Annotated in this window: 46 protein-coding genes and 1 pseudogene (1 of these 47 only partly in view); 29 read left to right on the top strand and 18 right to left on the bottom strand. The window is 66.1% G+C overall.

The features are described from left to right. Positions 1–136 precede the first annotated feature (136 nt). Entirely contained in the window at positions 137–2,257 is a 2,121-nt protein-coding gene (locus ASC93_RS14570; protein WP_157201930.1) for a GGDEF domain-containing protein, read from the top strand. Positions 2,258–2,276: 19 nt separating this feature from the next. On the opposite strand, the gene ASC93_RS14565 is transcribed toward ASC93_RS14570, so the two are convergent. The 3 genes from ASC93_RS14565 to ASC93_RS14555 all read right to left on the bottom strand — a co-directional run bounded on the left by ASC93_RS14565 (position 2,277) and on the right by ASC93_RS14555 (position 4,813). Continuing rightward, positions 2,277–2,756: a VOC family protein gene (locus ASC93_RS14565; protein ID WP_056443251.1), complete on the bottom strand. Its 480-nt coding sequence runs from the start codon at positions 2,754–2,756 to the stop codon at positions 2,277–2,279. A gap of 103 nt (positions 2,757–2,859) precedes the next feature. Further along, the gene (locus ASC93_RS14560) at positions 2,860–4,359 is read right to left on the bottom strand and encodes an MDR family MFS transporter (protein ID WP_056443953.1); all 1,500 of its coding nucleotides are present in this window, start codon (positions 4,357–4,359) and stop codon (positions 2,860–2,862) included. After that, a complete protein-coding gene (locus ASC93_RS14555; protein WP_056443248.1) occupies positions 4,349–4,813 on the bottom strand; it encodes a MarR family winged helix-turn-helix transcriptional regulator in 465 nt (154 codons plus the stop codon). Before ASC93_RS14555 ends, ASC93_RS14560 begins: the two co-directional genes overlap by 11 nt. Before the next feature lie 158 nt (positions 4,814–4,971). Here ASC93_RS14555 and ASC93_RS14550 point away from each other — a divergent pair, with 158 nt between their 5' ends. Next, the gene (locus ASC93_RS14550) at positions 4,972–5,385 is read left to right on the top strand and encodes a DUF6404 family protein (RefSeq protein ID WP_157201929.1); all 414 of its coding nucleotides are present in this window, start codon (positions 4,972–4,974) and stop codon (positions 5,383–5,385) included. Positions 5,386–5,430: 45 nt separating this feature from the next. Here ASC93_RS14550 and ASC93_RS14545 read toward each other — a convergent pair whose 3' ends face one another. Together ASC93_RS14545 and ASC93_RS14540 are read right to left on the bottom strand one after the other, a co-directional pair. Next, positions 5,431–6,684, bottom strand: a complete 1,254-nt coding sequence (locus ASC93_RS14545) for a glycosyltransferase family 9 protein (RefSeq protein WP_157201928.1) — start codon at positions 6,682–6,684, stop codon at positions 5,431–5,433. Between the two features lie 345 nt (positions 6,685–7,029). Continuing rightward, entirely contained in the window at positions 7,030–7,677 is a 648-nt protein-coding gene (locus tag ASC93_RS14540) for a PRC-barrel domain-containing protein (RefSeq protein WP_056443242.1), read from the bottom strand. Positions 7,678–8,015: 338 nt separating this feature from the next. Between ASC93_RS14540 and ASC93_RS14535 the strand changes: the two genes are divergently transcribed. Next, positions 8,016–8,387 (top strand): lysozyme inhibitor LprI family protein, encoded by a 372-nt coding sequence (locus ASC93_RS14535; protein ID WP_056443239.1) that lies wholly within the window; start codon positions 8,016–8,018, stop codon positions 8,385–8,387. A 24-nt stretch (positions 8,388–8,411) separates the two neighbouring features. Here the strand turns inward: ASC93_RS14535 and yghU are convergent, their stop codons facing one another. From yghU to ASC93_RS14500, 7 genes are all read right to left on the bottom strand, one after another. Continuing rightward, on the bottom strand, positions 8,412–9,272 hold the full coding sequence (gene yghU, locus ASC93_RS14530) for a glutathione-dependent disulfide-bond oxidoreductase (RefSeq protein ID WP_056443236.1): 861 nt from the start codon (positions 9,270–9,272) through the stop codon (positions 8,412–8,414). A gap of 307 nt (positions 9,273–9,579) precedes the next feature. Continuing rightward, positions 9,580–12,423 carry an Hsp70 family protein gene (locus ASC93_RS14525; protein WP_229412732.1) on the bottom strand — a complete coding sequence of 948 codons (2,844 nt, stop codon included), beginning with the start codon at positions 12,421–12,423 and terminating at the stop codon, positions 9,580–9,582. Beyond that, entirely contained in the window at positions 12,420–14,291 is a 1,872-nt protein-coding gene (locus tag ASC93_RS14520) for an Hsp70 family protein (protein ID WP_056443231.1), read from the bottom strand. Before ASC93_RS14520 ends, ASC93_RS14525 begins: the two co-directional genes overlap by 4 nt. Continuing rightward, complete coding sequence (locus ASC93_RS14515) at positions 14,288–14,872, bottom strand: DUF2760 domain-containing protein (RefSeq protein ID WP_056443229.1); 585 nt, start codon at positions 14,870–14,872, stop codon at positions 14,288–14,290. Before ASC93_RS14515 ends, ASC93_RS14520 begins: the two co-directional genes overlap by 4 nt. Positions 14,873–14,935: 63 nt before the next feature. After that, a complete protein-coding gene (locus tag ASC93_RS14510; protein WP_056443227.1) occupies positions 14,936–15,388 on the bottom strand; it encodes a DUF86 domain-containing protein in 453 nt (150 codons plus the stop codon). Between the two features lie 46 nt (positions 15,389–15,434). Beyond that, complete coding sequence (locus ASC93_RS14505; protein ID WP_056443222.1) at positions 15,435–16,688, bottom strand: putative Na+/H+ antiporter; 1,254 nt, start codon at positions 16,686–16,688, stop codon at positions 15,435–15,437. A gap of 222 nt (positions 16,689–16,910) precedes the next feature. Continuing rightward, positions 16,911–17,690 carry an NAD(P)H-dependent oxidoreductase gene (locus ASC93_RS14500; RefSeq protein ID WP_056443219.1) on the bottom strand — a complete coding sequence of 260 codons (780 nt, stop codon included), beginning with the start codon at positions 17,688–17,690 and terminating at the stop codon, positions 16,911–16,913. A gap of 90 nt (positions 17,691–17,780) precedes the next feature. On the opposite strand from ASC93_RS14500, the gene ASC93_RS14495 reads away from it, so the two are divergent. Continuing rightward, the gene (locus ASC93_RS14495) at positions 17,781–18,710 is read left to right on the top strand and encodes a LysR family transcriptional regulator (protein ID WP_056443215.1); all 930 of its coding nucleotides are present in this window, start codon (positions 17,781–17,783) and stop codon (positions 18,708–18,710) included. A 69-nt stretch (positions 18,711–18,779) separates the two neighbouring features. Here ASC93_RS14495 and ASC93_RS14490 read toward each other — a convergent pair whose 3' ends face one another. Then, a complete protein-coding gene (locus ASC93_RS14490) occupies positions 18,780–18,989 on the bottom strand; it encodes a cold-shock protein (protein ID WP_056443212.1) in 210 nt (69 codons plus the stop codon). Positions 18,990–19,132: 143 nt separating this feature from the next. On the opposite strand from ASC93_RS14490, the gene ASC93_RS30810 reads away from it, so the two are divergent. Continuing rightward, positions 19,133–19,705 (top strand): hypothetical protein, encoded by a 573-nt coding sequence (locus ASC93_RS30810; protein WP_157201927.1) that lies wholly within the window; start codon positions 19,133–19,135, stop codon positions 19,703–19,705. Positions 19,706–19,895: 190 nt separating this feature from the next. Here ASC93_RS30810 and ASC93_RS14480 read toward each other — a convergent pair whose 3' ends face one another. Further along, positions 19,896–20,831 carry a LysR family transcriptional regulator gene (locus tag ASC93_RS14480; RefSeq protein ID WP_056443207.1) on the bottom strand — a complete coding sequence of 312 codons (936 nt, stop codon included), beginning with the start codon at positions 20,829–20,831 and terminating at the stop codon, positions 19,896–19,898. A 144-nt stretch (positions 20,832–20,975) separates the two neighbouring features. Here ASC93_RS14480 and ASC93_RS14475 point away from each other — a divergent pair, with 144 nt between their 5' ends. The 20 genes and pseudogenes from ASC93_RS14475 (at position 20,976) to ASC93_RS14385 (ending at position 50,363) form a co-directional block, all read left to right on the top strand. Further along, positions 20,976–21,749 carry a putative hydro-lyase gene (locus tag ASC93_RS14475; RefSeq protein ID WP_056443204.1) on the top strand — a complete coding sequence of 258 codons (774 nt, stop codon included), beginning with the start codon at positions 20,976–20,978 and terminating at the stop codon, positions 21,747–21,749. A gap of 40 nt (positions 21,750–21,789) precedes the next feature. Further along, on the top strand, positions 21,790–23,064 hold the full coding sequence (locus tag ASC93_RS14470; protein ID WP_056443202.1) for an MFS transporter: 1,275 nt from the start codon (positions 21,790–21,792) through the stop codon (positions 23,062–23,064). A 112-nt stretch (positions 23,065–23,176) separates the two neighbouring features. Continuing rightward, on the top strand, positions 23,177–26,848 hold the full coding sequence (locus tag ASC93_RS14465) for a hydantoinase B/oxoprolinase family protein (protein ID WP_056443199.1): 3,672 nt from the start codon (positions 23,177–23,179) through the stop codon (positions 26,846–26,848). A gap of 31 nt (positions 26,849–26,879) precedes the next feature. Further along, a complete protein-coding gene (locus ASC93_RS14460) occupies positions 26,880–27,956 on the top strand; it encodes a porin (protein WP_056443196.1) in 1,077 nt (358 codons plus the stop codon). A gap of 291 nt (positions 27,957–28,247) precedes the next feature. Then, positions 28,248–28,958 carry a translesion DNA synthesis-associated protein ImuA gene (gene imuA, locus ASC93_RS14455; RefSeq protein WP_056443194.1) on the top strand — a complete coding sequence of 237 codons (711 nt, stop codon included), beginning with the start codon at positions 28,248–28,250 and terminating at the stop codon, positions 28,956–28,958. Beyond that, a complete protein-coding gene (locus ASC93_RS14450; RefSeq protein WP_056443192.1) occupies positions 28,888–30,363 on the top strand; it encodes a DNA polymerase Y family protein in 1,476 nt (491 codons plus the stop codon). The genes imuA and ASC93_RS14450 overlap by 71 nt, the downstream gene beginning before the upstream one ends. Positions 30,364–30,463: 100 nt before the next feature. Continuing rightward, positions 30,464–30,667: pseudogene (locus ASC93_RS29920) on the top strand (IS481 family transposase); the annotation flags it as partial. Between the two features lie 168 nt (positions 30,668–30,835). Then, a complete protein-coding gene (locus tag ASC93_RS14445; protein ID WP_056443189.1) occupies positions 30,836–31,168 on the top strand; it encodes an H-NS family nucleoid-associated regulatory protein in 333 nt (110 codons plus the stop codon). Between the two features lie 479 nt (positions 31,169–31,647). Beyond that, entirely contained in the window at positions 31,648–33,189 is a 1,542-nt protein-coding gene (locus ASC93_RS14440; protein ID WP_056443185.1) for a tryptophan halogenase family protein, read from the top strand. A 13-nt stretch (positions 33,190–33,202) separates the two neighbouring features. Continuing rightward, positions 33,203–34,231: a LacI family DNA-binding transcriptional regulator gene (locus ASC93_RS14435; protein ID WP_056443182.1), complete on the top strand. Its 1,029-nt coding sequence runs from the start codon at positions 33,203–33,205 to the stop codon at positions 34,229–34,231. A 445-nt stretch (positions 34,232–34,676) separates the two neighbouring features. Further along, complete coding sequence (locus ASC93_RS14430; protein ID WP_229412731.1) at positions 34,677–37,703, top strand: TonB-dependent receptor; 3,027 nt, start codon at positions 34,677–34,679, stop codon at positions 37,701–37,703. A gap of 91 nt (positions 37,704–37,794) precedes the next feature. Further along, entirely contained in the window at positions 37,795–39,300 is a 1,506-nt protein-coding gene (locus tag ASC93_RS14425; RefSeq protein ID WP_307189000.1) for a tryptophan halogenase family protein, read from the top strand. A 143-nt stretch (positions 39,301–39,443) separates the two neighbouring features. Then, positions 39,444–41,942 carry a glycoside hydrolase family 3 protein gene (locus tag ASC93_RS14420; protein ID WP_229412730.1) on the top strand — a complete coding sequence of 833 codons (2,499 nt, stop codon included), beginning with the start codon at positions 39,444–39,446 and terminating at the stop codon, positions 41,940–41,942. Next, on the top strand, positions 41,939–42,913 hold the full coding sequence (gene glk / locus ASC93_RS14415; RefSeq protein WP_056443174.1) for a glucokinase: 975 nt from the start codon (positions 41,939–41,941) through the stop codon (positions 42,911–42,913). Before ASC93_RS14420 ends, glk begins: the two co-directional genes overlap by 4 nt. Before the next feature lie 15 nt (positions 42,914–42,928). Then, a complete protein-coding gene (locus tag ASC93_RS14410; RefSeq protein WP_056443171.1) occupies positions 42,929–44,233 on the top strand; it encodes a sugar MFS transporter in 1,305 nt (434 codons plus the stop codon). Positions 44,234–44,293: 60 nt separating this feature from the next. After that, positions 44,294–46,516 carry a beta-glucosidase BglX gene (gene bglX, locus ASC93_RS14405; protein WP_229412729.1) on the top strand — a complete coding sequence of 741 codons (2,223 nt, stop codon included), beginning with the start codon at positions 44,294–44,296 and terminating at the stop codon, positions 46,514–46,516. Positions 46,517–46,655: 139 nt separating this feature from the next. Beyond that, positions 46,656–47,948 carry a sugar ABC transporter substrate-binding protein gene (locus ASC93_RS14400; protein ID WP_056443166.1) on the top strand — a complete coding sequence of 431 codons (1,293 nt, stop codon included), beginning with the start codon at positions 46,656–46,658 and terminating at the stop codon, positions 47,946–47,948. 2 nt (positions 47,949–47,950) lie between these two features. After that, positions 47,951–48,823: a carbohydrate ABC transporter permease gene (locus ASC93_RS14395; RefSeq protein WP_229412728.1), complete on the top strand. Its 873-nt coding sequence runs from the start codon at positions 47,951–47,953 to the stop codon at positions 48,821–48,823. Further along, positions 48,820–49,653, top strand: coding sequence for a carbohydrate ABC transporter permease (locus ASC93_RS14390; RefSeq protein ID WP_056443160.1), 834 nt, complete (start codon positions 48,820–48,822; stop codon positions 49,651–49,653). The genes ASC93_RS14395 and ASC93_RS14390 overlap by 4 nt, the downstream gene beginning before the upstream one ends. Positions 49,654–49,721: 68 nt before the next feature. Beyond that, positions 49,722–50,363 carry a hypothetical protein gene (locus ASC93_RS14385; protein WP_056443156.1) on the top strand — a complete coding sequence of 214 codons (642 nt, stop codon included), beginning with the start codon at positions 49,722–49,724 and terminating at the stop codon, positions 50,361–50,363. A 20-nt stretch (positions 50,364–50,383) separates the two neighbouring features. Here ASC93_RS14385 and ASC93_RS14380 read toward each other — a convergent pair whose 3' ends face one another. Continuing rightward, the gene (locus ASC93_RS14380; protein WP_056443151.1) at positions 50,384–51,370 is read right to left on the bottom strand and encodes a hypothetical protein; all 987 of its coding nucleotides are present in this window, start codon (positions 51,368–51,370) and stop codon (positions 50,384–50,386) included. Between the two features lie 139 nt (positions 51,371–51,509). Continuing rightward, positions 51,510–51,704 carry a YqaE/Pmp3 family membrane protein gene (locus tag ASC93_RS14375; RefSeq protein WP_056443149.1) on the bottom strand — a complete coding sequence of 65 codons (195 nt, stop codon included), beginning with the start codon at positions 51,702–51,704 and terminating at the stop codon, positions 51,510–51,512. 134 nt (positions 51,705–51,838) lie between these two features. Here ASC93_RS14375 and ASC93_RS14370 point away from each other — a divergent pair, with 134 nt between their 5' ends. Next, positions 51,839–52,615: a S9 family peptidase gene (locus ASC93_RS14370; RefSeq protein ID WP_056443148.1), complete on the top strand. Its 777-nt coding sequence runs from the start codon at positions 51,839–51,841 to the stop codon at positions 52,613–52,615. After that, complete coding sequence (locus ASC93_RS14365) at positions 52,608–53,243, top strand: CatA-like O-acetyltransferase (RefSeq protein WP_056443145.1); 636 nt, start codon at positions 52,608–52,610, stop codon at positions 53,241–53,243. The genes ASC93_RS14370 and ASC93_RS14365 overlap by 8 nt, the downstream gene beginning before the upstream one ends. A gap of 56 nt (positions 53,244–53,299) precedes the next feature. Here ASC93_RS14365 and ASC93_RS14360 read toward each other — a convergent pair whose 3' ends face one another. Both ASC93_RS14360 and ASC93_RS14355 read right to left on the bottom strand, forming a co-directional pair. Next, positions 53,300–54,070 (bottom strand): hypothetical protein, encoded by a 771-nt coding sequence (locus tag ASC93_RS14360; protein ID WP_056443140.1) that lies wholly within the window; start codon positions 54,068–54,070, stop codon positions 53,300–53,302. 78 nt (positions 54,071–54,148) lie between these two features. Continuing rightward, positions 54,149–56,056 (bottom strand): M61 family metallopeptidase, encoded by a 1,908-nt coding sequence (locus tag ASC93_RS14355; protein WP_056443137.1) that lies wholly within the window; start codon positions 56,054–56,056, stop codon positions 54,149–54,151. 222 nt (positions 56,057–56,278) lie between these two features. On the opposite strand from ASC93_RS14355, the gene ASC93_RS14350 reads away from it, so the two are divergent. Beyond that, positions 56,279–56,755: an Hsp20 family protein gene (locus tag ASC93_RS14350; RefSeq protein WP_056443134.1), complete on the top strand. Its 477-nt coding sequence runs from the start codon at positions 56,279–56,281 to the stop codon at positions 56,753–56,755. Positions 56,756–56,903: 148 nt separating this feature from the next. Next, positions 56,904–57,671, top strand: partial view of a polyphosphate kinase 2 gene (gene ppk2 / locus ASC93_RS14345; protein ID WP_056443130.1) — the 5' portion only. The gene runs 153 nt beyond the window's last position; only the first 768 of its 921 coding nucleotides appear in the window; its start codon is at positions 56,904–56,906; the stop codon falls past the right edge of the window.

Genomic DNA, 57,671 nt, shown 5'->3' with positions numbered 1-57,671 from the left:
CGGCGGCGCTCGATGTTGTAGTCCCGCATCGATTGCGTTATTTGCCGGGCGCTCACTTCAGTTTCCTTGAGGTAAATAAAAGTCCGGCGGATAATTAACTTGACCAATCCTGGATCATTTGCCGGCGCTTCCGTTCATGGCCATTCTTTATCGCTTCGTCTCCGTCCTGTTCGTCGCCGCCACGGCGTTCGGCCCGGCTGCCCGCGCGGCGCCGCCTGCGGTCGACGTGCCGGCGGAAGTGGCGCGGATCCAGCGGCTGGCGGAAGACGCGCCCATGCAGGCCCTGGACCGGGTGGAAACCGTGCGCCGCATGCTGGGGGCGGGCGCATCGTACGAGAACCGGCAGCGGCTGTTGCGCATGGAAGCCTGGCTGCGGGAAGACCTGGGCCAGCTGGACGCGTCGTATGCGCTGGACCGGACGTCGCTGCAACTGGCCGTCGCCCATGGCGACGCGGCGGGCGCGGCGGAGGCCCGGCTGGGCAAGGTCCGCGAGCTGATCGACAAGCACAGCCTCGATGAAGCGCAGGCGTTACTGGACCAGACGACGGCGCAGGCACCCGCGCACGTGTCCCTGACGTTCAAGGTCGCGGCCGAAAGGACGCAGGGCGACATCCTGAACCTGCGCGCCCGCTTCGACGAGGCGCTGGCGGCGTACCTGCGCGGTTTGCGCCTGCTGCAGGGCGAACCCCGCGAAAGCGGGAAGCGCGCCGCGCTGTACGGCCGCATCGCCCAGGTGTACATCAATGCCGACAATCCCGCCAAGGCGATCGACAGCGCCGACCTGGGGATGGCGGAAAAACGGATGCCGCTGCGGCCGCTCGCCTCGCTGCAGTTCACGCGGGCCGTCGCCTTGATCAGGCTGCGGCGGGACGGCGAAGGCATTGCCGCGTTCGAAAAGGCGCTGGCGACGGCGCTGCGTGCCGGGCTGCTGGGGATGGAAGCGGCGATACGGGGCAATATCGCGGACTATTACCTGATCCGCCAGGATTACGTGCGCGCGGAACAGGAGGCGCGCAAGGCGCTGGTCGCATCGAACAAGGTCAGCGACCGGAACGTGATCCAGATGGCCCGCGCCAATCTCGGTTTCGCCCTGATGGGGCAAGGACGCATCGCGGAGGGCACGCCCTACGTCGACGGCGTGATCGCCGAGATGCGCAAGGAAAAAACCACGGGGGACCTCGAGGCGATGCTGGACGAGAAAGGCCGCATGCTGGAGCGCGCGGGACAGTATCAGCGCGCGCTGGAGATCGTCCGCGAGCAGCAGTCGCTGCAACAGCAGAGCGCCCGCGCGGCGCGCGACCGCGCGATCGCCGCGCTGCAGGAAGAATTCGATGCGCACCGGCGCAGCCAGCAGATCGTCCTGCTGCAACGCGAGAACAAGCTCAAGGATGCGGAGCTGAGCAACCGGCGCACGGTGCAGTTCGCGACCACGTTCGCCGCCGTGCTGACGGTGCTGGCCGGCGCCGTCGTGTACGTCATGTACCGGCGCGCGGCGCGGAGCAACGCCCAGCTGAAGGAATTGAACGTGCAGCTCGAATTCAGATCAACGCACGACGCCCTGACGGGATTGCACAACCGGCGTTCGCTGACGTGCCGGATGGCCGGCCGCAGCGGGACCGGGCGGGGCGACCGGCGCCACGGTCCGCGCGACGGCGTCGACTGCTTCGTCCTCATGGACATCGACCACTTCAAGAGCATCAACGACCGCTGGGGACATGGTGCGGGCGACGCGGTCCTCGTCGAGGTCGCGCGCCGGCTCGCCGCGGCCGTGCGCGATACCGACATGGTGGTGCGCTGGGGCGGCGAAGAATTCATGATCCACGCGCCCGCCACGGACCCGGGCAGCGTCGCCGGCATGGCGGCGCGGATACTGGAGACGGTCGGCACGGCCCCGGTCGACGCCGGCAGTTGCCGGATTCCGGTGACCCTTACCGCGGGCGTGGTCGCGCTGCCGCACGTGGCCGGCGACGCGTTCGACTGGCAGTGCGCCGTGCGCCTGGCCGACTGGGCGCTTTACCAGGGCAAGGCGCAAGGCCGCAACCAGGCCCGCATCGTCACCCGCCTGTGCGCAGCGGCCGCCACCGTGATGGCGGCGCTGGAACGCGACGGCGATGGCGCCGCGGTCGGCGCGCTGCTGGCGCTCGACTGCGTGCACGGCCCGCGCCAGGAGCCGGCGCGCCCGCCGCAGGCCGCCGTGCGCGACGACGCCGGCGCCGGCGTCGGCCCGGGCACCCTGCACGTGCTGGCCGGCACCTGAACCGCGGCGCCGGCGGGCGTCAGCCGCGCCGTGCCGCCTCGATGGCCGCGACGTCGATCTTCTTCATCGTCAGCATCGCATCGAACGCCCGCTTGGCCGCGGCCCGGTCGGTGCCGGTGACGGCGTCCATGAGCACGCGCGGCGTGATCTGCCACGACAGGCCCCACCGGTCCCGGCACCAGCCGCACTCTTTTTCCTGGCCGCCGTTGCCGACGATCGCATTCCACAAGCGGTCGGTCTCGGCCTGGTCGTTTGTCGCGACCTGGAACGAAAACGCCTCGTTGTGCTGCACGCCGGGACCGCCGTTCAGGCCGAGGCAGGGGATGCCCATGACCGTGAATTCGACCATCAGGATAGTCCCCTGCTGGCCGGCGGGATAATCGCCGGGCGCACGGTGGACCGCGCCGACGGCGCTGTCCGGAAACGTCTGCGCATAGAACGTTGCCGCGTCCAGTGCATCGTTGTCGTACCAAAGGCAAATCGTATTCTTGCTGGCCATGTTCTCTCCTGTTGGTGAGTCGTCGGGGCTGCGTGCGGCAGCCGGCGGAAACGATAGCACGTCCGCGCCGGCGCCGGCTGCGTTGCGCCAGCGTGGACGGGGTTCACTCCGCCGGCGGTGCGGCCGGCGCCGGCGCCGGGTGACCGGTGAGCGGCAGCTCCGGCAGGAACAGCAGCGCGACGAGCCCCGCCAGCACGATCAGCGCGCCGGCGCCGAAGATGTTGGCGATGGCGTGGCGGTACACGTCCACCGTCAGCGCCTGCACGGCGGGCGGCACCGCGGCGGCGCCATGCGCGCCCGCGCGCGCGACCGCCGCGATGCCGTGCGCGTGCACCTGGTGCGCAAGGATGGCGCCGGAACCCGTCACGCCCAGCAGGCCACCGAACGAACGGAAGAAGGTCAGCATCGCCGTCCCCACGCCGCGCCGCGGGCCGGGGAGGGCATTCTGCACGGCGATCGTCATGTTGGGCATGACGAGGCCCAGCCCCGCGCCCAGCATGAAGATGGCCGGTTCGATGGTCCAGTAGCCGCGCGCCGTGTCCATGGCCCAGGCGAGGACGGCGAACGCCAGTACCGCCGCCGCCAGCCCGCCCACCTGCACGGCCTTGTACTTGCCCGAGCGCGAGAGGACGCGCCCGTTCAGGGTCGACGAGCCGATCATCCCGACCATCATCGCCACCGTCATCATGCCGGAATGGGCCGGACTGTTGCCCATCACGAGCTGGAAGAACAGCGGGAAGAATACGCTGGCGCCCATCAGGCCCATGAAGGTCAGCGCCATCACGATGCTGGCGACGTTGAAGACGCGGTTCGCGAACAGGTCCGGCGGCAGCACGGGTTCCGGCGCGCGGCGCAGGTGCACGAGCAGCCAGCCGCCCAGCACGACCGTGAGCGTGGCGCAGACCTGCACCTGCACGGAATCCCAGGCCCATTCGGTGCCGCCCAGCGCGAGGATCAGCAGGAGCGCGGTGATGGACACGGTGAGCAGCACGGAGCCGAGATAATCGATGCGGTGCGCGTGCGTGCGCACGGGCTTGCGCAGCGAGTGCGCGATGGCGTAGAAGGCCACCGCGCCGACGGGCAGGTTGATGAAGAAGATCCAGTGCCACGACAGCAGGTCCGTCATGATCCCGCCCAGCACGGGGCCGAGGACGCTGGTGACGGCGAACACGATGGCGATCGAGCCCTGGCGGCGCGCGCGTTCCTTCGGCGGCACGAGGTCGCCGATGATGATCTGCGCCAGCGGCATGAAGCCGCCCGAGCCCATGCCCTGGATGGCGCGGAAGGCGATCAGCTGCGTCATGCTCTGCGCGAAGCCGCACAGCACGGAGCCCAGCAGGAACGTTGCGAGCGCCGTGAAGATCATCGGACGGCGGCCGTACTGGTCGGCCAGCTTGCCGTACAGCGGCATCGTCGCGGTGGACGCCAGCACGTACGCCGTGACGACCCAGGACAGATGGGCCATGCCGCCCAGGTCGCCGACGATGCGGGGCAGGGCGGTGGCGACGATGCTCTGGTCGAGCGCGCCGAGGCCCAGCACGGCCATCAGGGCCAGGTAGACGGAACGGATTTCGCGCGCGTCGGCGGGGATGTCAATTTCCATGGTCGGCAAGGATAGTGAGGACGTCGACGGCGCCGGCGAGCGCTTCCATCTGGTCGGGCGACAGGCGCGCGATGCGTTGCGACAGCCAGTCGTGGCGCCGGTCGCGCAGCTGGCGCAAGGCCGTGTGGCCGGCCTGGCTGACGTGCAGGCCGCTGCGGCGCCGGTCCTGGGCCAACGGCGCGGCGCGCTCGACGAGGCCGGCCCCCTCCAGCGCCTTCACCTGGCTGCTCATGGTCGGGCTGCGCACCTGCTGCATGCGCGCCAGCTCGGCCACGCCGATGCCGGGGTGTTCGTGGATCAGGTGCAGCAGCATCGTCTGCATCAGCGACAGGCCCTGCTCGTGGCGCTCGGTGTCGCGCCGCATCTGGCGCACGATGCCCTTGAGGGCGCTGCGCAAGTCCTCGGACAGGCGGTCGACGCGTTCGTTCTGCGGGGTGGAATGTGGGTTGGTCATTGTGTGATAGGTAGGCTACCTAACTATATTACGCCAGCGACGCAGCGAGTTCAAGCGGTTCTTCGGGCGCACGCGGCACGATGTGTTTCTGGATACTGTCGATGCATCGGTGACAATGCACGCATTTTTTCGGCGGCGCACCTGCTAAGGTGGCGGCCATGGCTGTTCAAGATCCGGACAGCAATCATCGCACCGCCACCATGCATTTTCGATTACAACTGGACCGTTCCCTTGCCGTGCTGTCGGCGCGCGGCCTGTCGCGCAATCATGCCGAGCCGCTGCTGTTCCGGCTGCTGTGGAAGCTCGGGGTCAATGTCCGTCCGCCCCATTTCCTCGGCTTCGCCCACATCGCGCTCGGCTACGGCACCTGGTTCGCGGGCGTCTGGGGCGTGTCCATGTGGCTGCTGGTGTGGTCCCAACAGGGCGTCGGCATGCTGGGCCTGGCGCTCAGGGCCGGCATGGCGGGCACGTGTTTCGGGGTGATGGTGGCCTGGTTTTACGCGCGCGAACGCAGGGAATTCGCCTTGCCGGCGTGGGAGTCGCTCGGCCAGGAGTCGCTTGGCCAGAAGTAGCGCGGCCAGGCGTAGCGCGGCGGCCGGCTGCGGACCGCGCCGGCGTCAGGCCGCCTGCCGGCCCAGCACGGCCATCACCTCGTCCACGCCGATCTTGTCGACCCAGTCGTCGCGCCGCGCCACCGTGACGATGGTGCTGTTGCGCTTGTCGATCGGCGCCCATTCCGGATTCTTTTGGCGCATCAGGGCGATGACGGGCACGTGCACCGCATTCGCCAGGTGCATCACGGCCGTCTCGACGGAGACGATCAGCTTGCACAGGCTGAGGATGGCCGGCAGCTGGAAGAAATTGTCTTCGGCGCTGAACAGATGGGTGCGCGCGAGATCCTGGCCGGCGAACAGGGCGCGGGCGCGCGCCAGGTCTTCGGGGACGACGTTGACGATGAAGCCGGCATCGCGCCAGGCCTCGTCCCGCCGCATCGTGCGGATCAGTTCGATGACCCGTTCCAGCGGCCACGAGCGTTCAATCGACTTCGAATACGCATTCAGGAATACGACCTTGGGCGCCCCAATGCCGGCGCCGCCGAAGCCCCAGGCGGCGAACCGGTCGCGCGCATAGTCCATCCAGCGCGCGGGAATGGACAGCACGGGATAGCGGGCGGCCGGCGAAATCGTGATGCCGAATAATTGCGTGAACCAGTCGGCGTAGATGTCGCTGATGTGCTGGTCCGGATGCGAGGCGGCGTCGTAAGCGGGAATGAAGGCATCCAGCTTGCGGTAGCAGAAGTGCTTGGGCAGGTCGTAGGCCCGCACGCGCTTTTTCTGGCCCACGACGAAGCCGTGCGGGCTGATCCTGCGTGCCAGGCCCGCATACTTGTGCCGGTCCAGTACGGCGAGCGAGACGACGACCGGGTAATCCTGCCGCTGCGCTTCCCGCAGCGATGCCTTGTACAGCGCCGGGCTGTAGGTTTCGTCGTAGACCTTGTCGATATGCGGGCACTCGGCCAGCCAGTCGTACAGGGCGTATTTTTTCAGGTGCGGCCAGTCCGCGGCCCGGTTCGTGCGGCGGCGTTCGTCGACCCACAGGTGGATCTTCAGGTGCGGGAAGGCCTGCGCGAACGCGGCGAAGCAGCTTTGCAGGTAAGTGAAGTCGCCCAGCGCCAGGTGGGCGATGAACAGGATCTTGTCGGAACGGGCCAGCAGTGCGCGGTCGATCAGCGCCGTGCGCGACACCGCGTCCGCCAGCCAGTCCGCCTCGAATGCGGCCGGATCGGCCTGCCTGAAATGGATGGCGGCGCCTGGATTTGACCGGCCGCCCCAGCTGTCCAGTTCCAGCGTCTGTTCACTCGAGATTTTCATGGTCAAGAAAAAAGCGCATGGTCATGGGACGTTTCCGTGAAACAGTAAAGACAAAGGACGTGAAGATTGTAGAGGCGAATGGCCGGCGTAGAACCGGCGGCGCTGTAAAGTTGGGTAAAGCTTTTGTTAAGAATTAGCAGATTTTAATGACATCCCCGTTGCACGCCGATGCGACGTGCAGGTGGTGGATTAGTAAATATTGCACCCCGTCAGTCTGCCAGATTGCGTGGAAAAGCGATGCACTGTTGAGGTTACAAGTTGTAACGACACGAAGCTGCGACGACACATATCGTGCGGCATGGCGTATGGACGCCATGCCGCATTGGGCACTGCCGGCCCGGAGCGTCAGCCGATGTTGCTGCCGCGGATCTTGCTCAGGTCGGTATCGCTGCCGGCGGTGCCGGGCCGCGGATCGACGCTGCCGCCAGCGCCCCCGCCTGGCATTGCGCTGCCGGCACCCGTGCCGGTCGAGCCGGCATGGCCGGCGCCCATCGAGCCCATGCCGGCACCCACACCCGTGCCGGCGCCGCCGGCCGTGCCGCGCATGGCTACGCTCGGCCCCATGCTGGGCGCGCCGGGACGCGTGGGGTCGGTGCCGTAGAAGCTGTGGATGTGCTGGGCCCATTGGGTGTCGGCCATGTCGGGCCAGGCATCCTTGTCGAAGCCGGGCGCGTTTTGCAGGCGCTGCTTGTCGATGTCGAGCACGAAGCGCTTGTTGACGGTATCCAGGTGCAGCGCCTGCCAGGGCACGGCGAACAGCTTGTCGCCCATGCCCATGAAGCCGCCGAAGGACAGCACGGCGTAGGCAACCTGGCCGGTCTGCATGTCGAGCATGATTTCCTTGATGTCGCCCAGGTCGTCGTCGGTGGCGTTGACGACGCTGTCGCCGATCAGGGTGTCGGCGCCCATCAGCGCCGGGCCGGGACCGGCGTGGCCGGCGCTCTTGCCCGTGGTTTTGTACATGCCATATTTGTCGCGATCTGCGTAAGTCATCTCGTCCTCCTGATGTCGATGATTGCAGGGCCGCCGGTGCGGCCATCCGTTCAGGGTAAGGGGACCGGCCGGCGCGCGTTTGCGTTCACTCAATCGTGCCCGATCGCGGCGCGGGCGGTCCGGCGGATGCCGTGCCGACGGGAGCGATACTAGTCCCAATCCGCGTTGCCGCGCGCTCGCTAGATGCGGGGAAAAAGACATGGCGTCATGGCCAGTAATACTTGGTGAGAATTCAAGCCCATCCACTCGATTATCATGCTGGGTCCGGTTCATGATGGCGCAACGGAAACCCCGATGCGCGCACGGACGATGCGGTCATCACACAGTAAGGAGAGACGATGAAACGATGGATGGTGGCAGTACTGATGTGCGCGGCGGGCGCCGCGCAGGCGAACTCGGCATGCGACAAGCCGAAGAAGGATTTCGACGGCCTGTACTGCCTGAACAAGGTCTACCAGGAAGCGGACAACGAGCTCAACAGCACTTACGGCAAGCTGGCCGCCAAGCTCGATGCCGATGGCAAGAAGCGCCTCAAGGCCGGGCAGCTGCAATGGATCGACGACCGGAACAACAACTGCTCGCGCCACGAGGGCAGCGCGTTCTACGTCAACCTCGAATGCGCGACGGGCACGACCATCCAGCGCTCGCGATTCCTGCAGGACCGCATGCGCGAGTGCGTGAGTTCGGGCTGCCAGAACAGCAAGCTGTAAGCCGCGCAGCCCGCGGCCGCCCGCTCAGTCCAGGTCGGAGGCGGCGTGGCGCTCCAGCACTTGTTCCTCCGGCTTGCCGCGCACGCGGTTGACCTTGCGGCCGCGCATCACGGCCGGCCGCGCCAGGATCTCGTCGGCCCAGCGGCGCACTTGCTGGTACTTGTGCACGGCCAGGAACTCGCCGGCGTCGTACAGCTCGCCCAGCACGAGGCCGCCGTACCATGGCCAGATCGCCATGTCGGCGATGGTGTAGGCGTCGCCGGCCACGAAGCGGCGCCCGGCCAGCAGGCGGTCGAGCACGTCCAGCTGGCGCTTCGTTTCCATCGCGTAGCGGTTGATCGGGTATTCCAGTTTTTCCGGCGCGTAAGCGTAGAAGTGGCCGAAGCCGCCGCCGACGAAGGGCGCCGAGCCCATCTGCCACATCAGCCAGTTGAAGGTTTCCGTGCGGGCCGGGATGTCCTTCGGCAGGAACGCGCCGCCGAATTTTTCCGCCAGGTAGACGAGGATGGACCCGGACTCGAACACGCGCACGGGCGTGTCGCCGCTGCGGTCGACGAGGGCCGGGATCTTCGAGTTCGGATTGACGTCGACGAAGCCGCTGCCGAACTGCGCGCCTTCGTTGATCCGGATGAGCCAGGCGTCGTATTCCGCGCCCGCGTGGCCGGCGGCCAGCAGCTCCTCGAGCATGATCGTGACCTTTTGGCCGTTCGGCGTGCCCAGCGAATACAGTTGCAGCGGATGCTTGCCGACCGGCAGTTCCTGCTCGTGCGTCGGGCCGGCGATGGGACGGTTGATGCTGGCGAAGGCGCCGCCCGAAGGCGTCGCGGGGGACCAGACCCGGGGCGGGACGTACGGGGTCGCGAACGGGTTCGTGGGATCAGGCATTGCACTCTCCTTCTGTGGCTCGGTGGAGAAGGATGATGCCCGAAAAGCCATGTTCGTGCTCGGACCCGCCGGATACGTCGTCGCCGCGATCCGAACGTCGTCCCCGCGCAGGCGGGGATCCAATTTGCCGGACCTCGATGACGCTTGAAACTTGGGCCCCCGCCTGCGCGGGGGCGACGGAACTCCGACCTTCGCCTGTGCGGGTGACGAAACTTGGGCCCCCGCCTGCGCGGGGGCGACGGAACTCGGACCTTCGCCTGCGCGGGTGACGAAACTTGGGCCCCCGCCTGCGCGGGGGCGACGGAATTCAGCGCAGCAGCTTGAGCCCCGGCGGCAGCGCGTCCCCGAACATGCGCGTGCTGCTGTCCTGGTCCAGCTCGACGACGTCGCGCACCAGCGCGGACCAGCCGGGCGGCGCGCCGGTCGCGGCCAGGCGCTGCAGGACCTGTGCGCGCAACGCCTCGTCGATGTCGCGCGTGCGGTCGCCCGTCTTGCGCGCGAGGTGGGCCGCGGCGAAGCCGGCCGGTTCGATCCGCTTCCAGTCGAGCTGCATGAGTTCCGCCAGCCAGCGCCCGGCGGCATCGGGCGGCGCCACTTCGTGCGCGCTGCCGTGCAGCGGCGCCCGCGCACCCACGCGCGCGAGCGCCCACAGGTAGCGCGCGTACGTGGCCGCCGCCTTCGCATCGGGCTTCGGCGTCGGGGCAATCGCCATGATGCGGCCGACCATCCAGTCCCCGATCTCGGCCTTGTACGCGGCCGGGATGCGTTCCAGCGACGCGCCCAGGCGCAGCATGTCGTCCTCGCTGCCGTCGACGAGCGCGGCGGGGCGCCTGGCGCGCTCGCCCGGCTCGGCCTGCAGGTTGAAGGCGAAGTCGTCGAGGAGGCGCAGTTGCGCCTCCGTCGACAGGCCGCCGGCCACGCGCCGCCACAACGTCCACCATTCGGCGCGGACCTGGCTGTCCTTGACGTACTGGACGCCGGCCGGGAACAAGGCCCACAATTGCTGGATGCGCCAGTCGTCGAGCGGATCGCCGAAGCCGGGCCGCAAACACCAGCCGGCCAGGTTCAGCCACACGCGTTCGTGCTCGGCCGAGCGGCGCCGGCCTTTCGCGCGTTCCATCAAGGCATCGAACAGGCGGCGCAGCAAGGGCGTCTCCCAGCGTTCGCGCCCGCCCAATTCGTGTTCGAGCGCGCCGCGCAACTGGCGCACTTCGCGCGCTTCGACCTGCTGGTTGCGCGCGCCGAAGATGCGGTCGATGCGCTTGACGGCGTCGTCGAGCTGCGGATGCGGGACGTCCGCGGCGGCCGGCGCATCCTCTTCGCCGCGCAGCTGGAATTCCAGACGCCAGCGCTGGCCGTTGCCATCCTCGGCCACGCAGAACATCTCCAGCGTGCCGAGCTCGGACAGCGCGGCCGCCAACTGCACGGGAATCTCGCTGCCGCGCGCGCCGGCCCTGGCGTCCCGGGCGCGCAGCACGGCGGCGATCGCGGGCAGGCGCACGACGTCGGCGGGATCGAGGTCGACGAGGTCGCCCGCGCGCGCATTGCCCGCGTCGCCCACGACCGACACGAGGTGGAAGCGCACGGGCCGTCCCAGGCGCAGGGCGAAGCTGCGCTCCGCCAGCGTGATCTCGTGGCCGGCGCGGGCGCCGCGCGGCAGCACGCAGACGGCGCGCAGTTGCCCATCCTTGCGGCCGCCCGCGGGCGCCTCGTCCAGCAGCAGGAAGTAGCTGCGCGCCGATCCGCTCTCGATGGCGGGCGCGAGTCCGGCCCGCGCGAGCGAATACGCGACGGCGCCGCGTGCGACCGCGACGTCCGGATCGGCGTTGTGCAGCACACGCACCGGCGCGCCGCGCCATGCGGACAGCACGGCGGCGAGCCTGTGCGCCAGCGCCGCGCCGCGGAATACGCCGCCGTTCAGCAGCAGGGTGTCCGGCACCGGCAAACGGTCGTCGTCATCGATGCCCAGCGCCGCGCGCGCCGCCTGCGCGTGCTGGCGCAGGAAGCCGGCCAGATGGCGCGTGATGGCCGGGTCGCTCGCATACGGCAGGCCGAATTCGACGATGCCTGCGCGGGCCCGCTGCGGGCCTTCCTGCGCGACGTTGAGGGGAAAGAAGCCGTCCAGTACGATGCGCTCGGCGTCGGCCTTCGTCAGCGTGGCCGAGCGGCTGGCGCCGACGAGGCGCGAACCGCCGCCGAGCAGGGTGACGTTGACCTCATCCGGCGCGTCAAGCGCCAGCAGCTGCTCCTTCGCGGCGCGGCAGCGTTCCGTCAGTTGCGCGAGGCGGCCGGCCGACAGGCGCTCGCCGTCGGCCCCTTTCATGCGCGCTTCGGCCAGGTGGGCGAGGGCGAGGTCCATATTGTCGCCGCCGAGGATCAGGTGGTTGCCCACGCCGATGCGCGCCAGCGCGGGTTCGCCATCCTTCAGTTCGACCTTCACCAGCGTGAAGTCGGTCGTGCCGCCGCCCACGTCGGCCACGAGCACCAGCTTCGCATCCGCGAGGTCGGCCGCGAGGGTCGCGCGATGCCGCTGCAGCCAGTCGTACAACGCGGCCTGCGGTTCTTCCAGCAGGCGGACGTCGGCGAGGCCGGCGAGCCGCGCCGCCTCCAGCGTGAGGGCGCGCGCGCCTTCGTCGAACGAGGCCGGAATCGTGAGCACGATCTGCTGGTCTTCCAGCGGACGGTCCGGATGGCGGGTATTCCATGCCGCGCGCAGGTGCGCGAGATAGCTGGCGCTGGCCGCGAGCGGCGATACCTTGGGCACGTCGTCCGGCGCGCCCCACGGCAGGATGGGCGCCGTGCGGTCCACGCCGGGATGCGACAGCCAGCTTTTCGCGGAGGCGACGAGCCGGCCCGGCGACGCCGCGCCGAGCGCGCGGGCCAGGCGGCCGATGGCGACGCGCTCCACGCCGCCCACGTCGGGCGCGGACCACGGCAGCTGCAGCGCGTCCGCGGCGAGTTCGCCGGCCAGCGGGTGGTAGCGGTTCGACGGCAGCAGCGGCGCCGTGCCGACCTCGCCGGGCGCCACCAGTTGGGGAATGTCGAACGTGGCCACGGTATCGAGCCCGGCGTCGGCAAAGGCCAGCACCGTGTTGGTGGTGCCGAGATCGATGCCGACGCGGGCCGGCGCGGACACGGAGGCGCGGGTCACTGCTCGGTGCTGCGGACGTCGAACTCGACCTTCCAGCGCTGCCCGTCGCGCGCCACGGCCACCAGCTCCAGCGTGCCGGCCTCTGTCGCCACCGCGTGCAGCTTGACCTGCACGGCGTCGCCCGGCGTGCGGCCTTCGGCGGGCAGGGTCGCCTGGATCTCGTTCAGTTCCTGCAGCTCGTCCGGGCTCCACGATTCGAGCACGTCGCCGATGCGGTCCTGGCGGCGGACGGACGAGCCGAAGAAGCGGAAGTGCACCGGTTCGCCCACGACGAGGCCGAATTCCTGGCCCGGCAGTTCCAGTTCGCTGCCTTCTTCCATGCCGAACGGCGCCACGCACAGCGCTTCCAGCGGCGGCTCGAAGCCGGGAATGGCGGGCATCGACGACTCGACGCCGACGTAGTAGGAACGGGCCGTGCCGCCGCGGATGCGCACGCCGCCGCCACGCCGCGCATAGCCGTAGTAGGCGGCGCCGCGCGCGACGGCCAGGTCGAGGTCCGCGCCTTCCAGCATGCGCGCGGGCTGCGCGCCTTCCATGTACAGCCAGTCGTTGAGGGTGTCCATCACGCGCCTGGACAGGATCTCGGATTTGAATACGCCGCCGTTGAACAGCACGGCGCTCGGGTGCAGGAACGTGTGGCCAGGATCGACGTTGCCGTTGAAGCCTTCCAGCGCCGCCGTGGCGCCGGCCTGGCGGCCCAGGAAGGCGGCCAGGTGGCGCGTGATGGCGGCGTCCTGCGCATACGGCAGGCCCACTTGCGTGAGGCCCGCGCGGGTGCGCGTCGCCGGCCGGCTCGATGCTTCCACGCGCGGGAAGAAGCCGTCCGTGATGAACGTCGTGACTTCATCGCGCGTGAGCTCAGTGCGGATCGAACCGCCGATCAGCTTCGAGCCGCGGCTCGGCACGACGATGGGCCAGGTGGTCGCGTCGGCATTCGCCAGCAGGTGTTCCTTGGCGCCGCGGCAGGCGTAGGTGAGGGCGCGCATCTGCCACGCGTCCAGCTGCGTGCCGTTCGCCTGCAGCTTGCGCGCGACGAGGTGGGCCAGCGCGAGGTCCATATTGTCGCCGCCCAGCAGGATGTGGTCGCCGACGGCGACGCGGTGCGGTTCCAGGTTGCCGTCGCGTTCGAGGATCGCGATCAGCGAGAAGTCGCTCGTGCCGCCGCCCACGTCGACGACGAGCACGATGTCGCCGGCCTTGACCTGCTTGCGCCAGCCGCCGCCGCTGCCTTCGATCCAGCTGTACAGCGCGGCCTGCGGCTCTTCCAGCAGGGTCGGGCTGCCGTAGCCGGCGTTCTTTGCCGCTTCCGCCGTCAGGTCGCGCGCGGCCGGGTCGAACGAGGCGGGGATGGTCACGGTGACGGCCTGCCGTTCGAACGGCGCGTCCGGGTGCGCCGCGTTCCATGCGGCTTTCAGGTGTTCGAGGTAGCGGGTCGATGCCGCCAGCGGCGACACGCGCTCGACTTCTTCCGGCGCATCGAGCGGCAGGATGGCGGCGCGGCGGTCCACGCTCGGGTGGCTCAGCCAGCTCTTGGCCGACGACACGAGGCGGATCGGCGTGGCGGCGCCGCGCGAACGCGCCATGTCGCCGACAACATAAGACAATGCGGGCGCGGCCTGGCCGTCCGTCCACGGCAGCGCGAGTTCGCCCGGCGCCAGTTCTTCCGGATGCGGCAGGTACAGGAACGAGGGCAGCAGCGGCAGCGCCTCGACGGTGCCGGGGGCGCTCAGCTGCGGGATGCCCAGCACGCCCTGGTCGGCCTGCTCGCCGTCGCTGGCCTGCAGGTCGACGTACGACAGCGCGCTGTGCGTCGTGCCCAGGTCGATGCCGATGGCGTAGCGGGCGTCGTTGTTCTGGAGGTCGCTCACAGTTCCACCTCCGCCGGGGCGATGATGCTGGCGTCGTGCTTGTCGGCCAGTTGCGGCAGGCGCACGTCGCGGGCGCGCCAGCCGCGGTGGCTCAAGGTGCCGGTGAACGGCGCCTTGCCGACGACGTTGCCGGTCAGGCGCACGCTGGCGGCGTCGAAGCCTTCCGGCAAGGTGACGCGCGCGCCTTCCAGCTCGCCGCGCACGGGCTCGATCGTGAAGTGCTCGCGCAGCACGCGCGCGCAGCCTTCGTGCACGAGGCGGGCGGCGGCGCCGATGTCGGCGTCCGCATAGACCGTGATGTTTTCGTTGGCGAAGTCGATCAGGCGCGCTTCGCGTTGCAGGAGGCCCAGCAGTTGCAGGGCGGCGTCCGGCGTGGCGATGCGCAGCGGGGCCGGAGCGGGCGTGGGTGCCGGTGCGGGCGCCGGCGCCGGCGCCGGGGCGGGAGCGGGTGCGGCGACGGGGCCGACCTGGTCGTCGCGCACGCGCGCGGCGAATTCGGCGTCGCCCAGGGTCTTGAAGAAGGCGCCGAAGGCAAGGGACAGCCGGCTCCAGAAGGATGGCAGGTTGGTCGGTTGGCTCATGTTCTTGTATGGTTCGCTAGATGGCGGTTCGTCAAAGGGCGCATGATACCAGTTGGGCAGCCATCAGTTCGACAACGGGGGCGATCCTGCGGGCCCGGACGGCAACGCCTCGGCACCGGTCAGCAGGGCGCGCGCATAGACGTCGAAATCGTCCAGCCCGCGCTTGATGATGGTCACCAGCGCGGGCAGGGGCGCGGCCTGGTAATCCCATTCGGCGCGGCAGAATTCGCCCGTGCGCTTGAGGTCCTCGGCCAGCGTTGGCTCGATCCAGCCGTGGCCGGCCAGCAGCGTGATGATCTCGCGCTCGTCGCGCGCCGGGCCCAGGCCCTGGTCGGCCAGCACGTGGTCGCCCATTTCGACGGCCGCTTCCCAGGCGCGGATCACGTTCAGCGTGGCCGCGTCCTGGCGCGTGATGTCGCCGACGAAGGTGGTCGGGTCCTTCTCGTATTCGTCGCGGGCACGCTTGCAGCAGCGCTCGATGGTGCCCGTTTTGCTGACCAGCAGGTCTTGATCCATGTTTCCCTCGCTGCGGGACGAGGAAGGTCCCGCTCCAGGGAATAACTTACAACAAGAACAACACGGCCGCCGCACAAGTGGGCGCCAGCGCGCCCAGCAGCAGGCCGACGGCCCCGATCGACTCGTCGTTGAAGCCGCGCCGCAGCAGGGCCACGCCGGCCGGATTCGGCGCGTTGGCGATGACGGTCAGGCCGCCGCCGGCCACGGCGCCCGCCACCAGCATGTACTGCGCCCGCTCGGACAGCCCGGCGATCAGCGAGCCGAGATAGGTCAGCGCGGCGTTGTCCGTGATGGCCGTGAGGCCCAGCGCGCCGAAGAACAGGGCGGTGGGCTCCAGCTTCGCGACGATGGGTTGCAGCCACCATTGCTGCATCCCGCCCAGCACGACGAGGCCGGCGAGGAAGAAGCCGACCAGCAGGCCTTCCTTGAGGATCAGCGGGTCCTGGTAGCGCGGGTACGCCTGGGTGACGCCGAGGAACAGCAGGAAGATGCCGGCGAACAGCACGGGATGGTGGGCCAGCAGCACGATCGCCGTCAGCACGGCCAGGTGGGTCAGCGTCACCAGCGGCGGCACGCGCACGGGTGCCTCGCCTTCGATCGACACGTCGAGCGGGCGCAGGTGCGGCCGCAGCAGGAATGTCACGACGCTGGCATTGGCCAGCACGGCGACGAGCGCGCGCCAGCCGAAGTGCGTGAGCATGTGGACGCTGTCCCAGCCCCACGCGGCGGCCACCATCAGCACGGGCGGGGCGGCGTACGACGTCAGGGTGCCGCCGATCGAGACGTTGACGAACAGGACGCCCAGCGCCCCGTACTTCAGCCATTCCGGCATCCCCTGGCGGAACACGGACGGCGCCAGCATCAGGGCGGCCAGCGTCATCGCGGCCGGCTCCGTGATCAGCGAGCCGGCGAGCGGCACGAGCGCGAGGCCGAGCCACGTCTGCGCCACCTCGGTGCGCAGCGGCAGCAGCCGCGCGAGCACGCGCACGATGGCGCGCGCCGCCTCCAGCACGGGGCGCGACGCGGCCACCACCATCACGACGAACACGAACAGCGGCTCGGTGTAGTGGCGCGACTCGGCGTAGTCGATGGCGGCGGCGCTGCCGTCGACGAAGGCCATCGCGAGCATCAGCACGAACGCCCAGAAGCCGAAGACGACTTCCACCTCGCCCAGCAGGTGGAACAGCCCGGCGTGGCGCGGATGGCGGTGCGCCAGGACTTCGAAGAGGCGGGTGGCGAACGTGTGCAGCAAGGCGAGCACGAACAGGATCAGGGCGATCTTGTGCATGGTCGTGGTCATGAAAAAGTTCCTTTCAGTTGCCACGTCGTTCCCGCGGCGGCGGGAACCCAGGTTGTATGCGTTTCGATGGCGCATGCACATTGGGCCCCCGCCTGCGCGGGGGCGACGGTTTTAAAGCACGTGGTTTTTATAGCTTCCTGTTTCATCCTGAGCATACGCGGCACCGTCGTGAGTTACCGCGTAGTGATGATCCCGCCATTGTCCCACGACGGGCGCGAACCCTCAGCGCAGATGCGCGCGCAATCCCGTGACGCCGGGCGCGACGTCGGCGGCCAGCACGTGGCGGTCGGGGAAGTCGCCGCCGTTCTGCGGGCGATAAGGGATCGGCGCGTCGTCGAACAGCGTGCGCATGCGCGCCGCCAGGCCGGCCCTGGCCCGCTCGACGCCGGCGGCATCGATGCGGCCCGCACCGTGCACGGCATACGTGGGCAGCACCTCCATGCCCGGATAGAACAGCGTGCCGTGCGTGATCGGGAACAGCAGTTCGTCGAGCTGGCCGTTGATGCCGCGCGGGCCGTAGTCGGCGGCCGGGCCGCCGGTCGTCACGGACAACAGCGCGCGCTTGCCGGCCAGGCCGCCCTCGCCGTAGCGGTGGCGGTTGCCGGCGCCCTGGTAGCCGTAGGCAAGGCCGAAGGCGAACACGCGCTCGATCCAGCCCTTCATGATCGCGGGCATGCCGAACCACCACAGCGGAAACTGGAACACGACGGCATCGGCCGCCATCAGCTTGGCCTGTTCGGCGCGCACGTCGTCCGGCTGCGTGCCGGTGCTGAAGGCGTGGCCGGATTCTTCCACGAACGACAGGCGTGCGCGGTCGACGCGGTCGGGGAAATCGTGTTCGTCGTAGACGGCCTTCCAGCCCAGCGCATATAAATCGGACTGGATCACTTCATGGCCCTGGGCGCGCAGTTCGGCGCGCGCGGCCTGCACCATCTGCGCGGTGAGCGAGTGCGGGTCGGGGTGGGCGTGTACCAGCAGAATGGTCCTGGTTGCGGTCTTCATCGTTGTACTCCTCGGTTGGCGATGAACGCATTCTGGGCCTGCCCGGCACGGCCGGGAATGCCAGCCGGCTTTTGGGGTAGTATCCAAAAAATGGATATCAAGAGACTCGACTTCAACCTGCTCGTGACCCTCGACGCGCTGCTGGCCGAGCGCAGCGTGAGCCGCGCCGCGCAGCGCCTGAACCTGAGCCAGCCCGCGCTGAGCGCCCAGCTGGCGCGCCTGCGCGAGATGCTGGGCGACCCGCTGTTCGTGCCGAGCCACCGCGGCATGACGCCCACGCCGCTGGCCCTGGGCCTGCAGGCGCCGCTGGCGGCGGCCCTCGCGCAGCTGCGCGACGTGGTGACGTCGGCCCGGGCCTTCGATCCCGCGCGCGACGAGTTCACGGTCCACATCGCGGCCTCGGACTACGTGCAGGCGGCCCTGCTGCTCGACTTCACGCTTGCGCTGCGACGGGAGGCGCCCGGCCTGCGCATCGCGCTGCGCGCGGCCGACGCCGCGCGCCTGGAAGCGCAGATGGAAAAGGGCGAGATCGACCTGGCCGTGCTGACGCCGGACGGCATCGCCGACGCCCTCCGTTCGCGCCGGCTGTTCGAGGAGCGCTACGTCTTCATTGCCCGGCGCGGCCACCCGGCGCTGCGCCGCCCGCTGGACATGAAGCGCTTCTGCGAACTCGAACACGTGATGGTGTCGCCGCGCGGCGGCAGTTTTACCACGCCGGTCGACGAGGTGCTCGACGCGCAGGGCCTGCGGCGCCGGGTCGCCGTGTCGGCGTCGACGTTCCATGCCGTGCTGGACCTGGTCGAGCGCTCCGACCTCGTCGCGCTGATACCGGCGCGCATGGTGGAGGGCCGCGCCGTGCGGCTACGCGTGCTGGCGCCGCCGCTGCCCGTGCCCGGGTTTGCGATCCACATGGCGTGGCACAACCGCAATCACGGCGATGCGGCGCAGCGCTGGGTGCGGGAGCGGCTGCTGGCGTTCGCGCGGGAGGCACCCCTCATGAAAAAAACGGAGCCACGCTGAACGTGAATCCGTTTTTTGGTGGGCGCCCACGCTATCTGCGTGGTGCGTCCGGGTGATCAGGCTGGCTGATTAAATCGCGCGGATATTGCCCGCTTTTTCGCCTTTGGGGCCGGTCGAGCGCTCGAACGAAACGCGCTGGTTTTCGGCCAGGCTCTTGAAGCCTTCCGACTGGATGTCCTGGAAATGGGCGAACAGATCGCCGCCGCCTGCGTCGGGCGTAATGAAGCCGAAGCCCTTGGAGTCATTGAACCATTTTACGGTGCCGGTTTGAGTAGTCATTTTTAATCCTTTTTACATGCATGGGCAAAGCGCCCGAAACGCACTTTCGACCAAGGGAGTGTAACGAAGGAAATCAAACGGGACCGGCGGAAGCAGGACGGGAGAGAAAGGCCAACAATAACGACGACTTGATGCAGTGCCCGATGAAAGATACAGGACTTTTCCCTGTTCACCTAATCATTTCCGATTTATTTTTTTTCGGCCTGCATGACCGCATTATCGGGCGCGGTCGGAATGGCAACGATTCGATGCGACGCGCTTTTGATAATTGCTGTATCTTATGTTTGCGTGAGCCGGATGTTGCCCGCTTTCTTTATTCCTTCCGTTATCCGGCTTCCCACGCACCGCGTTGCCCGGCCCGCGCATCACAAGACAACCACAAGGCTGGAAACAGAACCGCAATGGACGATGCAATCTCCTACGATATGGACGACGCAGTGGCGGCCATGGAAGTGCTGCATGCCGCGCTGACGTTCGATCTCAAAGAACTGGAAGCGAAAATCCTCGCACTGGGCCACTCGGTGACCGCCGTGCCCGTGTCCGACGACCGCGAGCTATCCGATTATTACGCAACCCGCGCTTCCTTGCACAGCGGATTGGCCAGTATTGCCGAAGTGCTTGCATGGATTCAGTGGAAAACCGAGGAAGATCCCGAAGGCGACGTTGCTGTTGCCATTCAACCATTACCAACGCTGCGTGGCTGCTCGATCCATTGAATCTTGCAAGCGTTGAAATCGATCGAATCCATTGTCACGGAGAATAGAATGAGTAAAAGCCAGGACGCAAAAAAATCTGCGAAGAAAGAACCCGCCAAAACCGCCAAGGAAAAGAAGGCGGACAAGAAAGTCAAGAAGGAAGAGAAAAAGCGCCTGCAGTGAACGGCGCAAGAATGGGCAGTTCCCGCAACTAGCCCAGGCTCTCGATATACCGCTCGTCCACCTGCGCGCAATACTCGGCGCAGGCCGCGCGCACGGCGGACGCCGCCGCATGCACCGCCACTGCCGCGTTGGTGCAGCGGCTCATCGACACGATGATCGGCGGCGGCACCGGCTGCAGCGGCACCTCCACGAATTCGCCGTTCTCCAGGTGGCTGCTGACGAACAGCCAGGGAATCGCGGCCACGCCGAAGCCGTTCCGGATCAGCTGGATGATGGCGGCCACGGACGGCGAGCAGGTGATCCGGGCCTGTTCGAGCGGCACGCCGCTCAGGCTGGCGAGCCGGGTGACGATATCTTCCAGCATCCGGTGCGGCGCCGTGCCGCGGCCGAACGTCAGGATCGGGAATTGCAGCAGGCGCTGGGCCAGGCCCTCCCGCTGCGGCGCCAGCAGGCCCTCGCGCGCGATCCAGCGTACCGGATACACGGCCAGCGGCTCCGACGTGATCTGGCCGTTGTTGACGCCCTCGATGCCCACCACCAGGTCGAGCTCTCCGGCCAGCAGGCGCTTTTCCAGCGTCGTGCTCATGTCCACCACAAGATCGATTTCCAGCTCCGGAAAACTGGCGTTCAGCTGGCGCACGGAATGCGCCAGCCAGCTGTGCACCACCGTCTCGATCACGCCCAGCCGCAGCCGGCCCCGCACCGCGCTGTCCGTGCGCGCCGCCTCGCGCAGGCGCCGCGTCGCATCCACGACCGCCTTCGCGTGGTTCAGCAGATAGTCCGCGTTCGGCGTCAGCCGGAATTCGCGGGTGCTGCGGTCGATGAGTTCCGTCTGCAGCTCTTCTTCCAGCGCCTTGATCCGCAATGAAATCGCGGCCGGCGTCGCGTGCATGGCGCGGGCGGTCGCGCGGACGCTGCGCAGTTGGGCGAGGGTGATCAGGGTTTCGAGGAAGCGGGTGTTCATGGCGTAAAGAATACTTTAAGCATATCGGGAATGGGGAGGAGACGCGTTTAGTAAAACTTAACACATGCGGTAAAAATAAGTGGCTTGGTGGATAGAGAATACGCATCTATGCTTATTTACATGTCATTACCGAGCTGAAAAACCATGAAACCGATCCAGTTCCGTCACCTGGTCCGCGCGGGTGAATTCCGCAAACCGACCGCCGGCGTCTGCGGCGGCTTTGCCCAGGCCAACCTCGTCATCCTGCCGGAAGCGCAGGCCCATGATTTTCTCCGTTTCAGCCAGCGCAATCCGAAGGCGTGCCCCCTGCTCGCGGTGGGCGAGCCGGGCGCGTGGCACCTGCCGACGCTCGGCGCCGACCTCGACCTGCGCACCGACGTGCCGGGCTATTACGTCTACCGCGACGGCGAACTGGCGGAAACGCCCGCGGCGCTGGGCGGCCTGTGGCGCGACGACCTGGTCGCGTTCGCGATCGGCTGTTCGTTCTCGTTCGAAGAGATGCTGCTCGCCGCCGGCATCCCGCTGCGCCACATCGAGCAGGACAAGAACATCGCCATGTACCGCACGAACATCGCCAACGAAACGGCGGGGCCGTTCGGCGCGAACATGGTCGTGTCCATGCGCCCGCTGAAGGCGCGGGATGCGATCCGCGCGATCCAGATCACCAGCCGCTATCCCGCGATCCACGGCGCGCCGGTGCACCTGGGCGATCCGCGCCTGATCGGCATCGCCGACCTGGCGCGGCCCGACTACGGCGACGCCGTCGAGGTCATGGCGGACGAAGTGCCCGTGTTCTGGGCATGCGGCGTGACGCCGCAGGAAGCGATCCGCGCCGCACGGCTGCCGTTCGTCGTCACGCACCGCCCCGGCTACATGCTGGTGACGGACGTGCCGAATGCATCGCTGGCGACGCTGTAAAAATGACGCTGTAAAAAAATATACCCACAACGGAGACGACATGAATACCCAGGAACTCACGCAGGATCGCGTCGACGCCGGCCATTTCGGCTGGCTGCGCCAACTGACCAAGGCCGAACGCCGCACCTTCATCGGCTGCAAGGTCGGCTACGCGCTGGACGCGATGGACACGCAATTCCTCAGCTTCGTCATTCCCACGCTGATCGCGACGTGGGGCCTGTCCAAGGGCGACGCCGGCTTGATCGGCACCGTCACGCTGCTCACGTCGTCGCTGGGCGGCTGGCTGGCCGGCATCCTGTCGGACCGCATCGGCCGCGTGAAGACGCTGCAGCTGACGATCCTGTGGTTCGCCCTGTTCACCGTCCTGAGCGGCTTTGCCCAGACCTTCGGCCAGCTGCTCGTGCTGCGCGGCCTGATGGGCTTCGGCATGGGCGGCGAATGGACGGCCGGCGCGATCCTGATGGGTGAAGTCATCCGCGCCAGGGACCGCGGCAAGGCGGTCGGCATGGTGCAGGCCGGATGGGCACTGGGCTGGGGCGTCTCGGCGCTGCTGTACGCGCTGATGTTTTCGCTGCTGCCGGCCGAACTGGCGTGGCGCTCGCTGTTCCTGCTCGGGATCATCCCCGCCGTCTTCGTCATCTACATCCGCCGCTTCGTGGAGGAGCCGGACGTCTTCCTGGCCGCGCAGCGCCGCAGCGAGCACGCGGAACAAGCGCGGTTCACCGAGATCTTCGCGCCGGGCATGATCTCGACGACGTTGCGCGCCGTGCTGCTGACGACTGGCGCGCAAGGCGGCTATTACGCGATCACGACCTGGCTTCCCACGTTCCTGAAGACGGAGCGCCACCTGACGGTGCTCGGCACCGGCGGCTATCTGGCGATGGTCATCGCCGGCTCGTACATCGGCTACATCGTCAGCGCCTACCTGACCGACCGCCTGGGCCGCAAGCGCAACTTCATCCTGTTCGCCGTGGGTTCGCTGCTGATCGCGCTGGCCTACACCCGCTTGCCGGTGACCGACAACGTGATGCTGGTGCTGGGTTTCCCGCTCGGCTTCTTCGTCTCCGGCGTCTTCAGCGGCATGGGCGCCTTTCTCACCGAGTTGTTCCCGACCCGCATGCGCGGTTCCGGCCAGGGCTTTTGCTACAGCATGGGACGTGCGATCGGTTCGCTGTTCCCGTTCGCGATCGGCGCCGCCGGCCAATCGCTCTCGCTCGGCCACGCCATCGGCCTGTTCGCGGCCGGCGCCTACGGCATCATGATCGTCGCCGCGCTGACCCTGCCCGAAACCCGCGGCAAGCGGCTCGAAGCCTGATCCGCCGGCCGTCACGGCCGCATCCCGATTCCACCAGACAGACACACGGGCGCACGGCGCGCCAGGGCAGCGCCTTGCCTGCGCGCGCCCGATATTTTGAAGAGGTAAGACCATGAACCAAGAGACCACCCACGACAACACGCCGCGCCAGCGCTGGCAGTTCTGGATCGACCGCGGCGGCACGTTCACCGACATCGTCGCACGCAAGCCCGACGGCGCGCTGGTGACGGCCAAGCTGCTGTCCGAGAACCCGGAGCAGTACCGCGACGCCGCCGTCGCCGGCATCCGCCGCCTGCTCGGCATCGCGCCCGACGCCCCGATCACGCCCGACCTCGTGGAAGCCGTCAAGATGGGCACGACGGTCGCGACGAACGCCCTGCTGGAACGCAAGGGCGAGCGCACCGCGCTCCTCATCACCAAGGGTTTCAGGGACGCGCTGCGCATCGCCTACCAGAACCGCCCGCGCCTGTTCGACCGCCATCCCGTGCTGCCGCAGCTGCTGTACGAACGCGTGGTCGAAGTGGACGAGCGCATCGGCGCGCATGGCGACGTGGTCGTGCCGCTGGACGTCGCCGCCGTGCGCGCCGACCTCGCGGCACTGCACGCCGATGGCTTCCGCTCGGTGGCGATCGTGCTGATGCACGGCTACCGCTACGGCGACCACGAACGGACGGTCGCCGCCATCGCCGCGGAAACCGGCTTCACGCAGGTGTCGGTCTCGCACCAGGTCAGCCCGATGATGAAGCTGGTGTCGCGCGGCGACACGACGGTCGTCGATGCCTACCTGTCGCCGATCCTGCGCCGCTACGTCGACCAGGTCGCGGCCGAGATGGAAGGCGTGCGCCTGCTGTTCATGCAGAGTAATGGCGGCCTGACGGGCGCGCACCGCTTCCAGGGCAAGGACTCGATCCTGTCCGGTCCCGCGGGCGGCATCGTCGGCATGGTCGGCACGGCGCGCAAGGCCGGTTTCGGGAAGCTGATCGGCTTCGACATGGGCGGCACGTCCACCGACGTGTCGCACTACGCGGGCGAACTGGAACGCGAATTCGAGACCCAGGTGGCCGGCGTGCGGATGCGCGCGCCGATGATGAGCATCCACACGGTGGCGGCGGGCGGCGGCTCGATCCTGCACTTCGACGGCACCCGCCTGCGCGTCGGTCCGGACAGCGCGGGCGCCAATCCGGGCCCGGCCAGCTATCGCCGCGGCGGTCCGCTCACGGTCACCGACTGCAACGTCATGCTCGGCAAGATCCAGCCCGCGCACTTCCCGGCGGTGTTCGGCCCGCACGCCGACGAGCCGCTCGACGCCGGCATCGTGCGCGAGAAATTCGCGCAGGTCGCCGCCCGCATCGAACGCGAGACCGGCCGGCGCCGCACGCCGGAAGAGGTGGCCGAAGGCTTCCTGGAGATCGCCGTCGGCAGCATGGCCAACGCGATCAAGTTCATCTCGGTCCAGCGCGGCCACGACGTGACCGACTATACGCTGGCCACGTTCGGCGGCGCCGGCGGCCAGCACGCCTGCCTGGTGGCCGATGCCCTCGGCATGACCCGCATCTTCGCCCACCCGTTCGCCGGCGTGCTGTCCGCGTACGGGATGGGCCTCGCGAGCCAGACGGCGATGCGCGAGCGGACGATGGAAACGGCGCTGGCCGACGGCGGGCTGCGTGCCGCGCTGGACGCGCTGGCGCAGGAAGCGACCAAAGAACTGCTGGCGCAGGGCATCGCGCTCGATGCCGTGCGCGTCGTCAAACGGGCCCACCTGCGCTACGAAGGCACGGATTCCGTCATCATCGTGCAGCACGACAGCGTGGCCTCGATGCAGGTGCAGTTCGAGGAAGCGTACGGCAAGCGCTATTCCTTCCTCATGCCGGACAAGACGATCGTCGTCGAGGCGATCTCGGTGGAAGCGATCGGCGACACCGACGCCGCCGCCGCCCGTGCCGCCGATCCTGGGCCGCGCGCCACGCCGCTGGCGCCGCACGAGACGGTGCCCGTGTACTCGGGCGGCCAGTGGCACGACAGCGCGCTGTACCTGCGCGCGCAGACGCGGCCCGGCGACCGCATCGCCGGCCCCGCGATCATCGTCGAGGCGAACGGCACCAACGTGGTGGAACCGGGCTGGGTGGCGGAGGTCACGGCGGAGGACGACCTCGTGCTTCAGCGCGTCGCGCCGCGCGCGCGCCGCAAGGCCATCGGCACCGAGGCCGACCCGGTCATGCTGGAAGTCTTCAACAACCTGTTCATGAGCATCGCCGAGCAGATGGGCCTGCGGCTGCAGAACACGGCGGTGTCGGTGAACATCAAGGAGCGCCTGGACTTCTCGTGCGCGCTGTTCGATGCCGAGGGCAACCTGATCGCCAACGCGCCGCACATTCCCGTCCACCTGGGCTCCATGGGCGCGAGCATCAAGACGGTGATCGAGGCCAACCGCGGACGCATGCGCGCGGGCGACGTCTACATGCTCAACGATCCTTACCACGGCGGCACGCACCTGCCGGACATCACCGTGATCACGCCCGTGTTCGACCGGGCGGGGACTGACATCCTGTTCTACGTGGCGTCGCGCGGCCACCATGCCGACGTGGGCGGCATCGCGCCGGGATCGATGCCGGCGGACAGCCGGAGGGTCGAGGAAGAGGGCGTCCTGATCGATAACTTCCAGCTGGTGCGGGCGGGGCGCTTCCGCGAACGCGAGACGGCGGCGCTGCTGCTGTCGGGCGACTACCCGTGCCGCAACGTGTCGCAGAACATCGCCGACCTGCAGGCGCAGGTCGCCGCCAACCAGAAGGGCGTCGAAGAGCTGCTGAAGATGGTGGACCAGTTCGGGCTCGAGGTCGTGCAGGCGTACATGCGGCACGTGCAGGACAATGCCGAGGAAGCCGTGCGCCGCGTCGTCGGCGCGCTCAAGGACGGCAGCTACACGTACCGGCTCGACAACGGCGCCGTGATCCGGGTGGCGATCCGCGTCGACCACGCCGCGCGCACGGCCGACATCGACTTCAGCGGCACGTCGCCCCAGCTCGACAACAATTTCAATGCCCCGAGCTCGATCTGCATGGCGGCCGTGCTGTACGTGTTCCGCACGCTCGTCGAGGACGACATCCCGCTCAACGCCGGTTGCCTCAAGCCGCTGAACGTGATCATCCCGCCAGGCTCGATGCTCAATCCTCGCTACCCGGCGGCCGTCGTCTCCGGCAACGTGGAGACGTCGAGCTGCATCACGAACGCCCTGTACGGCGCGCTCGGCGTGCAGGCGTCGTCGCCCGGCACGATGAACAATTTCACGTTCGGGGACGAGGACGTCCAGTACTACGAGACCATCGCGGGCGGCTCGGGGGCGGGCGACGGCTTCCATGGCACGGACGTCGTCCAGACCAATATGACGAACTCGCGCCTGACCGATCCGGAAGTGCTCGAGTGGCGCTATCCGGTGCGCCTGGACAGCTACGAGATCGCACGGGATTCCGGCGGCCGCGGACGCTGGAACGGCGGCAACGGCGGTGTGCGCCGGATCCGCTTCCTGGCGCCGATGACGGCGTCGATCCTGTCGAACAACCGCATCGTGCCGCCGTTCGGCATGGCGGGCGGGGAGCCCGGCAGGTGCGGCCGCAACTACGTCGTGCGGGCCGGCGGCAAGGTCGAGGAACTGGGCTTCGTCGCGACCACGGAGATGCGCGCGGGCGACGTGTTCGTCATCGAGACGCCGGGCGGCGGCGGGTATGCGCCCCCGGCGCGGGAAACACCGGCGGCCGTCGCCACGCTCCATGACGGCATCCCCGCATAACCACAACCATAACCATAACGAGAAAGAGACAATGATGAAAACAATCCTGTGTGCCGGCGTGCTGGCCGCGATCTGCATGGACGCTGGTGCCGCCGACGGCTCGTCGGTCAACGTGTATGGCCTGGTCGACGTCGCCGTCGTGCGCGAAACCGGCGGCAGCGCCGGCGACGTCACCAAGATCACGAGCGGCGTCGGCGCCGGCTCGCGGCTCGGCTTCAAGGGGCGCGAGGAACTGGGCGACGGCCTGGCCGCGATATTCCTGCTGGAGAGCGGCTTCCAGGCCGATACCGGCGCGCTGGGGCAGGGCGGGCTGCTGTTCGGACGCCAGGCGTATGTGGGGCTGCAGGGCGGCTTCGGCACGCTGACGGCGGGCCGCCAGTACACGCCGCAATACCTGACGGTGGTGCTGGCCGATCCGTTCGGCTCCGGCTACGCGGGCGACACGAAGAACCTGATGGCCCCGACCGGCAACTCGACCAGCCGCATGGATAATTCGCTGAAATACGTATCGCCCGGCGTCGGCGGCGTGAGCGCGGAAGTCGTGTACGGCGCCGGCGAAGTGGCGGGCGACAGCGCGGCGGGCCGGCAATTCGGCGGTGCGCTCGACTACAACGCCGGCCCGCTGCACGCGCGGCTCGGCTACCACAACCGCAACAACGGCACGGCGGCGCTCAGGAACGCCGGCAATGCGAAGAACACGGTGCTGGCCGCGGTCTACGATTTCGGCTTCGTGAAGGCGCATGTCGCGTACGGCGTGAACAAGGGCCCGAACAGTTCCCTGCTGCGCAATACGGCGAACCCGTACGGCAGGGCGGGCGTGCCGGTCGCATCGAGCGACAGCCGCGACGTGCTCATCGGCGCGACGATCCCGTCCGGCCCGCACACGTGGATGGTGTCGTGGATCCACAAGGACGATCGCGGCGCGCTCGACCAGGACGCGAGCCAGTACGCGCTGGGCTACCGTTATGCGCTGTCGCGCCGGACCGAGCTGTATGCCGCGATCGCGCACATCGTGAACCGGCACGGGGCGAGCTACACGGTCGGCAGCTCCATCGAAGGGGGATCGGGGAACGGGGCCGTCGATCTCGGGATCCGGCATGCCTTTTGATCGGTGATGCTGCATGGTGGGCTCGGGGAGCCCACCCTACGAACGTCGCGAAAGCCGTAGAGTGGGCGGCCTCCGCCCACGTGGACGTTTGCGTACCGTCTGCTTCCGCGTGGGCTCGGGGAGCCCACCCTACGAGCTGGCCATGCAAGCGTTACGCGTGGACAGCGCCGGCGTCGTAGCGACACAAGCGTTTCGGTGGAGCTGTCCACCCTACCATTCAAGAAGATTAACCTTGCCAAAACCTGATGAGAATAGTACTGTATGTTTATACAGTATTTCTTCGCATCAAACATGAATTGCTCAGGTTTAATATCTGCAGCGCCGGAGTCCTTGCATCCGTCGCTCTGGCTTGCCTCGCAGCTGGCGCGTGGTGACACGCGCTGCATCGATACCGGCCACCTCGCCCTGTCGGCCCACCTGCCAGGCGGCGGCTGGCCGACCGGAACATTGGTCGACCTGTTGCTGCCGCAGCCCGGCATCGGCGAAATGCGGCTGCTGCGTCCCGCGCTGGCGGCCGTGGCAACGCGGCGCGTCGTGCTGTTGCAGCCGCCGCATCCGCCCCAGGCGCTGGCGCTGGCCGCGCTCGGGGTGCAGCCTTCGCAACTGATCTGGCTGCGTGCCGGCGGCACGGCCGATGCGCTGTGGGCGGCGGAACAGGTGCTGCGCAGCGGCAGTTGCGGCGCGCTGCTGTTCTGGCAAAACCACGTGCGTGGCGAACACCTGCGCCGGCTGCACCTGGCGGCGCAGGCGGGGGAGACCCTGTTCTTCATGATGCGGCCGCTGGCGGCCGGCCAGGACGCGTCGCCGGCGCCGCTGCGTCTCGCCTTGCGGCCCCAGTCGGGCGGCATCGACATCAGTTTCGTGAAACGCCGCGGACCGCAGCGCGACGCGACCCTGTTCCTTCCATTGACTTCCTACCTGCCCAATCGCCATGCGCCTGTGGATCGGACTGCACCTGCCCCGGTTACCGCTCGAGGTGTTCGCACCGAGTTGGTCCACTGACGCCGGCAGCGTCGTGCTCGAACAGGAGCGCGTGCTGGTGGCCTCGCAGGAGGCAATGGGCGCCGGGGTGCGCGTCGGCATGCGCCGCGGCGGCGTGGTGATGCTGCTGCCCGACGCCCGCCTCCACGCGCGTGCGCCGGCGCTGGAGGCGGAGGCGCGCCAGGCGGTGGCGCTGGCCCTGCTGCAGTACACGCCGCAGGTGACGGAGGGCGCGGAAGCGACGCTGCTGATGGATGTCGGCGCCAGCCTGCGCCTGTTCGGCGGCATCCGCGCGCTGTGCCGGCGCGTGCACGCGAACGTGCGCGCGCTGGGCTTCACGGCCTCGCTCGCGTGCGCGCCCACCGCGCGCGGGGCCTGGCTGCTGGCGCGCGCGAACGCGGGCCGCGCCGTGCGGATGGAATCGCTGCTGCGCCGGCTCGACCGGCTGGCCGTGCTGCTGGCGCCGCCCGCGCGTCCGTTCGCGGACTGGTTCGACGGCATCGGCTGCCATACGCTGGGCGACCTGCGCCGCCTGCCGCGCCCCGGCCTGCAGCGGCGCTGCGGACGCGACCTGCTCGACCTGCTCGATGCCGCCTACGGTCTCACTTCGGAGCTGCACACATGGATCGCGCCGCCCGAGACCTTCCGCGCGCGCCTGGAACTGTACGACCGCATCGACGACGCCGGGCTGCTGCTGGCGGGCGCCCAGTGCCTGCTGTTGCAGCTGACCGGCTGGCTGTGCGCGCGCCAGCTGGCGGTGGAGCGCATCGTCCTGCGGCTGGAGCACGAACGGGGCAGGGTGGCATGCCCGCCGACCGGCATCGAGATCGTGCTGGCCGAGCCGGCGTGGCGCGACGAGCACCTGGTGCGCCTGCTCCGGGAACGCCTCGCCAGGCTGACGCTGGACGCGCCCGTGATCGGCCTCGTGCTGGAAGCCGTGCAGGTGCGGCCGATGGCGCCGCCGAATGCCTCGCTGTTCCCCGAACCGGGCGGCAGCGAGGAAGACCGCATGCGCATGCTGGAACTGCTGGCGGCGCGCCTGGGGCCGGACAACGTCCTGCAGCCGCTGCCGCTGGCCGATTACCGCCCGGAGCAGGCCAACGTCTGGGTGCCGGTCCAGCACAACGTCAGCGACAAGGCGCGCAACGCCCAGCTGCCGCCCGACGTGCTGAGCCTGCCGCGTCCGACGTGGCTGCTGGCCCGCCCGATCGCGCTCTTGATGCGCGACCGCCGCCCGTTCTACGGCTCGCCGCTGCGGGTGGCCTCGACCCCCGAGCGTATCGAGGGCGGCTGGTGGGACGGCCCGGAAACGCGCGACTATTTCATCGCCGAGGGGCAGGATCACACGCTGTACTGGGTGTATCGGGAACGCATCGGTATCGATGAGCGGGAGCCGAGGTGGTATTTGCATGGGTTGTTCGGTTAAGCAGTGTGCGGTGCCCGCGCCAACACGACATCCGGCCACGCGGGGTCCCACTCTTTGCAAAAATCCATGAAGTGAATGTGATCGTACGCTGTGCCCATACAATGAACTGCTGCAGCAAACCCGTTTCGACAGCAAAGCCGATCCGGAGACGACCTTGCTGAACTATTTGAAGCTGTACCACCACCACATACCACAGCGCGCGCTTGACGCCAAAACGCCCATCCTGGCACTCAAGGAATGGCAGAAGAAGCGGCCTGAATTATTCGTCAAACGCGTCTACGATCAAACGGGACTCGACACTTAGGCATTCGCTGCTGCGTATTGGATCGTCACCCCTCGAATTGGCTTGTTAACTCATCCCGGGGAATTTTTCCTGATATGCCGCGTTTCTCGGTAACGATCTTCGCCTTGTTGGCTATAGTAGAATTCATGGCACACGAGCTTACCAATCCATACTGAAAAGGAAGTGAAAATGGCAAAGATCGATCTGTCGAATTACAGCCTGAACGAACTCAAGAGACTGGGATACGACGTCGAAAAAGAGATCACGGAGCGTCATCGGCAGGAACTGGGAAAAGCGCGCGAGCAAATCCTTTCGATTGCACAGGGCTTGAACCTGTCGGTGGAAGAACTGCTTGGCACCACCGGAAAAAAAGCGAAGGGAGGCAAGGCAGGAACGGTTCAGGCACGGTATCGCAATCCCGCCGACAGCCAACAAACCTGGACTGGCCGAGGCCGGCAACCGAAGTGGGTCGGCGAGGCGCTGGCGAACGGCCGCAATCTCGACGACTTCCGTATCCAATGACGCATGCCTGCACTCCGTAACGACATCGAACGTTAAATCCGTGCCCTCGTGCAGTCGGCACCGGCCTCCGGATGGCGCGTCCAGTCCCGAGGGCGACGCCGCCGGCGTCCGGGCGTGCCGTTTCACCCTCCTGCATCACGTTGCACCCGGCCGGGATGCGTCCTCGGATGCCCGTAATGCCCGTGTCCAACGCTACATCCCGGGCTGAGCCCCTGGCGGATGTCCTGCAGCTGTCGCCGATGCACCCACGCTCTTCTCGACCAGGTATCGTCTTTTTTTCGCTACGAACGCATGCGGCAACGTCCGCTCCAGGTGTGTCAAATTGACACCGGAAAATGCTCTTGCTATAGTGAAGAAAAAATTGAGAACGATTCCAATTTTCGGCTTACAATGTGGTTTTTGACTGATGCCTGCATTGGGGATGCCTCACTGGCCAGCGCGGCGGAATGCAATCGTTGTAGTGGATTGAAGGGGAGCATATGGACGGTAATCGCGTACGGGACGTCGTGATCGTCGGGGGCGGTACGGCCGGTTGGATGACGGCTGCCGCCTTGTCGCGCTTGCTGCCGGATGGATATCGCCTGCGCCTGGTCGAATCCGACGAAATTTCGACGATCGGCGTCGGTGAAGCCACCATCCCGAATATCCGCAATTACAATCATGCGCTCGGCATTGATGAAGATGATTTCATCCGCAATACCCAGGGCACGTTCAAGCTTGGAATCGAATTCGTCGACTGGAAAAACATCGGCGAGTCATATTTCCATGGCTTCGGCAAGATCGGGCGGGATCTGGGCCCACTCAAGTTCTATCAATATTGGCTGAAGTTGCACCAGGCTGGCGAGGCGCCCGATCTCGATGAATTCTCGATCAATACGCTGGCGCCGCGTCATGCCAAGTTCATGCGCGACATCCAGAGCGCCCCGGACTCGCCGGTCGCGGACATCGGCTACGCCTTCCATTTCGACGCCGGCCTGTATGCCCGATATCTGCGTCGTTATAGCGAAGCGCGCGGCGTCGTCCGTATCGAAGGAAGGATCGTCGACACGCGCCTGCGTGCCGGGGATGGCTTCATCGAGGCGGTCGTCATGGAGAATGGCGACCGGATCGCCGGGGATCTGTTCGTGGATTGCTCCGGCATGGCCGGCCTGCTGATCGAAAAGGCCTTGCACACCGGCTTCGAGGACTGGAGCCATTGGTTGCCGTGTAATCACGCGATTGCCGTGCCCTGTGCGTCGGTCGACCCCTTGTTGCCGTACACGCGCTCGACCGCACGTGCGGCCGGTTGGCAATGGCGTATTCCGTTGCAGCACCGGATCGGGAACGGCCATGTTTTTTCGAGCGATTTCATGGCCCCCAAGGAGGCCGAAGAGATTTTGATGAGCAATCTCGACGGCGAACCGCTCGCGGCGCCGCGCCATATTCGCTTTACCACAGGCAAGCGGAAAAAGGGATGGAGCAAGAATTGCGTGGCGATCGGATTGGCGGGCGGTTTTCTCGAACCACTCGAATCCACCAGTATTCATCTGATTCAGACGGCAATCGCGCGTCTGGTCGAATTCTTCCCCGACAAGACGTTCAATAGTGCCGATATCGATGCCTTCAATGCCCAGGTCGACTTTGAATACGAAAGAATCCGCGATTTCCTTATCTTGCATTACAAGCTGAATGAGCGGACAGATTCAGCGTTCTGGGCTTATTGCCGGGACATGGAGATTCCGGCAACCTTGCAGGAAAAGATCGACCTGTTCCAAGGCCACGGCAGAATCCTGCGTGCGGGTGAGGAATTGTTTACCGACGTCAGCTGGTTGCAGGTGATGCATGGCCAGGGCCTCCGGCCACGCGGCTATCATCCCCTGGTCGATCAGCGCTCGCAAGACGACATCCGCAAATTCGTCACCGATGTCCGGGCAGTCATCCGAAAATGTGTGGATGTCATGCCCACGCATGCGGAATTCATTCGCAAGCACTGTGCCGCATCGACGGCGAATCCGGTCCAGCGTTCCGGATCGGTTAATTAATTTCAAGGAAATCGTGGCCACGATCAAGGATGTTGCCCGACTTGCGAGCGTTGGTGTGGCAACGGCGTCGCGTGTCGTCAGCGGGAAAGGTTCGGTGTCGCCGGCGACGCTCGAACGCGTCAGGAAGGCGATCGAGCAACTGGATTATCGCCCGTCGCACGCGGCGCGATCACTGCTGTCCGGATCGTCGAAGATGATCGGTGTCTACATCCCGGCGCTGAAGGGGACGTTTTTCACGCCCATCCTTTCAGCGATCGACATGGTGTTGCGGGAAGTCGGCCTGAACACGGTCATTGCATTCGGCTCAGGGGCCGGTGACGGGCGGCGCCAGGCGATCGACGGCATCGAATTCCTGTTGGCACGCGGCTGCGACGGCATCATCGTGATGACCGGTGCGCTCTCGGACGAGGATATCCTCGCGTTCGTCAAGAAAGAGTCCCGCATGGTCGTCATGAATCAACATTTGAACGGTATCCCCGATCAGTGTTTTGCGATCGACCACCGGCAAGGGGGCGCACTCGCGGCGCGCGCATTCCTGGACCATGGCCATCGTCGGATCGCCGTTATCACAGGCCCGTCGACTTCTCCCGACAACGTCGAGCGCGTCGACGGGTTTCTTTCGGAACTGGCGGGCAATGGCGTCGACGTGTCGGCCATATGGATGACGGAGCGCGACTTTACGACCGAAGGCGGCCGGGATGGGGCGAGGGAACTCCTGGCGTCCGGATACAAGTTTACTGGGCTCTTTTGCGCCAACGACGAAATGGCGGTCGGCGCGCTATCGTATCTTCATGGAGCGGGTATTGCCGTGCCGCGCGACGTCTCGGTCGTCGGTTACGACGACACGCCGCTCGCCGAATTCCTGGCGCCGCGGTTGACGACCGTGCATGTTCCCTGGCGGGAGGTCGTCATCAGCGCGGTCAACGCCTTGCTCAACCATTGTTACCATTTGAGGCGGCCGGTCGCACGGAGCTTTCCGATCAGTATGGCATATCGCGACTCGCTGGCAAAAGCGCCGGACGTGGGGCCGGCACAAGCCTAGCCGTCGGGCAGGCGCCGGCGGACTCTCAGGAAAACGACAGGCTGCATCGCTGGCATTGACATGGAAGAGAATATATATCTATACTGATCACTAATATTGGAATCGATTCCATTCTGACTTCAGAGCGACTGGTTTTCATAGGCGATGCTGGCAAATGTTTCGATTCTTTCGATTTCCATGACGGTTGTGTTGCATCCGGAAAGCAAGATGCGAAAGCAGCCGTCATTTGCATGACATGAGACCGCCGTATGCATTCGATCAAAAGTGGAATGCATTCCAATTCGAAGCTGCCTCGATCGCAGGGTGCGAGGCCGACGATCCGATCGATCGTTCTTGCGGTCTGGCCGACAGCCGCCTTTCGAATATTGGCACGACGCTTCGATAATCGTTAAGACGACAAATCGCAAGCAGGTAATCTTGGGAAGAAATGGAATGCATTCCAATCATGCATTCCGTAAAACGTGAACACGGTGCCGGAATGCAGATGTCCGGCGCCGCAAGCGATTTGCCGGCCGGGCGAACGGCCGGCCCGAACGCCGCGATTCTGGTCATCTGCCGTAACACCAATATCAATACCGAAGGAGACAGGGTTATGCCTACCACACAGGGCCGTTTGTCCAAACGCGCCGGAACGTATCAAACAGTCAAGAAGTCCGCAGAACCGACGCGCTTTCGCTTACGGCCGATTGCAGCGGTGTGCGCCGGTCTGCTCGGCGGGACTTTGACGCTGATCCAGGCGCCAGCACTGGCGCAGCAGGCGGACAATGCGAGTTCTGGCCAGGCGCAAGGGGCATCCGATGTGCAGTCCGTTGTCGTGACGGGCATTCGTGCCGGTATCGAAGGCTCGATCAGCAAAAAGAAGAATTCCGACTCGATCGTTGAAGCGATCACGTCCGAGGATATCGGCAAGCTGCCGGATATCAGTATCGCGGAAGCCATGGCACGCATGCCGGGCCTGGCGGCGCAGCAGGTCAACGGTCGTGCTCAAGTCATCGCGATTCGCGGCCTGGCGCCCGATTTTGCCGGCACCGTCCTTAACGGCCGCGAGCAGGCATCGGTCGGCACCAATCGCGGCGTGGAATTCGACCAATATCCCGCCGAGCTTATCTCGGCGGTCGTCGTCTACAAGACGCCGGACGCGGCCCTGCTCGGGCAGGGCTTGTCGGGAACGGTCGACCTGAATACGGTGCGTCCGCTCGCATTCCGCGAGCGTACGTTCGCACTGAATATCCGCGGCGAGCACAATTCTCTCGGCGATCTCAATCACGGGTACGGCGGAACGTCGGCGAACGGCAAGCGCTTCAGTATCTCGTATATCGACCAGTTCGCGCACCGCACCATCGGCCTCGCCGTCGGATTTGCGCACCTCGATGCGCCTGGACAGCAGCACGGCTATCAGGCCTGGGGATGGCAGACGGATTCGAATTGCATAGCGCACCAGACCGATTGGGGTTGCCGTCCCATCGCTGGAACGAGTCCGGGAAATGCCTACTATCTGTCCGGCTTCCAGGCCGAATCGATTTCGCGGAACGACACGCGGAATGGACTGATGGCGTCGCTCGAGTACAAGCCGGGGACCGATCTGCACAGTTCGCTGGACTTGTATTACTCGAAGTTCAAGAACGTCGAAGTGATGCGCGGTTTGATGGGTAGCCTGGGCGACGGCTGGGGCTACCCTGGCAGCACGTTCAGTAACGTCGGCACAACCGACGCCGGCGGGCAGCCGGTCGTCACCTCGGTGACGTCCAACTTCGTCACCAACGGCGTTGTTCGCAACGATTACAACACACGCGATGACGCGCTTAAATCGGCCGGATGGAACATCGACAAGAGGATAGGCGAATGGCGCGCGACCGCCGATTTGAGTTACTCGAGCGCCAACCGCGCCGAGAGCCAGTTCGAGACCTACGCCGGTGCGACCACGTCGCCGACGTTCGACCTCGTCACGCCCACCGGTTCCGGATTCCCGACCTTCTCCTTCCACAACTCGCTATCCGATCCCACGACAATCTTGTTGAGCGATCCGGTCGGCTGGGGCGGCGTCGGCACGCCCCAGTTGGGAAGAAAGCAGTACAACGAACAGATGGACACCATTCGCGCGCTCCGCTTGCAGGCCACGCGGGACGTCGAGTGGAGCATATTCGACAAAATCGATTTCGGTATCAATCTGTCGCGCCGCGACAAGACGCGCAATTTCCACGTCGATTTCGCAAGGGTGAAGGACGGGATATTGGCGCGGCAGCTGCCGTCGTCGGTCCTGACGACGCCGACTTCTCTCGATTTTGTGGGCGTACCGTCGGTATTGAGTTATGACGTCAACGCGGTCGCCGCCAATTTCTACAACATGGTGACGAATCCCAGTCTCGGACCGGGTGGCGACAATGGCAAGACGTTCGGCGTTCACGAAAAGGTCTCGACCGCGTACGTCAAGCTGGACATCGACACCGCGATCGGCGGCATTCCCCTGCACGGCAATGTCGGCGTGCAGGCGATCCATACCAGGCAGGATTCCACCGCCTATGCGTTCGACGCCGCGGGATACATCATCGGCACCATCGACCCGGGTACGCACTACAACGACTACCTGCCGAGCCTGAACCTGGTTGCCGACATCGGGGGCGACCGCAAGCTCCGCCTGGGTGCTGCAAAAACAATGGCGCGTCCGCGCATCGACGACATGAATGCGGCCGCCGGGGTTGGCGTGGACCTCAGTACGCACCTGTGGTCGGGCGGCGGCGGCAATCCGAAGCTGCAACCGTGGCGCGCGAAATCGCTCGACATCTCTCTTGAACAGTATTTCGGCAAGCGCAGCTATGTGTCGGGGGCCTTGTTCTACAAAAAGCTGGACAGCTACATCTACAACTCCACCATTCCTTACGACTTCAGCGGGTATATCAATCCGACGCCCGCGATTGTGCCGGTGACGAATATGGGTACCTACTCGACCCAGGCGAACGGAAACGGCGGCCGCGTGCGCGGGGCCGAATTGAGCGCAACACTCGACGGTGAACTCGTGAATCCCATGCTGGCGGGGTTCGGCGCGATCGCTACGGCGTCCTTTACCGACAGCTCCATCAAGCCGAGCGGTCCGAATTCGACGGATTCCTGGCAAACGCTGCCTGGCTTGTCGAAATGGGTTGGCGGTCTGACCTTGTACTACGAACGTAATGGCTACTCATTCCGCATCAATGACCGCTACCGTTCGGACTATCGAGGGGAATACGCGTACCTGTTCGGGTCCACCCTCCTGAACCGCACACTTGCCTCGAACAAGGTAGACCTGCAGGCAAGCTACGAAATCCAGGGCGGCGCGGCGAAGGGCCTGCAGCTCATGTTCCAGGTCGGGAATGTCACCAATGCGCCGGATCGCACTGTCCAGGACGGTACGGGCTTTGGCGGCATCGTGCAGCCGAAGGATTACAACATCTACGGCCGGCAATTCCTCCTGGGGATGAACTACAAGTTCCACTGACGCCGCCTTACCGCGCCCGTCTGTCGGCAGCCCGCAAGGTATTGCCGACAGACGGTCACTCTACCTGGGGATAACAATGTCACTGAAACAATTGCGGCGCGTCGTCGTCGTTGGCGGCGGCTCGGCGGGATGGATGGTTGCGGCCGCGCTGTCCAGACTCCTGCTGCGCGACGAAGGGCGTCAACACTGGGAGATCGAACTGGTCGAATCCGAGGAGATCGGTACCGTCGGCGTCGGCGAGGGAACGATTCCCGCGATCAGGGCATTCAATGCGGCGCTGGGCATCAGCGAAGACGAGTTTCTTCGGGAGACGAAGGGCACGTTCAAGCTCGGTATCGAATTCGTCGACTGGAACGCCCCGGGCAGCCGATATTTTCACGGGTTCAGCGACGTCGGGCGGCCGATCGACGGGCTGCCGTTCCATCAGTACTGGCTGCGCTTGCGCAAGGCCGGGCTCGCTCATGATTTCGCGGATTACTCGGTCAATTCGGTAGCGGCCCTCCAAGGCCGTTTCATGCGGCCGCGGCCGGACATGGCGCATTCGCCGCTCGGCGAGATTGGCCATGCATTTCATTTCGATGCGAATCGGTACGGCCGCTATTTGCGCCGGCGCGCCGAGCAGCAGGGCGTCGTGCGGACCGAAGGCCGTATCGACGAGGTCTTGCGCGATCCGCACAACGGCAACATCGCGGGCCTGCGCCTGGCCGGTGGTAGGCTGATCGAAGGGGATTTGTTCATCGATTGTTCCGGCGCGCGCGCGCTGCTGATCGAGCAAGCCTGCGCGGCCGGCTTCGAGGACTGGTCGCATTGGTTGCCGTGCGATCGCGCGCTTGCCGTGCCGTCGGAACCGGCCTTGCCACCGTCGCCGTACACGCGTTCGACTGCACGGTCCGCGGGATGGCAATGGCGGATACCGCTGCAGCATCGCATCGGCAACGGCCACGTGTATTCGAGCGCCTTCATGCAGGACGGCGACGCGGCCGATGTTCTGCTGAGTACGCTCGACGGCAAGCCGCTGGCCGAGCCGCGATTGATCCGGTTTGCCGCCGGCCGCAGAAAGCGCACCTGGGTCGGCAACTGCGTTGCCATCGGCTTGTCGAGCGGCTTCGTCGAGCCGCTGGAATCGACCAGCATTCACCTGGTCCAGTCGGCGATTACCCGGTTGATGGACCTGTTTCCTCATGCAGGCCTCGACGCCGCCGACATCGCCGTGTACAACCGCCAGACGCAGTTCGAACTCGAACGCATCCGCGACTTCATCATCCTGCATTACAAGCTCACGACGCGCGCCGATTCGCCATTCTGGAACTATTGCCGGCAGATGCCGATCCCCGACACGCTGGCCGAAAAGATGGCGCTGTTCGCCACCAATGCGCGGGTCTATCGGACCGAGATGGAACTGTTCCGCGAAGCGAGCTGGGTGCAGGTCATGCTCGGACAGGGTTTGGTCCCGAGCGGGTATCACCCGGTTTGCGATATCCATCCGCTGCAGCGCCTGCAGGCGTTTGCCGATGATGTCCGCGACGTCGTGCGCCGTTGCGTGGCCACCATGCCGATGCATGCGGATCTCGTTGCCGGCCTCGCCGTGCCGGCGTAGGCGCCGGCCCCCGGTCTTTCATCCGCCGCTCGTGTCCCGTCTCGCCATTGCACGCGCTTGTTTGTGCGCCATCCACGGATGACGCGGCGCCGAACCCTTTTACCTTAACCATGAAAATACGACAGTCCATTCTTGCTTCAACCTTGGCGCTCACTTCCTTCTCCGCGAGCACCGCGCTTGCGGACCCGTCCACGGTCCAGCTCGCCGATTGGCCGCGCGTCAAGAGTGCAATCGCTGCCGACCCGGCACTCGAAGCCCGGGTGGCGGCCATCGTGTCGGGCATGACGCTCGAACAGAAGATCGGCCAGATGACGCAGGCCGAGATCAAGACGGCATCGCCCGACGATGTACGCCGCTACTATCTCGGCTCCATACTGAATGGCGGCGGCAGCTGGCCGGGCGGGAACAAGCATGCGACCGCGGCGGCGTGGCTGGCCCTGGCCGATCGCTATTACGAGGCGTCGGTGTCCACCGACATGAAAGCCAAGGTGCCCGTCATCTGGGGCATCGATGCGATTCATGGCAACAGCAATGTCTTCGGCGCGACCCAGTTCCCGCACAATATCGGCCTCGGGGCGGCCCATGACAGCCGCCTCGTCGGCCGGATCGGCGCCGCGGTCGCCAAGGCGACCCGTGCGACCGGCATCGCCTGGGTGTTTGCGCCGACCCTCGCCGTCGTGCGGGATGTTCGCTGGGGCCGTACCTACGAGAGCTTTTCCGAGGACGGCACGCTGGTGAACGCGTATGCCCGGGCCTACGTGCAGGGATTGCAGGGCACGTTTGCCGCGGACGGCAACGTCGTCGCGACCGCCAAGCATTTCATCGGCGACGGCGGCACGGACGGCGGCAAGGACCAGGGCGACAACAAATCGACCCGGGCGCAGATGATCAACATCCACGGCCAGGGCTATTACGGCGCGCTGGCGGCCGGCGCACAGACCGTCATGGCGTCCTACAACAGCTGGGACGACGTCGCAGCCGGCGTGGACTACGGCAAGATGCATGGTTCGAAGGCCATGCTCACCGACGTCCTGAAGACCAGGATGGGCTTCGACGGCTTCGTCGTCTCCGACTGGAACGGCATCGGCCAGGTGGCCGGCTGCAGCAACGCAAGCTGCGCCCAGGCGATCAATGCCGGCATCGACATGGTCATGGTGCCGGACGACTGGAAAGCCTTCATCGCCAATACCGCCGACCAGGTCAGGAAGGGCGAGATCCCGATGTCGCGCATCGACGATGCGGTGACGCGCATCGTCCGGGTGAAGCTGCGTGCAGGACTGTTCGGCAGGAAGCCGTCGGACAACCGTTACGCCGGCAAGCAGGATGCCTTGCAGGCACGGGCGCTGGCGCGCGAAGCCGTACGCAAATCGCTCGTCCTGCTGAAGAACGATGGCGCGGCATTGCCCCTCGCACGCGGCAGCCGGGTCCTGGTGGTGGGCAAGAGTGCCGACAGCCTGCCGAACCAGACCGGTGGCTGGACGCTGACGTGGCAGGGAACCGACAACCGGAACAGCGATTTTCCGAACGGCGATACGATCCTGGCCGGCATCGTCGAGGCCGTCGGCAGGTCCAACGTCACCTACAGCGCCGACGCGTCCGGTATCGACGCGTCCCGATTCGACGCCGTGATCGCCGTCATCGGCGAGACGCCGTACGCGGAAGGCGCCGGCGACATCGGCGCGACGGGGACGTTGCGCCACACGAGCCGCTACCCCGGCGATCTCGCCGTCCTGCAGGCGGTCGCGGGCAAGGGCAAACCCGTGGTCACGGTGTTCGTCGCCGGCCGCCCGCTGTACGTCAACGACCTGATGAACCTGTCCGACAGTTTTGTCATGGCGTGGCTGCCGGGTACCGAAGGCAAGGGCGTGGCCGATGTCCTGTTCCGCGACGCGAAAGGCAGGATCGCCCATGACTTCAACGGCACGCTGTCGTTCACCTGGCCCGGATCGGCATGCCAGGCAAGCATCGATGCGGCGCGCAGCGGTCACGACACCCTGTTCGCGCGCGGATACGGGCTGAATTACCGCGGCACGAAGACCGTCGGCAAGCTCGACGTCCGCTATCCGGCCGGCGGCTGCGGCGCGAGCAATGCCTATCCGATCTTCACCCAGACCGACCATGCGACCTGGCCGTTGTACGTCGTCAGCGGTGCGCAGCGCGTCGCGCTGGGCTCCGACTTGAACAAGGCCGTCGTGCTGCCGACCATCCGGGTCGACACCGTGCAGGTCAACACGCAGCAGGATGCGAAGCTGGTGACCTGGACGGGCGCCGGGCGCATCGAAGCGCGGCCGTCGACGGCCATGGCGCTTCCCGACTTCGCCACGAAGGATGGCGTGCTCCAGTTCGACACCTCGGTCAAGATGGCGCCGACCGGAAAGGTCACGATGGCGCTCGGCTGCGGCGGGAAATGCGCAGGCGAAGTGAACTTGACGGACGTGTTCAAGCGACTTGCAACGCTGCCCAGGGCAACCGTCAAGATTCCGCTGGCCTGCTTCGTCGCGCAAGGGGCCGACCTGACGAAGGTGGACACGCTGTTCGGGATCGCGACGGACGGGCCGTTTGCCGCCGCATTCACCAATATCCGGATCGTCGGCGGCGCCGCCAATGACAAGGACGCGCTGCGTTGCGAGGAGATCCGATGAAACCCTATGACGATGGGCCGCGCCTGCTGGCGGATGTCGGCGGGACCAACGCACGCTTCGCGCTCGAGACCGGACCGCGGTCGATCGAGGCCGTCACGGTGCTGCCTTGCGACGACTTCGAGAATTTGTACGCGGCGATCCGGGCCTACCTGGCACAGGTTGCCGATATCGTCGGCACGTATGGACGCGTGCGCCACGCCGCCATCGCGATCGCCAACCCGGTCGACGGCGACGTGGTCAATATGGTGAACAGGAACTGGAGTTTCTCGGTCGCGGCCCTGCGCGCGGACGCGGCACTGGAAACGCTGCTCGTCGAGAACGACTTCGCGGCGCTGGCGATGGCGCTGCCGCATCTCGATTCCGGGCAGGTCAGGCAAGTGGGCGGCGGTGCGGGCCGGCGCGGGCGTCCCCTGGGACTGATCGGTCCCGGCACGGGACTTGGCGTGGCCGGACTGATCCCGACTGGCCCGGGCTGGACCCCGTTGCCGAGCGAAGCAGGACACGCGACGTTCTCGCCCACGGACGACGTCGAGGTCGACATCCTGCGCGCGTTGTGGAACGGGCGCGGGCATGTCTCCTGCGAACGCCTGCTGTCCGGCCCGGGACTGGAGGCGATCCATCGCGTGCTTTCCGGATGCGACCTTCCGGCACACGACATTACCCGCGCCGCGCTCGATGGCGACAGCGCCGTGTGTATCGAGGCGGTGATGCGGTTTTGCGCCATCCTCGGCACGGTCGCCGGCAACGTGGCGCTCGCGTTCGGCGCTACCGGAGGCATGTACATCGGCGGCGGCATCGTCCCGCGCTTCGGTGCGTTGTTCGATCGATCGCCGTTCCGTGCGCGGTTCGAGGACAAGGGGCGCATGCATTCCTTCGTGGCGCCGATTCCGACCTATCTGATCACCGAGAAGTATCCGGCCTTTCCCGGCATCTCGGCCATGCTCGCCGCGCGTTTGGCCGGCCAGCAATAATCACAGGAGCTCGATATGGGTTTTGCGTCAAATACATCCACCACCGCAACGGTTCCGAACGATGTCGCCGGGACGTCGCACAAGCGCACGGGACCGCTGGTCATCGTCACCATCCTGTTTTTCATGTGGGGTCTCCTGACGTCGCTGAACGATGTCCTGATCCCGCACCTGAGGGCGGTCTATACGCTCAGCTATGTGCAAGCGATGCTCGTGCAATTCTGCTTCTTCGGCGCGTACTTCATCGTGTCGCTGCCGGCCGGCATGCTGATCCGGAAAATCGGCTATCAAAGCGGCGCCGTCGCGGGGCTCGTGATCGCCGCGGCCGGATGTGCCTTGTTCTATCCGGCCGCCACGCGCGGTTATGCGCTGTTTCTGTTTGCATTCTTCGTGCTTGCCGCCGGCATCACGACGCTGCAGGTCGCCGCGAATCCCTACGTGACGGCGCTGGGCGATCCACGCACGGCCTCGAGCAGGTTGACGCTGACCCAGGCATTCAATTCGCTGGGAACGACCGTCGCGCCGACGCTCGGCGGCATGCTGATCCTGTCGGGCGCGGGCGCGCTCGACGCCGGCCGGATCCATCTGCTGCCCGCGGCGCAGCAGGCGCTGTATCGGGCCAGGGAGGCCGCCACGGTCCAGGGCCCGTATCTCGCGCTTGCGGGCGCGCTGCTCCTGTTGGCGATCCTGTTCGCGGCGGCGCGCCTGCCCAGGATCGTCCATCACGACGATGCGGCGCCGGCCGGCTTGCGCGCGCTTCTGTCCCATCGCAATCTCGTGCTCGGCGCGATCGCGATCTTCGTTTATGTGGGCGGCGAAGTCAGCATCGGCAGTTTCCTGATCAATTTTCTGGGCGAGAGCACAGTGGCCGGCCTGACGCCCGCGGCGGCGGCGCACTACGTCAGCTACTACTGGGGCGGCGCCATGATCGGGCGTTTCATCGGATTCGCCGTCATGCGCCGCATCAGTCCCGGGAAGACGCTGGCGTTCAACGCCGCGTGCGCGATCGCGTTCATCCTGACGGCAATCTTCAGCCACGGACATGTCGCGATGTGGGCGATCCTTGCCGTCGGCTTGTTCAACTCGATCATGTTCCCGACGATCTTCAGCATGGCACTGCATCGGCTCGGCAACCTGACCGGGCATGCCTCGGGCGTACTGTGCATGGCGATCGTCGGCGGGGCGCTCGTCCCGTTCGCACAGGGTGTCGCGGCCGATAGCATCGGCCTGCACGGGTCGTTCCTGGTTCCGGCCGCGTGCTACACGTTCATCCTCTATTTCGGCATCGTACATGCCGGCATGTACCAGGCAGGCCGGGACTGAAACCGGATACAAAATCAACACGGAGTATTCATGATTAAAACTATGCGGGCAGGAACCATCGTGCTTTCGCTATTGCTTGCGGTTGGCGTGAACGTGGCGCATGGCGCCGAATCGAAGGACGTCGACCGGCGCGTGGAACGACTGCTGAAACAAATGACGCTCGAGGAGAAAGTCGGCCAACTGACCCAATACTCGGCGGAGTCGAAAGCCACGGGGCCCGTCGCCATCAAGTCCAATGTGCGCGAAGGGATACGCAGCGGCCGGGTCGGTTCGGTGTTCAGCGTCGTCGGCACGAACAGCACGCGCCAGTACCAGGAACTCGCGCTGCAATCGCGCCTGAAGATACCGCTGCTGTTCGGCATGGACGTGATCCACGGGTACAAGACCACGTTTCCGATCCCGCTCGCCGAGGTGGCCAGCTGGGATCTCGACGCGATCCGGCACAGCGCCCGCGTCGCCGCCACCGAAGCGGCGGCAGGCGGCATCCACTGGACCTTCGCGCCGATGGTCGATATCGCGCGCGATCCGCGCTGGGGGCGCGTCATGGAAGGTGCCGGCGAAGACACCTATCTCGCGTCGCGGGTCGCCGCCGCGCGCGTGAAAGGATTCCAGGGCAGGCAGCTGGGCGACGTCGACGCCGTCATGGCGTGCGTCAAGCATTTCGCGGCGTATGGCGCGGCGGTCGGCGGGCGCGACTACAACAGCGTCGACATGAGCGAGCGCATGCTGTGGGAAACCTATCTGCCGCCGTTCAAGGCGGCGCTCGATGCCGGCGCGTCGACGTTCATGACGTCGTTCAATGACCTGAATGGCGTTCCCGCTACGGGCAACAGCCATCTGCTGCGCGATATCCTGAAGGGGAAGTGGGGCTTCACCGGCTTTGTCGTGTCGGACTGGAGGTCCGTCGATGAAATGGTCGACCACGGCTACGCGGCCGACAACAAGGACGCGGCGCGGATCGCGCTGAATGCGGGCGTCGACATGGATATGCAGAGCGGTGCCTACCAGGCCGATCTGGTGCAGCTGGTGCGCGAGAAAAAGGTCAAGCTGGCCGACGTCGACGACGCCGTGCGCCGCGTCCTGCGCAAGAAGTTCGAACTCGGCCTGTTCGACGATCCTTATAGATTCAGCGACCCCGAGCGCGAACGTGCGGCGCTGAATAATCCGGAACACCGCAAAGCGGCCCGCGACATCGCGGCAAAAAGCATCGTGCTGCTGAAAAACGACGGCGCCGTGCTGCCTTTGTCCAAGTCGGTCAGGAAGCTGGCCCTCATCGGTCCGATGGTCAAGCAGGGCGTGGAGAACCACGGCTTCTGGTCCGTCACGGTGCCCGGCGTCGATTATGCACACCAGGCCGTGTCGACGTGGGATGGCGTCGCCGCCAAGCTGGGGAAGGACACGACGCTTCTTTACGCCAAAGGCAGCGACATCGACGGCGAAGACCGTTCGGGGTTTGCCGAAGCCGTCCGGGTCGCGGGCGAGGCCGACGCGGTGGTGATCGGCGTCGGCGAACGCTGGGACATGAGCGGCGAATCCCGGAGCCGGGCCAATCCGACCCTGCCGGGCGTGCAGGAGGATCTGATCAAGGCCATCCTCGCGACCGGCAAACCGGTGGTGGTCATGATCAACGCCGGCCGCCCGCTCGTGTTCGACTGGGTGGCCGACCACGCACCCGCAATCCTGTACACGTGGTGGCTGGGCAGCGAAGCGGGCAACGCGGTGGCCGACGTGTTGTTCGGCGACGTGAACCCGGGCGCAAAGCTGCCGATGACCTTCCCGCGCAGCGTGGGCCAGATCCCGATCTACTACAACCATTTCAATACCGGCCGGCCGGCACCGACGCCGACGACGACGGAATGGGTGTCCGGCTATATCGACCTGGTGAATTTGCCGCGTTTCCCGTTCGGCTTCGGCTTGAGCTATACGACGTTCGGTTACGGCGATCTGAAACTGGACCGCGACACGCTGCATGGCAACGACAAACTGAAGGTCAGCATGCAGCTTACCAATACCGGCAAGGTGGCGGGCCAGGAGGTCGTTCAGCTATACCTTCACGATCGCGTTGCCTCCGTGGTGCGGCCGGTGAAGGAACTCAAGGGATTTCAAAAGGTGGCGCTGGCGCCGGGCGAAACGCGGACCGTGGAATTCACGATCGACAAGGAAAGCCTGTCCTTCTTCAATGCGGCGTTGCGCTGGGATGCCGAGCCCGGCGAATTCGACCTGATGATCGGTGCATCGTCGGACGATATTCGGCTGCGATCCACGTTCAAGTACGTTCGCTAGCAGGACGCCGACCTGTTTTCGTTTCCGCAGGGCGCCAGGAATTACTCAAGCAATTCCGCTTGACGTAAAATCCCCAACAGCCCTGCGCCGCACTGCCCGGGCGTTTGCGACAGTGCGGCGGTTGGCCGAATCCAGCGAAATGAGGTTTGCCATCTCCTTGCCGAAGTTCCTGCTCGTGTTGTCGCTCGTGCTTGCCGCCTGCCTGATGGCGGGCCGGGGCCGGGCCGTATCCGACGTGACGGTGATTCGTTTTTGGACCATGGGCCGCGAGGGCGAGGTCATCAAGGACTTCGTCGACGAATTCGAGCGCACCCATCAAGGCATACGGATCGACATCCAGCAACTGCCGTGGGCATCGGCACATGAAAAGCTGATGACGGCTTTCGCTGGCGACGCCAGTCCCGATATTTGCCAGCTGGGCAATACCTGGATACCGGAATTCGTCGCCCTCGGCGCGCTGGAATCGCTCGACGACCGGGCTGCCGCATCGAGCGCCATTTCAAAGGAAGATTATTTTCCCGGGATATGGGACTCGAATCGCGTGGACAACCGGTTGTATGGTATCCCGTGGTATGTCGATACGCGGCTGATCTTCTACCGCAAGGACATCCTGGCCGCGGCGGGGTACGCCGCGCCGCCCAGGGACTGGGACGAGTGGAAGCGAGCCATGGCCGCCGTCAAAACGGCGGTCGGCCAGGACAATTTTGCCGTGCTGTTGCCCACGGACGAATTCGAGCCATTGCTTGCACTCGCGCTTCAACAGGATGAACCGCTGCTGCGTGCCAACGGACGTTGGGGTAACTTCCGCAGCGCCGGTTTTCGGCGCGCACTGCAGTTCTACAACGAGGCCTTCCAGCGCAATTGGGCGCCGCGGCTGGCCACCGGCCAGGTGTCCAACGTGTGGAATGAGTTCGGCCGCGGCTATTATTCCTTTTATATTTCCGGTCCGTGGAACATCGGCGAATTCAAGCGTCGCCTGCCTCCCGACCTGCAAGACCGCTGGATGACGGCCGCGTTACCCGGGCCGAACGGCCCCGGGGCGTCGATCGCCGGCGGCGCCAGTTTCGCGATCTTCCGCAGCTCCAGGCACAAGGATATTGCCTGGCAACTCGTGGAATTCCTCTCGCGCGTCGATATACAGCGTCGCCTGTTCCATGCCATCGGCGACCTGCCGCCGCGCCGCAGCGCCTGGGATGATCCGACGCTCGCGGGCGACATCTACGCGCGCGCGTTCCGCGACCAGCTGGAGCGTGTGAAGTCGCCCCCGAAAGTGGCGGAATGGGCGCGCATTGCCACCGAAATGCGCCTGGTGGCCGAAGTCATGGTGCATGGCGGCCTGACCGTGGACGAGGCGGCACGGGAACTTGACGCGCGCGTCGACCGGATCCTGGAAAAGCGGCGCTGGATGCTCGATCACGGGCACATGCCATGAGAATGGAACGTGCGGCATGGTGCTTCGTCGCGCCGGCCTTGATCGCCATTGCGGTGTTCTTCCTGCTGCCGGCACTGGCGGCGCTCGCCATCAGCTTGACGGATTTCGATCTCTATGCGCTCGCCAGCCTCAAGAACCTGCGCTTTGTCGGACTGCGCAACTACGTCGACCTGCTGCAGACGCCGCTGTTCTGGAAAGCGCTCGGCAACACGTTGTATTTCGTGGTCGTCGGCGTGCCTTTGTCGATCGCGACATCGCTGGCCGCCGCCATGCTGCTGCATTCGAAGGTCGCACGCTTCAAATCCTTTTTTCGCACGGCGCTCTTCGCGCCCGTCGTCACATCGCTCGTTGCGGTCGTGGTGATCTGGCGTTACCTGTTCCATGCGCGCTACGGGTACATCGATTATGTTCTCGGCGCACTCGGGATGCCGAAGGTCGACTGGCTCGGCGATCCGCACTGGGCGATGTTCGCGATTATCGTGTTCAGCGTCTGGAAGAACTTTGGCTACAACATGATCATTTTCATCGCCGGCCTGCAAAGCATTTCCGGGGACCTGTACGCCGCCGCAAAACTCGACGGCGCCGGCAATTGGGCGCGGTTCCGCTACATCACGCTGCCGATGCTCGGCCCGACCATTGTGATGGTGAGTATCCTGACCACGGTCGGCTACTTTCAAGTGTTTGCCGAGCCCTACGTCATGACGGAAGGTGGACCCATGCAAAGCACGGTGACCGTGCTGTATTTCATGTACGAGCAGGGCTTCAAGTGGTGGAACATCGGATCCGCATCGGCGATCGCGTTCATGCTGTTCCTGCTGATGTTTTCGATCACGCTGCTGCAGCTCAAATTCACGCGGTTTGGAGAAGAACAATGAAACCAGCCGCCGCGTGGGGGCTCAAGGCCGGACTGATAAACGCGCTACTGCTCTGTGGCGCGGCATTGACCCTCTTTCCGCTGGCCTGGATGCTGTCGGTGTCCTTCATGGCGCCCGGCGAGGCGAGCACCTTCCCGCCGCCGCTCTTGCCCGCGCACCCGACATTGGGGAATTACCGCGAGCTGTTCGATCACCACGATATCGGACGCTACCTGCTCAATAGCGTGCTGCTGGCGACTGCGGCGACGCTGCTTTCGCTCACGTTCAACGTCGCCGCGGGTTATGCATTCGCCAAGTTGCGATTCTCCGGGCGCGATCGCATCTTCAGACTGATGCTCGGCGTACTCGTGATTCCGGGGCAGGTCACCATGTTGCCCCTTTTTCTCATGTTGAAGAGTGTCGGCCTCGTCAACACGTATCTCGGCGTGCTGATTCCTTCGATGGCCGGTATCTTCGGCATTTTCCTCGTGCGCCAGTACGCGCTCGGGATTCCCGATGTGCTGCTGGAAGCCGCGCGCATCGACGGTGCCAGCGAATTCCGCATCTTTCGCTCGATCGTCCTCCCCCTGCTGGCGCCCATTCTCGTCACGCTCGCGATCTTCAGCTTCCTCGCCAGCTGGAACGACTTCATGTGGCCATTGATCGTGTTGGCCGGGAACGAACACTACACGCTTCCGGTGGCATTGGCGTCCCTCGCACGCGAGCACGGCCATGATAACGAAATGATGATGGCCGGTTCGGTTCTGACCGTCATTCCGGTGCTGTTGCTGTTCCTCGGGCTTCAACGCTATTACCTCCAGGGGCTGTTGATCGGCAGCGTGAAGGGGTGACAGGCGCGGCGGCTTGTCCGGATGAGCGGCGACCGACAGTCTCCAAGCCTTGGTACAATAAAATTACTATGAACAAGATCGCCATTTCCCTGGTCCTCGGCGTGACATTGTCCGCCGCGCTGTCCGCCTGCGGCAGCAAGACCTCCGCCAACGACAAGAATTTCACCGTCACCGTCACCCAGTACTTCGACAAGAAGGGCGACATGTGCCTGGACCCCGTGACCTGGCCGGTCGACGTGTACGAAACCGACCTGCGCCAGCAGAAGCTGTACCCGGACGGCGTCGCCGGCCAGATGGCGGCGCTGGAAGCGGCGGGCCTGGCCAGGGGCGAGGACATGGAATTGCCCGGCACCTTTGTCGACGGCAAACCGAACGGATTGAAGGTGAAGGTCAGGCGCTACACGATGACCGACGCCGCGAAGCCCTACCTGCGCGCGGACGCGAAGAAGCAGCCGCGCCTGTGCTGGGGCCGCAAGTCGCTGGACAAGGTGGTGCGCTGGGCCGACCCGGCCAAGGTGGGCGACCACGAGGAATCCAGCGTGATCTACACGTACACGCTGTCGAACGTGGCCGCCTGGGCCAGGAAGCCGCAGGTCAAGGAGGCGTTCCCCGTCCTCGGACGGACCGTCGACGGCGAGCGCACGCAGAAGGAAAAGCTGTACGTCAAGCTCACGCCGCAGGGGTGGGAAGCGCTCGGCCTGAACGACTGACGTTCACGCCCGCCGCGCCGTCACCTGCAAGGCCGCTTGCTCCCGTCGGCCAGCGCATCCGCCTGCGTCCGGGTCAGCATCTCGGGCATCGGTTCGTCGACAGGATTGCCGTCCGCGTCGAAGCGCAGCGGCGCGGGCGGGGGTTCGTTGGGACAGGCCGGCACGGCGTGCGGCAGCGACGCCGCCAGCGCGAACAACTGGCCGCGCAGCGGGACGCGCGCGACGTTGGCATCGATCCAGAGCTGGTAACCGCGCCGGCCCTCGAACCACGACAGCAGCGAGACTGCCGTGCCGGTGTTGTCTTCCAGGACCACCAGCCTGGCCGGCAAGCCGTTGATGCGCTCCGGTTCGTCCCTGGGATTGCGCCAGCTTCGGCTGCCGTCGGCCGACATGTCGTGTTCGAACAAGGTGACCCGGTGCCCGTCCGGCATGCGGAAGCCGCGGTACAGGCGCGAGGGCACGTCGCCGACGGATTCGGCCCGGCCGCCGAGGCTCTCGAACCGCGCGAAGGGCGTGTGCGTCAGATCGACCGGCGTGAACGCCAGCTTGCGGGTGCTTGACGCGAGCGACTTGAACGAGATATCGAAACGTGCCAGGTCGCCCGGGCAGACACGCTCGAAACCGTTCCTGCGCGTGTCTGCCTCATGCGTCGCCCAGGTGCGCGACCGCTCGACGCTGCATTGGTGCTCGACCAGTCCGGTGCGCACGAGCGAGCCGCAGGCGCCGACGAAGACGATGCCGGCGCCGGCGAGCAGCCAGCGTCTGGCGCGCGAGGGCGAGGGCGCGCCCGCGGGGAGATTCTTCCACAGCCGCTTGCCGATCGTCCTGCACACCCAGGCCAGCGCCAGGGGCAGCAACGCCATCGCGGCGGTCACGCCCAGCGCGCCCGCCAGCGGGGCATGCATCCAGGCGACGACGCCCCAAAGATAGACGCAGGCCCCAGCCAACGTCAGGACATTGACGACGTGCCCGGCCAGCCAAAGCAGGAAGCCGATCGCTTTCTTCATCGATTACAGGCCGCACAGCGGCCAGCTGTCCATGCCCGGAAAGCACTTCATCGCGTCTTGCAGCGATGCGCAACCGGCCAGTCCCGGGCAACGGGCAACGAGCGCGGCGCATGACAATATCGGGCGACGCATGAACGGCTCAGGCGCGCTGCCGCAGCGCGCGCTCGATCTTCTGGTCGGTCTTGTACTGGCTGAGCGAATACACGGCCCAGATCGCGGCCGGCAGCCAGCCGATCACGGTGAGCTGCAGGATCAGGCAGATGATGCCGGCGAACGGACGGCCGATCGTGAAAAAGGTCAGCCAGGGCAGGACCAGGGCAATGATGAGGCGCATGCGTTTTCTCCTTGAGTCGAGGGCCCAGCATAGCAATTTCATCGTCCCGAAAGCTCACGCATTCCCACCCGTTCAAGCAAACATTCCCGGCTTGTTCCACAATGCGTCTGTCACCGATTTCCGCAACGGACACCATGCTCACCGAACGTATCGACTTCCCCGGCCCGCACGGCAGGATCTCCGCCAAGCTGGACGCCCCGGCCGGCACGCCGCGCGCCTACGGCATCTTTGCCCACTGCTTCACCTGCAGCAAGGACGTATTGGCCGCCACCCACATCGCGCGCGGGCTGGCGGCGCTCGGCGTGGCCGTGCTGCGCTTCGACTTCGCCGGCCTCGGGTCCAGCCATGGCGATTTCGCCGACACCAATTTTTCATCCAACGTCGAGGACCTCGTCACGGCCGCCGATTACCTGCGCGAGCGATTCGCGGCCCCCAGGCTCCTGATCGGCCACAGCCTGGGCGGCGCGGCCGTGCTGGCGGCGGCGCGGCGCGTGCCGGAAGCGCGGGCCGTCGTGACGATCGCCGCGCCCAGCGATCCGCACTACGTCGTGAACAAGCTGCTGTCCGAGCACCTCGACACGATCGCCCGGCAGGGCGAGGCGCGCGTGAAGCTGGCGGGGCGCGATTTCAACATCCGCCAGCAGTTCGTCGAGGACGCCGGCCGGCACGACCTGCACGAGAAAATCGCGACCCTCGGGCGCGCGCTGCTCGTGATGCAGGCGCCGCAGGACGACACCGTCAGCATGGACAACGCCACCCGCATCTTCGAACTGGCGCAACATCCGAAAAGCTTCGTGTCGCTGGACGGCATGGACCATTTGATCTCGCGGCGCGAGGACGCGGCGTACGTCGCCGGCGTCATCTCGGCCTGGAGCGTGCGCTACCTCGCATCGGAGGCGCCGCATGCATGACTTCGAACGGCGGCGCGACCGCTTCGACTTCTTCGACCGCATGGAAAGCCCCGCGGTCAACCTGTGCTTCACGCTCGACGTGCCGGATTTCCGGCCCTGGTGCAAGGCGCAGGCGCTGGCGCCCTTTCACGTGATGCTGTGCGCCGTGCTGCGCGCCGTGCTCAAGGTCGAGAACTTCCGCTACCGCGTCGTGGACGGTGAGGTGATCCGCATCGACCGCCTCGTGCCGTCGTTCACCGTGATGAACCAGCACGGCGATCTGAACTTCGCCCAGTTCGACTGGACCGACGACGTGCGCGAATTCGTCGCGCGCGGCCAGGCGGCGCGGGAAGCGGCGTCGAACATGGCGGAACTGAATATCAAATACCGCACGATGTCGCCGCGCGAGGCGAAGGACCAGGTGTTCGTCACCTGCATGCCGTGGCTCGACTTCACCTCGATCCAGCATCCGATGGCGTCCCTGGCCACGCCGGACATCCCGTCGCTGGCCTGGGGCCGTTTCCGCGACGGTCCGGACGGCCTGCAACTGCCGTTTTCCGTGCAGGCGCATCACGGCTTCGTCGACGGCTGGCACATCCACCTGCTGGGGCGCCAGGTGGCCGCCGAGCTGGCCGGGATCATCCGCTGAGCATGACCGCGTCATCCCCGCGCAGGCGGGGATGACGGTTCAAAGTCACGCCCGCCTCAATCGCCACCGCAACTGCTGCCGCAGCTGCAGCCGCCGTCGCCCGCGCCGCCGTCGCCGCACGTGTCGCCTGCGCCGCCATCGCCGCCCGCGTCGCCGTCGGCAAACGCCATGCCGCCGCAGGAACTGTCATCCGTCGCCAGCGCGCGCCGGCGTTCGTGCGCGGCGAGGATCTGCGGCGCGACCAGGCCGTGTGCCACGAGGGCCGCCAGCCCCAGTTCCGGATGCGGCATGGCGCGCCACATGCCGCGGCCACGTTCGTTCAGGCGCGCGTAGCGGATCTCGCCGGCGCGGTTCCAGTAACCGTGCCCGCCCGGCATGCGCAGGTCGGCGTCCAGCGCGAACAGTGCCGGGATGCGCATGGCGCCCGGATTGACGCCGTCACGCGCGCAGCAGGCCGCGAACGTGTGCAGCAGGGCGTTCGATGCGAGGCCGGCGCGTTCGACGTGGGGTATCGCGCTGCCGAAATGGCGCCGGCAGAAGCGTTCCAGCCCGATCGGATTCTGGCGCAGCCACGCGTGCCACACCGAATCCGCCGCGTTCGAAGGGAGGGCGCAGGGCCGGCCGCTGTGCCGCACCGTGTCGAAGAACCGCAGCAAGCCTTCCGTCGCGCGGGTGAAAAAAAAGGCATCCGTCCGGATGCCTTCGTATTCGCGCGGCGCGTGGTGGCGCCAGAAACTCTCCAACTCCGCCGGCAGGTCCGCCAGCGCGGCCTGCCAGGGAGAAGCGCGCCGCAGCCGTGCGGCGCGCAGTTCGTTCAGCCATCCCATATCGCCTCCTTGTTGTGCTTTGCCGGCACGTTCAGCTTAGGAGGTTTTCATGACAGTTCGATGACTTGCGTCTATAACTTACTTCAGCGCCGCGAAGATCGTCTCCAGGCGGTCCCGCGTCCCCGGGATGCGTTCCAGGCGCGGGTAGCGCAGGCCGCCGCGGTAGTCGAGTGCGATCGTGCGCAGCACGTTGCCCTTCCTGACCAGCAGGCGGATCGGCTTGTCCTCCTTCGCGTCCTTCGCGTCCTTGATCGCGGCCTTCAGCAGCTCCGGCTTGTACACGCGGTCGTTGACGGCCATGACGGTCGTGTTGGCGGCGAGGCCGGCGCGGAAACCGATGCCGTCCCACACGACGTTGCGGACCGCGCCATCCTGGGCGACCGTGAAGCCGAGCGAATACGTCAGGTCCAGCGATTTATTCCGCTCGTCGTAGCCCTTGATGTAGTCCGTCGGCGTGTCCGTGTAGACGAGCTTCCAGCCGGCGCGCGCGAGGCCGTCCAGCGGGGCGCCCGGGCCGTGGCCGTCCAGCTTCGCGCGCAGGAAAGCGGCCCAGTCGTACGGCTGGATCTTGTTCAGGGTGGCGACGACGTCGTCGAACGTGTAGAACGCGGGCAGGTGGCTGCCGTTGTTCACGCCGTAGAAGGCGCGTGCGAAATCGTCCAGCGAACGGCGCTCGCCGGACAGTTCGCGGATGCGCGTGTCGATGTCCAGCCAGATCAGCATGCCCTCGACATAGTAATCCTCGCTGCGCTGCCAGTTCGGCCAGCCGAGCGGGCGGCGCGCGTTGAGGATCGGGTCGTAGACGGTGTCCTGCACGGCGCGCCACGCGCGGCCCGCGACGCTGTCGTAGCGCGCGGCCATCGCGGCCAGCGCGTCGCGCGCGCCGGTTGCCGAGACGAGGCCGGAACGCGCGGCCAGCACATTGCCCCAGTACTGGGTCTGGCCTTCGTACACCCACAGCAGCTCGTTGTCCATCGGGGTGTTGAAGTTGGGGACGTCCTGGCCGGCCGGACGGCGGAACTTGCCGTTCCACGAGTGCGTGTATTCGTGCGGCAGCAGGTCGCGTCCGGACTCGCCCTTGGCCCAGTCGGTGAAATAGCCCGGCTTGACGCCGTTCTCGCTGGACTGGTGGTGCTCGCGGCCGATGCCGCCGAATTCGTCGGACAGCGCGAACAGGAAGTCGTAGTGGTCGTAGTGATACGAACCATACAGTTTATACGCTTGTTGCACGAGCGCGCGGTGCGCGGCGATCTGCTCGGGTTTCGCTTCCAGGCTTTCCGGATGGTCGGCGAAGACGTTCAGCGTCACGCGCACCTTGCCGTCCGGATCGAGGTCGAAGCGCTTGCTGTAGCGGCCCGCGAACAACGGGGAGTCCATCAGCGTCTCCAGGTCGCTCGTCTTGAAATGGACCTCGTCGCCGGCGCGGTTGTCGGTCTCCAGCGCGGTGGCGTACTGCCAGCCCGCCGGCAGCTTGAGGTTGGCCTGCACGTCGATGCCGCGCGCCACATAACCGGCCGGGTACAGCGTGGTCGAGATCCACTGCACGCCGAGGATATCGTCCGTCATCGTGATGCGGCCCTGGCCGCCGTCCAGCGGCGACAGGTACTGGTATTCCGCTTCCAGGGTCGTCGCGCCTTCGGGCACGACCAGGTGGAACGCGTACACCTGCACCGGATCGCGCGCCCATTCGACCGGTTTGCCGTTCGCCGTGAATTTCAGGCCCGCCAGCTGGGTGATCGGGCCGTTCGGGCCGTGGTTCGCGGGAATCCACTGCGGATACAGCAGGGTGAGGGGGCCGGGCTTCACCGGGATCGTCATGTGCATGCGGAAGATCTGCTGCGACAGGTCGGTCGCATCGACGTTCAGCACGATGGTGCCGGGGTAGGGCTGGGCGACGGGGGCGGGAACCCCGGCATGCGCCGGGAAGGCCAGCGCCAGCGCGAGCGCGGCGGCCGAGACGGTGGAAGCGAACTTGGAAGCGGTCATTGGCTGAAACCCAGGGAATGGATACAAACGGCCGAGTGTAGCACCGCGCGCCAGGGCGGAATTCCGGCGGGCAGCGATCCAAACAAAATTTTAGAAGTGATCATAAAAAAGATATTTTGTACGGCTTGAAAACGGGGCAGGGGGCCATTAGATTGGTTCCAACGGATGCTCACGATGAGGTCCGTCAACTTATCGCTTGTACTTTTTAGAGGATATCGAATCATGCGTACTTTTGACCTGTCTCCCCTGTATCGTTCCGCCATCGGCTTCGACCGCCTGGTGAACCTGCTCGAACAACGCGCCGAAACCGCGCCGAGCTACCCGCCGTACAACATCGAACTGGTCTCCGAGGACAAATACCGCATCGTGATGGCGCTCGCCGGTTTCACCCGCAACGAGATCGAGATCACCTCCGAACGCGACACCCTGCTCGTGACCGGCCGCAAACAGAAGGACGACGTGCAGCGCACCTTCCTGCACCGCGGCATCGCCCAGCGCGATTTCGAACAGCGCTTCCAGCTGGCCAACCACGTGAAGGTCGTCAGCGCCGGCTTCGACAACGGCATCCTCACCATCGAACTGGTGCGCGAAGTGCCCGAAGCATTCAAGCCGCGCAAGATCGCGATCGCCGATGCCAACGGCAATACCGACAACGTGCAGGTGCTGGAGCAACCGGGCCAGCAACAGCACGCCGCGTAATCGCGTAATCGCGTGACCGCTTGACACAAAGGCGCTTCGGCGCCTTTGTCGTTTACCGGTCATGCGTGCGCGCACCGGTCACGCTGCCGTCACATCCGCTCTTTATAGTCGGGCACGTCCTCCACACCGTTCCGAGCCCGCCACCCTCATGCGACATACCGACCATCCGGACCTGGTGCAACGCGTGCGCCGCGACATCGCCGACAGCTACGACGAGGAACTCGAGCTGGAACTGGACGACCGCGACCTCGATCCGGACACGCTGCTGCCGGCCCACGCGCAGACCGACGCGGAGCGGGAAGCGCGCATGCATTACTTCCGCGAGCTGTTCCGCCTGCAGGCCGAACTGGTCAAGCTGCAGGACTGGGTCGTGCACACGGGGCACAAGATCGTGATCCTGTTCGAAGGCCGCGACGCGGCCGGCAAGGGCGGCGCCATCAAGCGCATCGTCCAGCGCCTCAATCCGCGCGTGTGCCGCGTGGCCGCGCTGCCCGCGCCGAACGACCGCGAACGCACGCAGTGGTACTTCCAGCGCTACGTGTCGCACCTGCCGGCGGCCGGCGAGATCGTCCTGTTCGACCGCAGCTGGTACAACCGCGCCGGCGTCGAGCGCGTGATGGGGTTCTGCACGGACGCCGAGTACGAGGAATTCTTCCAGACCGTGCCCGAATTCGAGCGCATGCTGGCGCGCTCGGGCATCCAGCTGATCAAGTACTGGTTCTCGATCTCGGACGAGGAACAGAACGCGCGCTTCCTCAGCCGCATCCACGATCCGCTCAAGCAGTGGAAGCTGAGCCCCATGGACCTGGAATCGCGCCGCCGCTGGGAAGAGTACACGAAGGCGAAAGAAATCATGTTGGAGCGCACGCACATCCCGGAAGCGCAATGGTGGGTCGTGCAGGGCATCGACAAGAAG

The organism is Massilia sp. Root335, assembly GCF_001425685.1.
Classification (GTDB): Bacteria; Pseudomonadota; Gammaproteobacteria; order Burkholderiales; family Burkholderiaceae_D; genus Telluria; species Telluria luteola.
Note: the sequence above shows the minus strand (reverse complement) of the source record. Positions and strands in the feature narration are given on the sequence as shown.

Excerpts from the sequence above, each read along its gene's own strand:
- glk (WP_056443174.1), top strand. The coding sequence starts at position 41,939 with ATGAAACCCTATGACGATGGGCCGCGCCTGCTGGCGGATGTCGGCGGG.
- ASC93_RS14550 (WP_157201929.1), top strand. The coding sequence starts at position 4,972 with ATGGCTGTTCAAGATCCGGACAGCAATCATCGCACCGCCACCATGCAT.
- ASC93_RS14515 (WP_056443229.1), bottom strand. The coding sequence starts at position 14,872 with ATGAGCCAACCGACCAACCTGCCATCCTTCTGGAGCCGGCTGTCCCTT.
- ASC93_RS14380 (WP_056443151.1), bottom strand. The coding sequence starts at position 51,370 with ATGAAGAAAGCGATCGGCTTCCTGCTTTGGCTGGCCGGGCACGTCGTC.
- ASC93_RS14555 (WP_056443248.1), bottom strand. The coding sequence starts at position 4,813 with ATGACCAACCCACATTCCACCCCGCAGAACGAACGCGTCGACCGCCTG.
- ASC93_RS14400 (WP_056443166.1), top strand. The coding sequence starts at position 46,656 with ATGAGGTTTGCCATCTCCTTGCCGAAGTTCCTGCTCGTGTTGTCGCTC.
- ASC93_RS14410 (WP_056443171.1), top strand. The coding sequence starts at position 42,929 with ATGGGTTTTGCGTCAAATACATCCACCACCGCAACGGTTCCGAACGAT.
- ASC93_RS14355 (WP_056443137.1), bottom strand. The coding sequence starts at position 56,056 with ATGACCGCTTCCAAGTTCGCTTCCACCGTCTCGGCCGCCGCGCTCGCG.
- ASC93_RS14540 (WP_056443242.1), bottom strand. The coding sequence starts at position 7,677 with ATGACTTACGCAGATCGCGACAAATATGGCATGTACAAAACCACGGGC.
- ASC93_RS14560 (WP_056443953.1), bottom strand. The coding sequence starts at position 4,359 with ATGGAAATTGACATCCCCGCCGACGCGCGCGAAATCCGTTCCGTCTAC.
- ASC93_RS14480 (WP_056443207.1), bottom strand. The coding sequence starts at position 20,831 with ATGAACACCCGCTTCCTCGAAACCCTGATCACCCTCGCCCAACTGCGC.
- ASC93_RS14505 (WP_056443222.1), bottom strand. The coding sequence starts at position 16,688 with ATGACCACGACCATGCACAAGATCGCCCTGATCCTGTTCGTGCTCGCC.
- ASC93_RS14445 (WP_056443189.1), top strand. The coding sequence starts at position 30,836 with ATGGCAAAGATCGATCTGTCGAATTACAGCCTGAACGAACTCAAGAGA.
- ASC93_RS14475 (WP_056443204.1), top strand. The coding sequence starts at position 20,976 with ATGAAACCGATCCAGTTCCGTCACCTGGTCCGCGCGGGTGAATTCCGC.
- ASC93_RS14385 (WP_056443156.1), top strand. The coding sequence starts at position 49,722 with ATGAACAAGATCGCCATTTCCCTGGTCCTCGGCGTGACATTGTCCGCC.
- ASC93_RS14495 (WP_056443215.1), top strand. The coding sequence starts at position 17,781 with ATGGATATCAAGAGACTCGACTTCAACCTGCTCGTGACCCTCGACGCG.
- ASC93_RS14535 (WP_056443239.1), top strand. The coding sequence starts at position 8,016 with ATGAAACGATGGATGGTGGCAGTACTGATGTGCGCGGCGGGCGCCGCG.
- ASC93_RS14430 (WP_229412731.1), top strand. The coding sequence starts at position 34,677 with ATGCATTCCGTAAAACGTGAACACGGTGCCGGAATGCAGATGTCCGGC.
- ASC93_RS14545 (WP_157201928.1), bottom strand. The coding sequence starts at position 6,684 with ATGAAAATCTCGAGTGAACAGACGCTGGAACTGGACAGCTGGGGCGGC.
- ASC93_RS14395 (WP_229412728.1), top strand. The coding sequence starts at position 47,951 with ATGGAACGTGCGGCATGGTGCTTCGTCGCGCCGGCCTTGATCGCCATT.
- ASC93_RS14500 (WP_056443219.1), bottom strand. The coding sequence starts at position 17,690 with ATGAAGACCGCAACCAGGACCATTCTGCTGGTACACGCCCACCCCGAC.
- ASC93_RS30810 (WP_157201927.1), top strand. The coding sequence starts at position 19,133 with ATGAAAGATACAGGACTTTTCCCTGTTCACCTAATCATTTCCGATTTA.
- ASC93_RS14460 (WP_056443196.1), top strand. The coding sequence starts at position 26,880 with ATGATGAAAACAATCCTGTGTGCCGGCGTGCTGGCCGCGATCTGCATG.
- ASC93_RS14570 (WP_157201930.1), top strand. The coding sequence starts at position 137 with ATGGCCATTCTTTATCGCTTCGTCTCCGTCCTGTTCGTCGCCGCCACG.
- ASC93_RS14375 (WP_056443149.1), bottom strand. The coding sequence starts at position 51,704 with ATGCGCCTCATCATTGCCCTGGTCCTGCCCTGGCTGACCTTTTTCACG.
- ASC93_RS14490 (WP_056443212.1), bottom strand. The coding sequence starts at position 18,989 with ATGACTACTCAAACCGGCACCGTAAAATGGTTCAATGACTCCAAGGGC.
- ASC93_RS14450 (WP_056443192.1), top strand. The coding sequence starts at position 28,888 with ATGCGCCTGTGGATCGGACTGCACCTGCCCCGGTTACCGCTCGAGGTG.
- yghU (WP_056443236.1), bottom strand. The coding sequence starts at position 9,272 with ATGCCTGATCCCACGAACCCGTTCGCGACCCCGTACGTCCCGCCCCGG.
- ASC93_RS14350 (WP_056443134.1), top strand. The coding sequence starts at position 56,279 with ATGCGTACTTTTGACCTGTCTCCCCTGTATCGTTCCGCCATCGGCTTC.
- ASC93_RS14370 (WP_056443148.1), top strand. The coding sequence starts at position 51,839 with ATGCTCACCGAACGTATCGACTTCCCCGGCCCGCACGGCAGGATCTCC.
- ASC93_RS14390 (WP_056443160.1), top strand. The coding sequence starts at position 48,820 with ATGAAACCAGCCGCCGCGTGGGGGCTCAAGGCCGGACTGATAAACGCG.
- ASC93_RS14360 (WP_056443140.1), bottom strand. The coding sequence starts at position 54,070 with ATGGGATGGCTGAACGAACTGCGCGCCGCACGGCTGCGGCGCGCTTCT.
- ASC93_RS14365 (WP_056443145.1), top strand. The coding sequence starts at position 52,608 with ATGCATGACTTCGAACGGCGGCGCGACCGCTTCGACTTCTTCGACCGC.
- ASC93_RS14510 (WP_056443227.1), bottom strand. The coding sequence starts at position 15,388 with ATGGATCAAGACCTGCTGGTCAGCAAAACGGGCACCATCGAGCGCTGC.
- ASC93_RS14465 (WP_056443199.1), top strand. The coding sequence starts at position 23,177 with ATGAACCAAGAGACCACCCACGACAACACGCCGCGCCAGCGCTGGCAG.
- ASC93_RS14565 (WP_056443251.1), bottom strand. The coding sequence starts at position 2,756 with ATGGCCAGCAAGAATACGATTTGCCTTTGGTACGACAACGATGCACTG.
- ASC93_RS14470 (WP_056443202.1), top strand. The coding sequence starts at position 21,790 with ATGAATACCCAGGAACTCACGCAGGATCGCGTCGACGCCGGCCATTTC.
- ASC93_RS14440 (WP_056443185.1), top strand. The coding sequence starts at position 31,648 with ATGGACGGTAATCGCGTACGGGACGTCGTGATCGTCGGGGGCGGTACG.
- imuA (WP_056443194.1), top strand. The coding sequence starts at position 28,248 with ATGAATTGCTCAGGTTTAATATCTGCAGCGCCGGAGTCCTTGCATCCG.